The organism is Candidatus Uabimicrobium amorphum (genome assembly GCF_009002475.1).
GTDB lineage: Bacteria > Planctomycetota > Uabimicrobiia > Uabimicrobiales > Uabimicrobiaceae > Uabimicrobium > Uabimicrobium amorphum.
The window spans coordinates 8,048,397-8,106,067 of sequence record NZ_AP019860.1 but is presented as its reverse complement, the minus strand read 5'-3'; the positions used below and the strand labels follow the sequence as shown (position 1 = coordinate 8,106,067).

The following is a 57,671-nucleotide window of genomic DNA, read 5'->3' as shown; positions in this document are numbered from 1 at the left end:
GGATCGCATCGCCATAGAGGAGTACCAAATTCCAAGTGTTGTACTCATGGAGAACGCAGGTGCAGGCGCGGCGCGCATTATCGCTCGGGAGATGGGGGCACAAAAAAGCGTTGCTATTTTTTGTGGAAAAGGCAATAATGGCGGTGATGGTTTTGTGATCGCACGTCATTTGCACAACAACGGTATGAATACTCATGTCTTTTTTCTTGGCGAAGCTGCACAAGTTCCCGTTGACAGTGATCCAGGAATCAATCTACGTATATTACAAAACATGAAAATACCCATTCGGGAAGTCAGTGATGTAGATTCTTTAAAGGAATACAAAGACATATGGCAAAACTGCGACTATGTTGTCGATGCAATATTCGGTACAGGTCTTTGCCGCGATATTTCTGGAAATTTACATACGATAATGAGTGAAATAAAGTCGTGGAATAAAAAAAATATTGCGATTGATATCCCTTCAGGGCTTGATGGCAATACGGGGGAAATTTATGGTGTTATTCTGCCCGCAGAACTCACTATTACGTTTGCTCTTCCTAAAAAAGGCTTTTTTGTTCAAGACGGCCCAAATGTAACGGGGAATATCGAAGTCGTTGATATTTCTATACCAAAGGAGTTAGTAGAAAAGCTATAGGAGTTTTATATGAAAATATTAATTTGCGATGCTTTTGATTCGTCATTACCAGAAAAATTGGCAGCATATGGCGAAGTATTTTCCGACATAGAACGTTTAGCTGAAGCAAATATTGCTCTTATTCGCAGTAAAACCAAATGTACAAAAGAGTGGATTGACAAAGCCCCCGAACTCAAGATGATCATTCGTGGCGGTGTGGGGTTAGATAATGTTGACTGCGACTATGCACAACAAAAAGGCATTCGCGTAGACAACACTCCCGAAGCTTCGAGTATTGCCGTAGCCGAAATGGCTTTTGCGATGATGATCGCCATGCCTAACCAAATTATAAAAGCTCACAACGGAATGAAAGCTGGGGAGTGGTTGAAGAAACAGTGTAAAAGAACAGAATTACACGGCAAAACTCTTGGACTCATCGGTTATGGACGTATTGCGAAAGAACTGGCAAAAAGAGCACAGGCCTTTTCCATGAAAGTGATCGCTTACAAAAGAACGCCTGTAGACTGTGAATATGCTGAAATGAAATCTCTAGACGAGCTTTTGAGCCAATCGGATTTTATTAGTTTGCATACACCGTTAAACGACGCATCAAAAAACCTGATCAATAGCGAAACCATCGCCAAAATGAAGCAAGGTGTATATGTCATCAACACCGCACGTGGACAATGTGTTGCGGAAAAAGATGTTGCCGCAGCGTTAGAGTCTGGACATATTGCTGGTTATGCCGCCGATGTTTGGGAGGTAGAGCCACCCGAAGATCGTACACTTGTCGAAACCAAGAATTGTTTTGCTTCTCCTCATATTGCTTCGTCAAGTGCGGAGAATTTGAAACGTATAGGGGAAATAGTTGAACAAAAAATATCAGCTTTCGTAAGTTAATGATTTAACTTTGACAAACAGGAGGTCTTAATGAGACAAATTATTTTTGTATTACTGTGCATCACTTTCACATGTGCACACATGGACTTGCAGTACACCGATCGCTTCACCGCGGAGCATATGAATCAATGTTCTTGTGAAAATGTTACGTTACTTGAAAACTTCATGGTCCTTGACGAAAATGAAGGTAAACTAACTTCCGTAGACATCAAGGCGCGTACATACTTTAACGCTATCTCAATCAATTACTACGCCGAAATTCCCGAAGGGGCAGCACTGCGCTTTGAAGTAAGTGCGGGTGATAACAATGGAAATTGGAGCGCGTGGCATGAAGTAGAAAGCTCTGAGGCTGATGTCCACTTTGACGGCTCATACGACACATATCGTTATCGTGTAGTCTTTGTTCGTAGTGAAGATGGCCACTCTCCGCAACTTCGCGAAGTTCAAGTAAGTTATGATTATGTGATTCCGTCGATGTTGCAACCTGAAGTTTATGTACAGCAACAAAGTCGCGGAGTTTTAAAACCGAGTATTGTTTCACGTCGCGACTGGGGAGCACGTCAACCTAAAAAAGGTTATAGTTATCACAGTCCACGTAAACTCACCATTCACCATACCTATCGTCCTCTTGCTTCTAGTTTTAAAGGCGCATCCACCATTCGCGGTATTCAAAATTATCATATGGATAGCAACGGATGGTCGGATATTGGATACCACTTTCTTATCGGTACTTACAGTTCGGGAAGCACCGTAATTTACCAAGGACGTCCGGAAAACGTGATTGGAGCACACACTGGTGGAGCAAATACCAATAACGTTGGTGTCAACTTGATTGGTGACTATGATATCGAACAAGTGCATCCGAATGGTTACAAGGCGATGATACGCGTTTTGGCGTGGTTGTGCGACAAATACGGTATCAGTCCAAATAGCATTTATGGACACAAAGATTTTTCTAGTACTCTTTGTCCTGGTTCTGGATTATACGATCGTTTGCCGCAAATACGACGTGATGTCGCCAATTACATTGTGCGTGGCGAAGTGCAAGAAGATGTCAATGCCCAAGCATCAGGAACTCTAATCGGTGCTGTTTATGATAGCAACAAAGGTTCTAGCGCGCGTATTAGTGGTGCAACCGTCACACTAAACAATGGTAGCAAGCAGACCACAGGTAGCGATGGTATTTTTCGTTTTCAACTTTCTCCTGGTAGCTACAGTTATACCGTGAGCAAGTCTGGCTTTAAGTCCAACAGCAGTTCACGCACGGTAAAATCTGGTGAAACCGTTTGGGGTTCATTGGGACTATCAGGTGGTAGTGGTTCTCCTTCTAAAAGTCTCAGTGGTGCACACTGGGTGAAGTTTTATCCTCCGAGTCGCCAGATCAAAGACTTGAACGAACCTTTCCGCGGTAGCATGACGCGTTTCTACAATGCATTGAGAAATGCCGGAGCAAGCGTTTCTATCTCCAATACCCTACGTCCTCCACAAAGAGCTTTCTTAATGCACTGGGCGTACCGTATTGCAAAGGAAGGCTACAATCCACGTAGCGTACCTGCCAAGTCAGGTGTAAATATCGAATGGTGGCACGGGTCCACAAGTGCTTCCGTTTCCGCAGCGCGTGCGATGGTAAGTGCTTACGGAATCGTATATCGTCCCGCACTTTCCTCAAACCACATTCGCGGCGAAGCGATCGATATGTCGGTTAGCTGGAGTGGTACATTGCGCATCAAGGATGCCAACGGTCGCACGGTTTCTATTGGATCTCCACGTTCCGGAGCTTCGAATAGAACATTGTGGGAAGTAGGAAAAACCTATGGCGTTCGCAAACTCGCCAGCGATCCACCACACTGGTCGCGAAATGGTAACTAGAAGGTTGCCTCTTTACAAATAGTTCTTGATGAAAATACCAGGTGTAACTTTACATCTGGTATTTTTTTTGTTTAGGGCCTAACGGATGATACGACAATCTGGCAAGTGTTCGAGCAACAAACGCATGCTTTGATCTCCCAGAGAATTACCAGAAATATCTAACGTTTTCAAGTCGCGAATTGTATAGATATACCAAGGAAGCCGTGTTAAATTTAAATCTGACAAATCCAGTAAAAATTCATCAGAAAAACCACAATTTACAAACTCACAACCGCGTAAACTATGGAATTGTATTTTGCTACGAAAACTACAATGCTCGAAACGCGAACACAAAACTTGGTAAAACTTTGTCTCCGGAAGAAAAAAAGTACATCCGTAATAGTTTGTTCCATCATCCACATCCTCAAGAACTTTACTGCGTACTATTTTTCTAGAGCATGTATTTAAAAAGTCTTGTGATAATTCTCGATAGTCTTTGATACTTTTACAGTCAGGAGCATAATCCCATATGAATTCCCCTAAACCAATAGACTCGGTAAACTCCCTAGTTACCTCAATAATGGGTTTGAATAACTTCACACGTTTTTCTTCCCAGTATCGAAAGACTTCTTTTACAATTTGATCCATCTTTTCATAGTGACCAACAACGCCTAAAATATGTTTTTTTTCTCGTATCTTTGCATTGTGTTCTTTGAATTCTCTCATTCCTTGTAGCACAGAAACAATGGCCTGGCTGTAAGTTGCGTTTGTTGGAAAAAGAGCATTGTCCACCATTTCTAGTATGTGAGGATAAAAAAAACAATTTAAACTAGAGTCATAAACAAAAACAAAATCAAAAGTAGAATTTAATTTTTGCAGAACTTCATCCAAAAGTAAGAAGTTATCTTCATCAGGATACCAATCCTCAACATAATAACCATAAGGAAGAATACAAAAATTGGAATTATTTTGGCAGAAAATAGCGTCTTCGTAATGTACTTTACCAGACACGACATCTATGATGTTATTTTTCCGCGACAAGGAAGATATTCCAAAAGCTAGAGTGGTCAATCCTTCCGGGCTAAGATCAACAATGATTGTTTTTTTGTTATAAAACTTGTCAAGAGTTCCTAAGATTCCAATAATGGTTTGAACACATGCTTGTTCAAAATAACTGCAATTTATCTTTACCAGTGTAATCATGTATCTTCTCGTTTTAACTATCAAATGAAAAATCACCAGTTTACCAATTGTGGATTTGCAAACGGTGTTAAAGTCTACTTCCGGAATCACCGCTTAAAAAAATCCTCGCGATATACAAAATTTTTCAGCCGTCACCTGACCCAATGCTATCATTTGTATATTCATCTTTTAGTTTATCATAAACTGCAAACACTTATAACTCTTTTGGAGAAAGACAATCTTTTTCGTTTGATTATACCAATAAGTTTGACGTACTATAAAACTTCGTTTAGATGAAACTGTAAAAGAAAGGAATCCATAATGGACTATGCTGGTAATCTCATCGCTTCTTTTTTACATCGCCAAGGTGTTCAATTTTTATTTACCCTGTGCGGAGGTCATATTTCTCCTATTCTGGTAGGTGCTAAGCAAAAAGGTATTCGCGTGGTGGATGTGCGCGATGAAGTGACTGCTGTTTTTGCGGCGGATGCTGTCGCGCGATTGACGGGAATCCCTGGTGTCGCAGCGGTGACCGCAGGCCCTGGGCTTACCAATACGATTACCGCGGTGAAAAATGCACAGATGGCACAATCACCGGTTGTTATTTTTGGTGGGGCGACAGCGACGATGTTGAAAGGACGTGGTTCTTTACAGGACATAGACCAAATGGCTCTAATGAAGCCACACACCAAACTGGCATTAACTGTCAAGAGTGTTCGCGAAATACTCCCTAAATTAGAAAAAGCGTTTGTCACTTGCCAAGAGGGAATACCTGGGCCAGTGTTTATTGAAATTCCCGTAGATCTTTTATATGCAGAATCGGTTGTCAGGGACTGGTATGGTATTAAAGAAGAGAAAGGCAAAAACATACGCGCGTCTTTGTTTCAGGCTTATTTAAAGCGTCATGTAAAAAAAATATTTTCTGGAGTGAATTGGCAACCGTCTTTTCGAGAATTGAAAGTTGCATCGTTTGCCCCTAGAAAGAAAGATATTGATGCGATGGTGCGCTGTATTCATCAAGCGCAAAGGCCCGTAATGCTGGTTGGTAGCCAGGCGACACTGCATCCGCAAAACGCCAATGCTTTGCAGCAGGCAATCGTAAAGTTAGGCATTCCGACGTATTTATCGGGAATGGCACGTGGTTTGTTGGGAAAACAATGTCCTTTGCAATTACGACATCGGCGGCGCCAAGCTCTGAAAGAGAGTGACCTAGTGATATTAGTGGGGGTGCCCTGCGATTTTCGTATGAACTATGGTCGGCATATCCCGGCGCAAGCGAAGTATATTTCGATCAATCGCAGTGCAAAAGATTTGCGTAAGAATCGAGTACCTGATTTAGGTGTTCTCTGCGACCCTGGAAATTTCTTGTTGGAACTGGCGAGGTTTTGCGAAAACAATTCTTTTGCCGAAGGGTGGCTCCAAAGTTTAAAGCAAAGAGATGCACAACGCGATGAAGAAATCAGCCATCAGGGACAGGAGGAAACGACAGGTGTGAATCCTCTTCATTTATTTCAGCATTTAGAAAAACTGATGTCAGAAAAATCGATTATCGTCGCGGATGGTGGCGACTTTGTGGCAACGGCGTCTTACATCTTGCGTCCACAACCTTTGTCATGGTTAGATCCGGGAGCATTCGGTACTCTAGGTGTTGGGGCTGGATTTGCACTAGGAGCAAAATTATGCCGACCAGACGCCGAGGTCTGGATTGTGTATGGAGACGGCTCTGTTGGTTACAGTTTATGCGAGTGGGATACTTTCGTACGCCATAATGTGCCAGTGATTGCGGTTGTGGGGAATGATGCCTGCTGGTCACAAATTGCTCGTGAGCAAGTGCAAATATTTGCCGACGATGTTGGGACGGTTCTGGAACACAGTTCTTATGAAAAAGTGGTTGCTGGTTTTGGCGCCGAAGGGTTGTTATTAGATCAAGCCAACAAAATACCAGACATTGTAAAAGAAGCCCAAGAGAAATGCGCTGCGGGTAAACCGGTTTTGATCAATGCCATTATCGGTAAAACAGATTTTCGCAAAGGTTCTATTTCTATTTGAGATGAAACTTTTTCGCGAAACTAGAAAACGTTTCTAATGATTTCTAGTTTTTGCGAGTGAATATTTTCTCCAAAGTACAAATACCTTCATAAATCTGCGGTAGAGTGTATCCCGCATACCCTAATACAAAACCACTGCGTGGGTTTTGTAAATAATAGCTCGAAAGAGGTCGCAAGACCAAGTTATGTCTTACAGCCTCTTTTGTTATCTCACGATCATCACCATTGTAGAATGCGACAAGGTGCATACCGGTGGCACTAGGTTCGATGGTGCAATATTTACTGAGCTTGTGGGCGAATACTTGTAGGAAGTATTGCTGTTTTTCCTTGTATAATATACGCGTTCTGCGCAAATGACTATTAAAGTGCCCTGCCTCAATAAAACTGGCCAACGCGGCTTGCAGCAACGTACTGCAATTATGGTCGCAAATCGATTTTGCTAGAGAAAAAACAGGTACGAGCGCTTTGGGAACGACCATATAGCCGATGCGTAGACCCGGAAATAAAACTTTACTAAACGTTCCTAAATAAAGTACTCTGTCGGAATTATCGATGCCCTGCATGGCAGCTATTGGTTGTCCCGCGTAACGATATTCACTGTCATAATCATCTTCAATAATCCACGCATTTTGTTGTCGTGCCCATTGCAAAATTTGAATGCGTCTTTCCAATGACAGTGTCATGCCCAATGGATACTGATGCGATGGCGTTAAATAAAGCAAGCGCACATCGCGTTGTCGCTGCAAATCATCGATTTTCAAGCCTGCTGCGTCAACATCTACAGGAATGATTTGTGCCTGTGCGGCGAAAAATGCATTGCGCGCACCCAAATAACCGGGGTTTTCCATGGCGACATTCTCATGAGGGTCTATCAAAAAACGCGCGATTAAGTCGAGGCCTTGTTGCGCTCCGCTAATGATGACCACTTGTTCTGTGTCGCACTTTACTCCGCGATAGGCGCGCAAGTATTGGCACACAACTGTACGCAGCGGTGCGTAGCCCGCTGGTGAATCATAAGCAAAAAGATCCTCGATGTGGTAACGAGCTTGTCGCGACAATATACGCGCCCAAACGTCCTTGCGAAAGGCTTTAATATCGGGAATGCCAGGTGTAAATGTTTCTGGCTTTGCAATGTAATCTTTTTTCGCACAGGCAAAGATTTTCTCCCCGCGTTGCGATAACAAAGGCCGTTGATCGTTTTTTTCGTTGAAGTTTGTCGTTTGCAAAGTGGTAAAATCGATGTGCGCAACATAAGTTCCCGCACCAATCTGTCCTTCCACGAATCCTTCGCTCCACAATTTTTCATAAGCATTGGTCACTGTATTGCGCGAAACTTGCAAACGTGTGGCGAGTTCCCGCGATGCGGGTAATTTAGTGCCTGGAGCAAGTTGTTGCGAGAGTATCGCTGTCTTTAGTTGCTCGTAAATTTGACGGTACAAAGGCACCGTGCTACGCGAAATATCAAAGGAAAAACTTTCGGGTATGTTTGATTTCATTGTCAGTTCCATGTACAATTGTCGCAGAATAAAATTTGAGACCTTCAAAATGAAGGCCACAAAAGTATTTGTTATAAAAAGACTTATGTCTTGTAGGCTTTGTTTGGTGATACAAAAAAACACTTCATTTGTGAAAATATCGCATGTTAAAAAATAGTTCCACTTTCAAAATTATTATAAAGAAAATACTGTGTTTTGCACCTGTGAATAAATTATTGCAGTGGATACTTCGCCCCTTCATCTCTTTTTTACCACAAGATTTGAGCCGTATACCTGTCATTGGTACCGTCAAATTCTCATGTGATCGCGATACATTGCTCATGCGAGGCTGCGGCAATGACACGATCGCTACGGCGTTATTTTGGAGAGGAATGGCGGGTTTCGAACCACACACGATGGAGGTGTTCAAGAAACTACTACGGCACAGTAACGTTTTTCTGGATATTGGAGCCAATACCGGAATTTACTCCCTCATCGCCGCGAAAAAAGGCGTTGTTGTCCATGCCTTCGAAGCCGTACCTGATATTTTCCACAAGTCTTTATTACCGAATTTAGCGCTAAATGAAATGGACGAAGTCCACACACACTGTTGTGCGATTTCCGACGAGCCTTCCGGTTTCATTGAACTGTATATTCCCCACTCCACAGCAATTCCCACTTCCGCTTCCACTGTTGCGGGTTTCAAGGAAAATTGCAAATGCGTACAGGTTCCGCAAACAACCATCGATCACTTTGTGGCAAATCAGTCACTGGATACCGTAGATTTATTAAAAATAGACGTGGAAGGTGCGGAACTTAAAGTACTAAATGGATGCAAAGACACACTCCTAAACCATAAGCCGTTTGTAATTTGCGAAGTTTTACCTGGCAAAGAGCAAGGCATACAAAGTTTCTTTTCCACCGCACAATACGCCTTTTTTCACATTACCACGCAAGGCTTGGTTGAAAAAGATGTTGTCGAGGCGAGTAGCGAGCACCTCAACTATCTATTTGTTAGCCACAAACGCTTAGATGAATTTCGCGGTATATTTGACAACCTCTAATCCGTCAAACGCCACAAATACCAGGAAGCAATACTGCGATACGGTTGCCACTCTTGTGCAGCGTTCCGCATTTCCTTGGGAGTAGGAAGTTCTGCTAAATCATAGAGGATCGCAAAGCCTTTGCGAATACCATAATCGTCTTCGGGAAAAACATCCAGGCGGCGTAGGTAAAAAATAAGCAACATCTGTACTGTCCAGCGCCCAATTCCGCGAACTTGAGTTAGGCTTTCAATAATCTCTGCGTCCGTCATTGCCGTGAGTTTTGCGTCGTCATTTATGATGTCACCTTGCAAAGTTTTCTGCGCGAGATCGCGAATGGCAAGCATCTTATTACGCGAAAGTCCCGCACCACGTAGTGTTTCCTCATCGCAGCGCATCACTTGTTTCGGCGTAGGAATGTTACGCGGAAACAACTCACAAAAACGCCGCCAAATAGCGCGCGCTGCCGCGGTGGCGAGTTGTTGGAAAACGATGGACATCGCCAGAGATTCAAACAGCGAATGTGCCGAAGACTTCTCCAAGTGAAAGGTCCCTATTTTTTGCATGGCATTTTTGAGCTTTTTGTCTTTTTTGCCAAGCATCTTCACACCTTCATCCCACCGCACAATTTCCTCATCGACATTGGCGACCTTGGCCTTTTCGATTTGCAAAAGGCGATACTTGGTGCATGTGCTCCCAGGCGCGGAAAAGCCACCTAGCTTCCTTCCCGCCGCAAGCACACGATGACAAGGAATGACAATGGGAAACAAATTTTTCTTGAGCGCCGTTCCCACAGCGCGCGCCGCTCTAGGTCTACCGATGACTTTTGCAAGTTCACCATAGCTCAAAGTTTCACCAACGCCAATGTCCTGACAACCGCGATATACCATTTTTTGAAACTCGGTAAACGAAGACAAATCCAAAGGCAAATCATCAAAATCACAGTATTTGCCCTGCAAATGTTGACGAATTTTTTTAGCGATATCTTTTACCCACGTAGGGGTTTTACTCTTGGTAATATGTAAACCGCGCGTAGCGAGGGCAACGCCTTTGAGTTGGTCGTCTTGCCATGAGAGGACGACTTTACCGATATTGGTGTCAAATAGGTAGTGTGGCACGTCGTTTTTCCTTTATAAAGTGTGCGATCGTAGAGAAATATTTTTCATCTTAACATAATTTATTGTGGGGAGTAAGACGAATTCATCTGCGATTTTTCTTGCGCAAATGAATGTGCGAAATCCGCACATTTGTACATAAGATTTTACATGTTGAGTACTTAAAAAATGTGCGAATTCCGCACATTTGCAAATAATTCTAAAAACGCGCGAAAGACTTGGACTTTGTTGAATTTGTTGTGGTATTATGTAATCTCAATTGAAATGAACAACTATGATTAAGGAGATTTTATGAAGAAGATATATTTTATTTTAATTTCAATTATATTAAGTAGTGTTATCGCTGCTGCTCCAATAACGACAGATGGTCTAATAGCATTTTATGATGCTGATGACAATACTGCAAATGACCAGTCGGGAAACGGTGGACCAAATGGAACTCTGAACGGAGTATCTATCTCTCCTAATGGGGCTTTCAACCAAGGATTCTCTTTCGATGGAAACTCAAGCATTGATTTGGGAAATAATTCTATTATCGGTTCAGATACTAGTTTTTCGATAGTTGCTTGGGTAAACGCGAATAGTTTTGGCGCGCAAACTGCTATCTATGGTGAGTTTAATACTAACAATATAGACACACGTAATTACTTATTTCTTGATAGTAGCGGTAGAGTATTCTTTGACCAATTCCCTAATAGCGGTGGAGCATTAGTGAGTCAAAATTCAATAGCTACAGGCCAATTTTCACAGATAGTATACACTCAAGACGGAACTACTCGTAGAATATACATCGATGGTGTTCTTGAAGCAGAAGATACATCTATTGAGACATACCAAGGATCCGTACCAGACGTTGCAAGGATCGGTTTTCGAGACAATCAAAACTTCGGTTTTGATGGCGTACTTGATGAAATTGCTTTTTACGACCGTGCTTTAAGTATCGAGCAAGTAACGAGTCAATTTGCAGCTGTTCCAGAGCCATCTACATACATCGCATTCCTATTCGGTCTGTTCGCGATCGGATACTTTCGCAAAAGAAAGTAAACCTTAACCAATTAAGCATATAATTAGCCAGCTATTAAGCTGGCTTTTTTCGTTTTTGGAAGTTTAACCGCAATCCAGGAAATCGAGGGCAGCGCAGCGGAAATGTAGGGGCGGACCTAGTGTCCGCCCGTTCCCCCAAAAAAAGTTGGATATTCAAATAGGTAGTCTGATTCAAACGTGATAAAAATCAATTAACGATTTACAAACTTGTATTTTGTGGAACCAAAAACTAAACTGGTACTCTGTAAAGTTAAATTCAAGACGTCGCTTAAATGTCAATAATTGCTGGTATGCGATGCCCTCTCCAGCGGCTAGTCGCCGCTGACTCTCCCACGGGAGAGTTTACGTATATCAAAAAGTATTGAAAAAACGCAACGTTGGTTCGGGTCAATAAGCATGAGTTTGTTTCGCATTAACGTGTCGTTTTTTCTATTACGAAGTGCTATACGTAAGTCCTCCCGTGGGAGGACAGCCGGCGATTAGCCGGCAGGAGGGCATCGCATTGTAAATACTACACTTCAAAGAAGTATCACAACTAACTTTCCAGAGTACTAGGTGCTTTATGGAACCAAAAACTAAACTGGGTAAATCAGTTGTCATCCCTGCGAAAGCACACGGCTGTTAAGCTAAGATGTAAGTCTTTTATCGATTATTTACGCTTAAGTCAATGGTATTGACGGTCATGGTCATGGTCCAATGCCATTGACTTAAGAGGTAAGTGTAAATTCTAAAAAGGTTTACAACACTTGTCATCCCGTACCCAAAAACCCTTGGTTTTTGGAAAGATACGGGATCCAGCAATATAAAGTCGACTTCTGTTCGTGGATCCCTGATCAAGTCAGGGATGACACGGCAAGGTAAGTTTATCGTTGAAAAATATTTACGTTTAAGTCAATGGTATTGACGGTCATGGTCATGGTCCAATGCCATTGGCTTAAGAGGTAAGTGTAAATTCTAAAAAGGTTTACAAGACTTGTCATCCCGTACCCAAAAACCAAGGGTTTTTGGAAAGATACGGGATCCAGCAATATAAAGTCGACTTCTGTTCGTGGATCCCTGATCAAGTCAGGGATGACACAGCAAGGTAAGTTTATCGTTGAAAAATATTTACGTTTAAATCAATGGCATTGACGGTCATGGTCACGGTCAAGGTCACGGTGACGATTACGGCTACGGCTACGGTGACGATTACGATTACGATTGTTACTGTTACGATTATGACGATTATGGTATTTATTTGTGGAGTAAATTGTGGGGTATATATTTGTCATTTGCGCATATTTCCTTTGGGGAATATTGCCGCTGTTTTGGAAACAACTGGCGCATGTACCAGCCGCGGAGATTATATTTCACCGCATGTTGTGGTCGTTTGTTAGTATGGGAGTTTTACTCACGGCGTTGCGTAACTGGAAGTGGATTGCGTTGTTGCGTGAATCACCAAAGATGCTGTTGTGGGGATTTTTGTCTGCGGCGCTTATTGCTGGCAATTGGTTTATATTTATCTGGGCGGTGAACAATGGGTATATTGTGGAAGCTAGTTTGGGTTATTTTATCAATCCACTGTTGTCGATTGCTTTGGGAATCATTGTTTTAAAAGAAGGGGTGCGCCGCGTTCAGATATTTGCGATCATCGTTGCCGCTTTGGGAGTTTGTTATCTTACATTTGTCTACGGGCATTTTCCTGTCGTGGCCTTTGTGCTGGCGGCAACGTTTGGGATATACGGTTTGATCCGCAAAATGATACCGTTTGGTGCGTTGTCGGGACTTTTTGTGGAAACGGCGTTTATGTTTTTACCGGCGGTGTTTTGTTTAGTGCATCTCGAATCTTCGGGGAACGGTACTTTTTCCGACAGTTCGTTTTCGACACAAGCACTACTACTCATCACCGGTGTCGCTACGATCACACCGTTATTGTTTTTTGCGGCGGGTGTGCGGAAGATTCCGCTGTATACGGTGGGGTTTTTGCACTATATTGCTCCGACGTTGCAGTTCTTGATTGGAGTGTTTGTCTACAACGAAAAATTTTCTTTTTCGCAACTGGTTGGCTTTTGTTTTATTTGGTTGGCGATTGTGATTTTTTGTGTGGAAAGTTATGTGTTTTACAAAAATAACAAGGCTGTCATGGTCGGTTTATCTCCAGCGACAGACGATTCAGCTTGATTTTTTCGCTTAGGTTGTGTATGATTCCTGTGTCGGCTTACCAGTATACATACGATCTGGGGAAAACTTATGGAAACGATCTTAGTTGTGGAAGACGATCCCGCCATTTTGCTTGGCTTAACCAAAAACTTGCAATTTGAGGGATTCAATGTTTTATGTGCAGAAGATGGCGAAGAAGCTTTGGAAATTATTTTCAATAAACCCATTGATTTGCTCCTTCTTGACGTTATGTTACCAAAGCTCAATGGTTTTGAAGTTTGTAAAACGGTGCGCAAAAAAAATCTCGGTGTGCCCATTATTATGTTAACTGCGAAAGACAAAGAGATAGACAAAATTATGGGTTTGGATTTGGGAGCGGACGATTACATTGCAAAGCCATTTTCAGTGCGCGAGCTTATTGCACGGATCAATGCGGTGTTGCGACGCAAAAGAAAATATGAAGACAAGGCCAACGACGTTTTGCTGTTTGGAAACATCAAGGTAAATTTTCAAGGACGTACGGTTCACAAGGACGATGAAAGGGTCGATTTATCTCCCAAGGAATTTGACGTTCTAAAACTCTTGGTGCAAAACAAAGGCAAAGTGCTCTCACGGGAAGAAATTCTTAACAAAGTGTGGGGCTACGATTATTTTGGTACGGCGCGCACGGTAGACAATTTTATCAATAAATTGCGACAAAAAATAGAAGAAGAAGTTACACAGCCTTTGTATATACTTACCGTACGCGGTATTGGTTATAAATTTCAAATACCGGAATAGAATTTTCGATGAAGAAAGTCATATTTGTCGCCGATTTACACATTGATATTGGTGAAACGAAGCGTTTACAAGCTTTTGAAAAATTTCTTGCCACAGAACAGGCCCCGATTTATATCATGGGTGATCTGTTCAACTTTTGGGCGGGAAATGCCCAGGGAAACCTGGGATATGTGCGCCATTTTTTGCGCTTTTTACGCCGTATATGTGCCAAGAAACAAATTTTCTTTCTCGCGGGAAACCGCGATTTTTTATTTGTTCCGTTTTTCGCAAAGCGTTTAAAAGGCAACACCATTGAAGATGGATACACGCTTACATTGGGAAAACATCGTGTGGTGTTATACCACGGTGATGCTCTGTGCACCGGAGACAAGAGTTACTTGGAAATGAAAAAGTGGCTACAGAGTGATCTTATATACTACATATCGCGTTTTATGCCCAGCAATGTGTGTGTGAAAATCGGGCAAAAGTTTCGCCAAACCAGCCAAAAAGCCATTCGCAAAAAAGCCCAAAAGGACATGGGCCTCAATTTTCAATTCATTCTCGATATTCTCGACGATTTAAACCAAGATGTGATGATTTGCGGTCATACACATAAGCCACAGTTTAAAGTATTGCGCGAAGAAAAAGATAACGACAAAGAACTTTATGTGCTCCCCGAGTGCAAAGAACAATGTATCTCTTATTTAGAGTGGTCGGACAATCAATTCACTTACAAAGAAAAAAATTATGACTAATCAGCCTTATGGTTTTATCAGAACAGCGGCGGCAAGTCCGAAGTTAAAAGTGGCGGATATCACGTATAATACACAACAAATCATCCAAACAATTCACGAAGCCCACGCACAAAAATGCCAAATTGTCGTTTTCCCCGAATTGTGCATCACCGGCTACACTTGTGGAGACTTGTTTTACCAAGATCTTCTCATCGCAAAATCGCGACAAGCGGTGAATATCATTGCCCAACAAACAAAAGATCTCGATATGTTTATTGTTTTGGGATTGCCTGTTTTGGTACAGAGCAAACTGTTCAATTGTGCTGTGGCTGTACTCGGCGGTGAGGTATTGGGGGTGGTGCCCAAGACGCATTTGCCCAACACCAACGAATTTTATGAAAAAAGGTGGTTTTGCTCGGCGAATGACAATGTCTATGACACTGTGTATTGGGAAGACAAGGCCGTTCCTTTTGGAACAGACTTATTGTTTTGTGCGACCAATTTTCGCGAATGTATCATTGGCATGGAAATATGTGAAGATTTGTGGGCGGTTGCTCCACCAAGTGGAGACATGGCCATAAATGGGGCAACGATTATTTGCAATGGTTCGGCCAGCAATGAGTACATTGAAAAAGTAGACTTTCGCAAATCGCTAGTGGCGATGCAGTCGGCGCGTTGTCTGTGTACATACTTGTATGCCTCATGTGGCCCAGGAGAATCGAGTACGGACTTGGTATATTCTGGGCATTCGATGATCGCCGAAGCCGGAGCCATCGTAAAAGAGTCGGCGCGTTTTCGCAGCGAGGGTAGCATCACCGTTGCCGATGTCGACTTACAAAAAATAGTTTGCCAACGCCTGAAAAACAGTACGTTTTTCACCAGCAACTCTCCGAAAAAAAGACGTCGGGTCGCATTTTCCTTTGCCACGATCACCAATCCACAAACGTTAGAACGCCCGCTGTCGCGCTTTCCATTTATTCCGGCGGACAACAAAGAAGACGCGTACTATGAAATTCTCGAATTACAATCCATTGCCCTGGCCAAGAGAGTGGAGCATATTGGCAGATGCAAGCTGGTAATTGGAGTTTCTGGTGGATTGGATTCAACACTGGCACTTATTGTATGCGCAAAAGCTTTTAAACGTTTGAATAGAGATCCCAAAGATATCGTGGCTATTACCATGCCTGGTATGGGAACAACCACGCAAACAAAAGGTAACGCCGAAAGGTTATCGGAGAGTTTACAAGTGACGCTGCGCACCATTGCCATTGAAAAAGCGGTCATGCAGCATTTTGCCGATATAGACCACGATCCACAGCAACACAATATCACCTACGAAAATGCCCAAGCGCGCGAACGAACACAGATATTGATGGATGTCGCGAACCAAGTTGGTGGATTTGTCGTCGGCACCGGAGATCTCTCGGAGTTAGCTCTGGGTTGGTGTACATATAATGCCGACCATATGTCGATGTACTCGGTAAATGTGGGAATACCCAAAACACTCATCCAGCATTTGATCCGCTGGTATGCAACAACCGTAGACGACACTCTAAAAGAGATTCTAGAGGACATCGCCAACACTCCGATTTCTCCAGAATTACTCCCTCACGACAACGATGAGATCCAACAAAAAACCGAAGACAAGGTTGGCCCATATATCCTCCACGATTTTTTTCTGTACCATCACCTATATTTCCAGTTTTCTCCGCAGAAAATCTTCTATTTGGCGGAACAAACCTTTCGCGAAGAATACCGCAGTGAAGAAATCCGCAAGTGGATACAGATATTCTACAAACGCTTTTTCCAACAACAATTCAAGCGTTCGTGTTTACCCGACGGACCAAAGGTCCTCGCCGTTTCACTCTCTCCACGAGGTGATTGGCGCATGCCGAGTGATGCTGTGGGAAACCTGTGGCTGGAGGACTGCTTGTAGGCATCAGCAATAAAAGAAAGGCGCAAGTCATCGAAAAGACATTGGTAAGTAGACAGACATTAAAAGAGGTCAAATCGAACAGCCATTACGCCGGGTGCACGTTTTATCTCGACGATAACTATTCCATTGAAAACACCTCTTTCGACAATTGTAGTTTCCGCAGCGACGCGATATTTGGCAATTTGCCGGATTGTACTTTTGAGAATTGCAACTTTTCTGCGACGTTTGTGCTACACTTATCCGGAAGGTATCTGTCGGCAATACCAGAGTATGTTTTTTCTTTGCGAGATTTAACCCATTTGCTGGTATTTAGCAATAACATAAGCTGTATCCCTGATGAAATAGGTAATTTGCAGAACCTGGAATATTTAGATGCCGATCATAATCAAATAGAAAGTGTATCGCGTGAAATACAGCAACTGCGCAAATTATCTATGTTGCACTTGTCGGGAAATAAAATAGGACGTTTACCGATGCAAATAGGGCAGTTACAAAATTTAAGGTACCTATCGCTTTCTCACAATACGATAGATAAAATTCCATGTGAAATAGGGCATCTTACTGCGCTGACACTTTTGGATATTTCACACAATTCGATTAAAAGTATTCCTGAACAAAGCGAACGTTTGCAGAGTCTGAATCTTTTGTCTTTATACGGTAATAATATTACCAATGTGCCTAAAGAAATATGGGAGAAATATCCACAGGAACATAAGGAAAGTGGAGGACGGCCGGTATTTAATAAATACCATAACGAGAATGTCAAAAGTGGTGCTCTTCCACCAGAGGTGGGAGAGTTGCAAAATCTTGTCGAATTACACTTGAGTGGTAACTATATCTGTGAAATTCCTAACGAAATAGGGATGTTGAGAAATTTAAATGAATTGCATCTGGCGTACAATGAAATTTCTTCTATCCCCAGTGAAATAGGTCAATTGCAAAATTTACGTGAGCTGTGGTTAAATAACAATGAGATAGAGGAGTTGCCGAAGGGGATCGCAAAACTAGAAAATTTGAAACAGCTTCATTTGCCAACGGACTAAGTGTTCGGTTTTAGATTTCTCGACGCAAATAATCCGCAATGGTATTGGGCAGGGTGCAATTTTCTATTTCTTCTATGGTTTTGTTGATGTCGTACTCCACACGAATCCACTGTAGCGTTTGGTCATTAAGAATAGCATAGCACGCATGATTGTTGCGATCTTGTGGTTTGCCTACTGATCCAACATCTATGATTTGTTTACTGGTAGGCGAAAGATAAAACAGGTTATTTATATCTGCGGCATAGTGATACTGATATTCTTCCGTAAAAACTCCCGGAACATGCGATCCGCCACAAAAAAAAACGTTGTAATTTGAAAAGTGACTCATTGTGTATTTTAGTTGTATGAAACTCAAAGGCACAGCATAGCCATTATTGGGAGATGCATTATGAGCATACAAACATCTATCGCGATATACTTTTTGCTTTGCGTTAGCTATCACATCCCAAAGCTCATTGTTTTGTGTTTCAGGGTATGATTCTGAATATAATTGATTGCGTATCCATTCAATTGTTATCTCCAAAACTCCAGGTGTGGAAGAAAGCGATTGACGCATTATGTTTTCTTCAAAATCACCACGCAAACAAAACTCACAGCGATCACGAACGATCTCAATGCACTCACGCGGATTGGGTCCATAACCGACCATATCTCCCAGGCAATATATGGTCTTTATATTGCGTTTGTCAATGTCTTCGATAACAGCTTGTAGCGCTTGTAGATTTCCATGAATAGAGGCGATAATGGCGATCAAAATTATTTCCTTTTGTTTGTAGGTTAAGTGATTCTCTCTCCGTATTGGTGCCCTCACCATCGCAATTGTGGGTTGATTTGATATTCGTGATTCTTTTTCCGTATTGGCGCTCTCACCATCGCAATTGTGGGTTGATTTGATATTCGTGATTCTTTTTCCGTATTGGTGCCCTCACCATCGAATTTGAGGTTTTAGCTTCGCTAAAAGCCTCAATTCTCATGCCTCTCCCACAGGGAGAGGCGTAACACGTCTGAATTTATTTATATTGTTTCCTTTGATGCATATCACAGACACAACCTCCATTAAATAGCGTATTACATCGCTACTTTTGTCCCGCAACTCAAGCGAATTTAGTTTTTAACAAAAGAGAAGCATTACACCTCTCCCCGTGGGAGAGGTATGAGAATAGCAGTTTACAGCTGTGCTGTAACTGCTAATTCGATGGTGAGGGCACCAATATGAAGACAAATCCCTCACCCAACCTAGTCGAATTCACTCAATATACGCAACGCATCCTCACAGTTCAAAATGGTTCGGGCATCGCGTTCGTATTCTAAATCACTAGGTGCCCCGCTTAACTTTAATACACGCGCAACGATGTCCTTGCGTTGTAGCCATACCTTTTTTTGTTGCGGTGCTAACTTGGCCAAATAGTCGATGTATTGGTTAATGAGCGACGTCTTGTTACTCTTTTTCAACGAACGAATCGCCATTGTCAAAGAGCGATAAAACAATTCACTCGTTAGGGTTTTAAACTGCGTTATCGTCAATTGATCTACCTTTTTCGCCTTCGCGAACAGCATCTTTCTTTGCAAAATTTTTTCCCACTTGATTTCATGTTTCACCTGCGCAGGTTTTTCTTTGAGTGCTTTTTGCGCTTGGCGCGCTATGTAGACCGCCAATAAATACCTATACGCAGCGCTACTGATGACCTTTCCATCCTCGGAGTATTTCTCTTCGTTGGATTCGAGGAAGATACTCGATATGCCAAATGTCACGGTGTCAAGCCCGTTGCGCCAACCACGTCGTTTTTGAATTTGCAGACTATTGAGGCTAGCGCTGTGTAGAAATCGCGCTTGGTTGGCATGCGCCAAGGCAATATTGAGTCGGTCTCTCATTTGAACCTCTTTATCTGCTTGTTTTGCCTCTGTAAACGCTTGTTGGGCGAGGTACAAGGGACGCGGCTCTTTATCTTGCTGTTTGTGGTTGCGAAAAATGTGTTGTTGTTTTAACACGGAAAATGTATGCGCGACAATGTCATGTGTTGTTTGCGCGTAAACAGTGGTAAACAACAATAGGATAAATAGCTTGTTCATTTTGTACCTCCTTAACATTCAACTAAGAGTTTTGGGGAACGCGTATGTCTTCAACCAATTCTTGGACTTCCGCTGGTGGCGGAGAGGTAAAATGCGAAACCGTGAAAGCGACGGCAAAATTTATTACCATTCCAATAGAACCGATGCCTTCGGGAGAAATTCCCAGTAGCCAATTTTCCGGAACGTTTGCGGCGATGGGGCTAATAAAAACACCTTTGAAATAGATAATATAACCCATGGTGAAGATAAGTCCACTGAGCATTCCGCTAATGGCCCCCCATTTGTTCATGCGTTTGCTGAAGATACCCAATAAAATTACGGGAAAAAGAGACGAGGCCGCCAAACCAAAAGCAAAGGCAACTACCTGTGCGACAAAAGCGGGGGGATGCAGTCCTAAATATCCGGCAATTCCTATGGCCACTCCGGCGGCGATTCTTCCGGCGAGAAGCTCGTTCTTTTCGCTAATTTGCGGCGTAAAGGTGCTTTTCAGTAAGTCGTGAGACACACTCACGGAGATCACTAGTAGCAATCCGGCAGCGGTGGATAGTGCCGCGGCGATTCCTCCGGCGGCGATTAAGGCGATTACCCAATTGGGGAGTCCGGCGATTTCGGGGTTCGCTAAAACCATGATGTCGCGGTCTACGTAGATTTCGTTGGCAAACGGTGCGTTTTTTGCTGTTTTGCCTTCGCTAGGATTTTTGACAATACGTTCACCGTGTTTACCGCGTTTGTCGCCGTCGAATTCGGGTTTTCCAGTGAAGGCATTTCCCGCGGCGTATTGTACGCGACCGTCGTTGTTGTGGTCGTACCATGCGATAAGTCCGGCATCTTCCCATGTTTTAAACCACTCGGGGATTTCTTTGTATGCGGTTCCTTGTTGTTCGGTACCATTTACGGTTTGAATCATGTTGGTGCGTGCTAAGGCTCCTACGGCAGGAGCTGTGGTGTAGAGAATCGCAATAAATACTAGTGCCCAACCAGCAGATGTGCGTGCATCGCGGACTTTGGGAACGGTAAAAAAACGTACAATGACGTGGGGTAGACCTGCGGTTCCGACCATTAGTGCTAGGGTGATGGCAAATACATCTATCATTGATTTGTCATTGAACGGTGTGGTGTAGGCGCCAAATCCTAGGTCGGTAAGGGACTGATCTAATTTGGCGAGCAAAGTTCCCGAGCCATCGAGTACTTCGGCCCCTAGTGCAATTTGCGGCAGCGCAGAACCAGTCGTTTGTAGCGCGATGAAAATCGCGGGAACTGTATAGGCGAAGATGAGGACACAGTACTGCGCAACTTGTGTATAAGTGATGCCCTTCATTCCGCCGAGAACCGCGTAGATAAATACAATTCCCATACCAATAAACAGCCCACTGTCAATGGAAACCTCTAAAAAGCGCGAGAAGACAATTCCCACACCACGCATTTGCCCGGCGACATACGTAAAGGAAATAAAGATGAGGCACACCACCGCAACTACGCGTGCTAACTGCGAGTAGTAACGGTCACCAATGAATTCGGGTACGGTGAATTTCCCAAATTTACGCAAGTAAGGAGCCAAAAGTGTGGCCAAGAGGACATATCCTCCGGTCCAGCCCATCAGATACATGCCTCCTTCGTAGCCTAAAAAGGCGATCAAACCGGCCATGGAAATGAAAGAGGCGGCTGACATCCAATCGGCGGCGGTGGCCATGCCGTTTGCGATAGGATGTACGTGTTTTCCGGCGACGTAAAATTCGCTGGTACTGCTTGCACGTGACCAAATGGCGATACCAATGTATAGGGCAAAACTCAAACCCACAACCCAATATGTCAATGTTTGTAATTCCATCATTCGCTCCTTTATTCTTCTTCGTAAACGCCAAATTGGTGATCTATGCGATTCATTTGCCATGAATAAAAGAAAATCAGAGCGACAAACACATAAATAGACCCTTGCTGTGAAAACCAAAACCCCAGTTTGTAGCCACCAAGGGAAAAACGATTTAAGGGTTCCACAAGTAAAATCGCAAACACAAAAGATACGAGAAACCATATAAATAGGCAAATTCCGATGAGTCGTAAGTTTGCTCTCCAATACGCATTTTTATTTTTCATGCTTGCTCCTTAGTGATTGAAAAAAGACTTACAAAGCCTTGTCATTCCCGCGTAAGCGGGAAACCAGCAATATAAAGTTAACTTGTAAGCGTCTGGATCCCTGATCAAGTCAGGGATGACACGCGAACTATGTCCTTCTTGCGTAAGCGGGAAACCAGCAATATAAAGATGAATTAAAAGCGCTGGATCCCTGATCAAGTCAGGGATGACACCATAAGGTTTTTACGCCTTAACTTGACACGATGGTGATTTTACTTTCATGGTCACAAAAAATATGAGACTTGAAATAAATAACATGGCAAATAGCAGCCATATGTAACTGACCCAACCAAAATGTTCGTAGACAATACCGGGAAAGTACGAGCCTGTTACCGCACCGCTGTAATAAAAGGCGACATAGGCGCCATTAACGAGCCCTTTGCTTTCTTGCCCCACTGAGTTGACAAAGCTCATTAAAATGGAGTGTACAAAGAACATCGAACCACAAAATGCGAATACAATGATAAATATGTATAGCGGTGTTGTCGTGAGAAGTAAAAGCAGCGAAGATAGAAAAATGACCAGGCCAATACATGCAATATTCACCACATTATAACGTTTTTGTAGACGTTGTGATAGAAAAGAAGTTACGATTCCCAGGGTGTAGCCGAGGTAGATGATGTGAATCCACGAAAATCCATCGAGTTCGCGGAGACGAAAGGGAATGTAGTTCATGACGCATGCGAAGACAAAACTAACACTGAAAATAGTGAGCAAAATTTCGCGATAGATGGGGCTGATGAGAATTTTGAAAATATCACTGAGGTAGATCTTATTCGCAGGTTTGGTCGGTTTTTGCTGTAAGCGTAGGGTGAAACACTGCATAATAATCAAACTGGCGCTCAAAAAGAAATAAATAGCATTTAAGTGCACATGTGTCGCCAGGAAACTCGAAAGCAATCTTCCGCCAAGCCCACCGACAATGGTTCCAATGACGTATAAAGACATGTACTGCGGAATTTTTTCAGGTATTGTGGTTTGTGAAATATAGGTAACTGTTGAGGTAAGAATTCCCGGGATAAAAAAGCCTTGTAGCAAACGAATGAGGAGAAGATAGGTAAAATTATCTCCCAATGTGAATAGAAACGTCGAAAAGGCCAGACCCCATAGCGAAAATTTTAAAACGCGAATAGGTGAAATGTACTCGCTGATAATACCATAGATAAGTGGGAAAAAACTCAACGGGATTAGGGCGAATGTTGTGAGCAAAGCTGTCTGTGACAAACTAATTTTGTAGATGTCGCTGTATATAGGTAGCAAAGGTTGTGGGCAGTACAGTGTGCCTAGGGTGAATGCTGAAAGAAAGAATATCAACGATGCGGATATTTGTGGCATAAGATCCCTCTTCAGATGGAAAGTGATAGTTTTTCACGGATATTAGCATATTTTTTGCGTTTTTTCTAGGGCATGCCTATTTAAAATTTTGCGGCATTGGTGTATAATCTGGCAACTTTTGACTGGCTGCCTAGCTTGCATAAGTAAGCGTTTCCTGAAGTGGTCCAAGACTACGAGAGTTGCCGGTATCTGGCAAGTAAGGAGAAGGCTTTTTGTATATAAGATGACGCTGAGGTACGAAAACTTGGGGAGCAAACCGGGTTAGGTACGTTGCATGGTTGTCGTTAGCTCGTGCCGCGAAAGAAAAATATCTGAACCTTACTGCTCTGATTTCTAGTATAGAGCTAATCGCGTTTTTCTAAGACATGATAAATTTTGTACGAGGATGAGTGGCCATACTTGAGTGTCTATCACTAATTTTTTGCGCAGTTAAAAAGTGAATCATCGATTCCGCCCTCAGGGCGGTTTTTTTATGGGAAAATTTATTTATTGAACATCTGACTCAAGTATTGTTTTATACGTTGGTTTTCCGCTTCTAATTGAGTTATTTTGTTGTTCATTCCCGTGAGTGTAACGTTAAGAGCCTGAGTGAGGTTTTCTTGCTTTTGCTCTAAAATGGCTAGTTTTTTGGCGATGTTGTCTAATTTTGCTTCCCACATGCTCAAGCGAGCGTCAGCGACGTCTGTTTGTGGACCGCTTGTTGTGACGGTTGCTGGTGTGTAAGTATTATATATTGGTTGTAGTTCATTGATGAGTTCTGCGTAGTTCGCAAAGCGTTCATTGGGGTTTTTGTGTAACATTTTTAGTAGGATCGGCTGTGCACTGTATTCTTCCAGAGATAATTGTGTCACGTCAAAGTCGAAAATATCCTCAACACTCTCTATCGGCAGTTTGTTTTGTAACATATATAAGAAAATAAGACCTAGGGAATACATGTCACTTTGAATAGAGTAATCAAAGTGCTCTGAGCAAATTTCTGGAGCGGTAAACAACATACTGCCCTTTACTCCACCGTGCGAAGTAATGGTGGTTACGTCGGCATTTTTGATGGATTGTAGGTTGCAAATTTTTGGTTGTAGGTCGCGTGTTAGATATATGTTGTCTGGGGAGAGATCGCGGTGTATTATCTCAAATTGCGTGTACAAAGCATCTAGACCTTGGGCAATTTGTAGGGTGATGCGCGTGGCGATTTCTTGTGGAATTTTGTGTTGCGTCATGTACTCTTCGAGGGTAGAACCAGCGGTTCCTTCCATAATATAAAACCGCGGACCCATACCGTGTTCTACATAAAGAATGCGCGGAATGCACGGGTGGGCAAACGAAGACATTTTTTTGGCAATACGGCACTCACGGCGAAATTCGTTGGTGATAAAAATATCTTGCGCACCATCCAGAGTCAGCGCTTTTATAAAGACAAATTGTTGAATATCCTGGTTTTTCGCAAATAAAATTTTGTAGTATTTGTGCGATTTGATCACTTTTTGGATATCAAATTGTTTTGGAATAAAGGCTAATTCTTTTGCGGTCAAGGATAACTCCTATCAAAAAATAACGGAAAATTGGTTCCATCGAGTGCGCATCCATTCTAATTTGAGACTAAGAAGATGCTGAAGAATATGCTTTTAATGAAAATTTCCATGCCCAGCGCAGTACAAAAAACATAAGCATTGTAGTGATTAGTATATGAAGCAAGACAGAGAGTTGAAAATCTTCAAATAACAAACGTGCTGGAAATGAGCACATCAAACAAAAAGGCAGTACAGTGGTAAAGACTGTACGCGTAGCGCCATGAAAAATACCATCGGGTCTTTCGTGGACCAAGCATAGATGACGAAACAGGCTATCAAAACCTCGGGCAGAATGCGTCCAGAAAACGCCGATGAGAAATAACATGTGTACCATGTAATATATAAAAGTACCATTTACTACTAATAACACAAATAGCAATATTTTCCACCAAATAAGTGGCTGCGAGTAGCTAGAAATTGCCCAAATCATAATGCCAATGGCAATGAAAACGTTACACAGCGAATTGGCCGCAAATTCGCGTACGCTCAAAAAAAATAGACTGGATACCGGACGCACTAAGTAATAGTCCAAGTCTCCGCGATTGACAAAAATGGGAAACCACCACAAATTGGTAGAGAAAATCGTCATTTGTAATGCATCGACGAGAATATAAGCGGCGACAAAAATCATCGCTTGTTCTTCGTTCCAGCCTCCTAGAGTGGATGTGTGCAAAAACAGCACTTGGTAAAAAGCGATGTTGATGGCATAAAAAAAACAATCCATGACAATACGGAAAAAAAAATCGACACGAAACTCCATTGCTTTACTGAATGAAAAACGCAAAAAGTGTAGATACAGTCGAAAATAGCGTGTCAAATTCCCACTCCTGAGTATTGGCGTAAGCCTTTTTTCCAAACGACAGCAAATATTATATTAAAAAATACGCTCCAAGCAAAAACAATAAATGTCGCTTTGTAAGTTTGCGCGTATGTGACTTTGTTCAAGAAAATTTCACTACTAAAAGAAATTAGATAGGGAAAAGGGAGTGTATATAAAATTTTTTGCGCCCACTCGGGGAATAATACTAAGGGGAGTAGTGCACCGCCAAGTAATCCACTAATAAAGCGTAGCATCACCAGCAAACTCCATACATTGTCGGCCCAAAACGACACAATTTCAATCACCGCAGCAATCGAAAAATGTAAGTAACAAGATAGTAACAAAAAAAGAAAGCACATTAGTACCCGGTCATAGGTGATGGTGATTTCCACAGGAAGTCCAAAAACGCAGGCAAAAAATACGATGGCAAAGATAAGTTGTATAAAATACATGAAAGAATGCGCTAGATGACATACGAATTTATATAAAAAGAAAGGTATCGGGTAAACGAGATAACGAGAAAGTTCCCCCTGATAAATTTCTCGGGAAATTTGTCCGATATCCTGGCCACGTATTATCTTTGCCACAGAAGCAGTAATCAGATAGTACAACATCAATGCGTGGAAACTGTAGTCGCCGATGGAATCAATGCCTTTTTGTGCAAAGATAGAACTCCACAAGAAGTAAGAAATTCCCACCCATACGACAATGTACGCAATAAACTGCGTCCAAAAATCAATGCGGTAAGAAAATATCTTACGCATTTCAAGGGTAAATACTTGTAAGGTCCACAATTTTACATTTCTCCTCGAAATAGGGCTTCAATCACGTCTTCGATGGCTTGTTCTTCAATGGTCAAGTCTGCGACAGGTAATGATTGCAATAAACTGTTTACCGAAGGTGCTACTTGATCACGAGGAATTTTGATTTTTAGAAATTGTGGTTCGGCAGCAACGATTTCGTGGGGAATATTCGGCGGTGAAATTTCTTTTTCGAGGTGTAGAGATACTATTTTGTGTTTTGTGTAGGTATTGACGATATTTTGCAAAGGACCGTCATAAATGAACTCTCCCTCGCGAATAATGATAATGCGTTTGCAAAGAGCCTTAATATCTTCCATGTAATGTGAAGTTAAGATCATTGCCGGTTGGTGTTGCGAGCGATATTGTAAAATAAAATCGCGTATGGCTTTTTGTGCGGTAAAATCAAGTCCGATGGTTGGCTCATCTAGAAATACAACGCGCGGCTCGTGTAGAAGAGCCGCGATAAGTTCCATTTTCATTCTCTCGCCTAGACTGAGGCGACGAATTTGAATATTGAGTTGTTCGGTAATTCCCAGAGTTTCGCTTAAGAAATTGAGCTTGTCATGAAATTTTTGTCGCGGAATAGAATAGATTTCGCGAAGTAAAAGAAAACAATCTTCGGCAGGTAAATCCCACCATAGTTGTGCTTTCTGTCCCATGATCAGTGCAATTTGTCTACGGAACTCGTTTTTTCTTTCCCAAGGAACGTGGCCCAAAATTTTGACGTCTCCGTCACTAGGATAGACAATGCCCGCCAATGTTTTTACTAACGTTGTTTTTCCCGCACCGTTTGCCCCGAGAAGACCGACAATTTCTCCCGGTTCTACGTTAAAAGAGACGCCTTTTAGAGCGTGTTTTTCTACCCAGTTGCGTACAAATAGAGAACGCATGGACCCCAACAGACCAGGTTTTTTCACGTGAACGCGAAAACTTTTTTTGAGATTACGCACTTCAATCATGGTTGACCTTCAATTCAATTTGTCCTTCGCCGTAGTATATGTATGAGGGTAAAGTAAAATTGCGTAGCGAATATAAACTATCGAGATCTATGCGTGTAATATTTTTGTGTGCACAAGCAAACATCGCACCACAAGCAATAGAGATTGGCCCCTCCATCATACATCCCAACATACACTCTATGCCTGCACTTTCTGCGGCGTGTAGAATTTTTGTTGCGGGAAAAATACCGCCACACTTCAGTAATTTTATATTGATCAAATCCGCGGCGTCTTCTCGTATAACACGCATGGCATCGCTGTAGCTAAAAATACTTTCGTCGGCCATGATGGGTATGTCAACGCGATTTTTGATCCACTTTAATCCCTCGATATCATGTGCAACAACAGGTTGTTCGACAAAGTCAATGTTGGGGATTTCTTGTAAGGCACGAATGGCCGTTACCGCGTCGCGTTTTTTCCACCCTTGGTTGGCATCAATACCAAGTCGAACGCTGTTACCTACTGTTTTATAAATTTGGCGAATTGCTTCGATATCGTGGCGAAAATCTTTGCCTGCCTTGATTTTTAATGAGGAAAAATGATTGTTTACCGCTTCCTGAGCGTCGCAGCACATTTGTTCTATTTCCCCCAAACTAACCGTCATGTGAGTAGAAAGTTTGGTGCGATAAACACCAAGATATTTGTATAAAGGTATCTGTAGAGATTTACAATATAAATCGTATACGGCCATATCAACAGCAGCTTTTGCACTGTAGTTTTTGGGAATACTTGTGGTAATGCTGTGTAAAATTTGCTGGACGTTCAGGAGTGAACTACCCGCAATACTGGGAAATATATAATCTTGTATTGCGGCACAAATGGAAGAAGTTGTTTCTCCTGTTACTTTCGCTGCGGCACTTGTTGTTCCTCTGCCAATCGTATCTTCATTCGTGCTAATTTCTACTTCAATAAGTGGTATTTCTGTTGCGGTACGTAGTGCGGTGCGAAAAACTTTTTTTAGTGGCAGTTTTTTGTGAACTATTTTTACGTCTTTAATTTGCATGTTTTTATCTCAGGTTTGTAATAATATTCTTTAAAGCGTATGGGGTATCGTCTTCTAGCAATGAATCATTTAAACTGTGGTCTCCGCCAGGGATCACTTGTAAAATTCCCCCCGCTTTTTCGATAAATTCTTGACTATCCTCAAGGGGCACTGTTTGGTCTTTTTCACCGTGAACAATGTAGATCTGATCACTGTGTTGTTTTGCCATTTCGCACATATTTAACCATTTTTTTTCGCTAGGATCTATTTTATTGAGAATCATTTTTACCGGCGGGGCAATGAGTATTACTGGACAGCTATGTGCATTTTGCGAAAGGCATATGAGTGCAACCAAACCTCCCCAGCTAGAGCCGACAACGATGTGTGGTTGAAACTCCTGCAGTGCGTTACTTTGTACGGTAACGCACTGTTGTAGAGATATGTCAAGAGCGCGTTGTATAAGGTGTTTTTTCACTGCGAGAAATACAAGGATACCAATAACAAAAGATACGATCGTGTGCGTGGTACTCATAAAGCAAGAGATCGTTACACAAAGGAGTAGTAACACAAACCACACGCGAAATAGCTTTGTTTTGCATATGTTGCGTAAAACACTGTGTTTTTTACGTACATTCAATAGAGACATTTGCATATCGGGTGTATAGGTGTTGGCAAAGTGACTATGGAGATAGTGGCTTTTTTTTCCCTGTAATCCCGATTCGAGTCCGTGCATGAAAATTACTTTACGATTTTCTGACAACAACATACCTCTCTTGTGAATTATCGCGCGGGTAGTATTAAACGAAAAGTGACTTGTGTGTGTTCCTTGGCATCGGACAACAAACGTGGTTTTTGTATTTTATTAAAAATAACATGTGCACTTTTTTTGCGATAAGTACTGTTGGTCCATTCCCAGGCGTTTCCCGAAAGATTTTTGGGTAATTTTTGTAATTGCGAATACGTTGGCAATTTGGCTCCGGCCCACCGTGCATACTCTTGGGCATCGCGAAAGGTAATTTCGGTGACGGCTTGGGCATTTTTTTGGGCGTTGTTGTAGTACATGCCGCGGAATGTTTCCCAGTACTGTGTGTTGGTAATGGGTTTTTCATATACCCAGAAAGATCCGACACGTGTCATCCACGCTCCATCTTTGGGATTTTGCTTGCGAACAATACGTGGAATAAGTTTGTTATTTTTGCGTTGGTCCTCTGTCGCATCGGCAACATCTTCCGCAACATCTTCTGCTGTTTTTAGCAGCAACAACGATGCTATGGCGGCCTCTTCTTCAGAATCTGGGTTTTCGCGAATGTTATTGCGCGAGCTCTTTTTCTTACGTTGTGCATAAGCAAGAGCGCGTTTTTTTCTTTCATTGTCTTCGCGTCTTTTCTTCTCAGCGGCTTCGCGTTTTTTCTTTTCTGCCATTTCGCGTTTTTTCTTGGCGGCGTAAGCGGCCAAAAGCCTTTTCTTTTTGAGCTGTTTCTTCTGCTGCACATACTCTTGAGCGGCCAAGTTGCGTTGCTTTTTATAGATAAGCGCATTTTTCTTTAGTATTTTGCGCTTGCGGACTGTTTTGGCCAAAACACTTTTAGAAATATCCATTTTTTTACTAATTTCACTGAGTTGCCTTTTGTACTGTACAATGTGTTTTTGATGGTTGAATACTTCGGAATTTATTTGTTTTTTGACTTGTATCAAGCGTTGCATTTTTTTAGACTCGACTTGTAGTCGTTCGTTGAATGCATGCAATTGTGAAGTATTTTCCATCGCAGATGTCAACTCTTGTAGTAGAGCGATTTTTTTGGCAATGTTTTTCGATACAACATCTACTTGCGATTTTTTTATAGACTGTTGGTGCTTTGCGATCGCAGCAACCATCTGCGTTTGTTGTTTTTGTAATTCGCGAATACCTTTGGTTAGCGTCAAAATTTCTCGGTCTACGCGCTCTATAGAACGTTGTGTCATGCTCAGGTTGGCATGAAAACGTTTTATTTTTGCTTTCGTTTGCTCTTGGGAAAAAGCGCTTACCATCAATAGAGCAAAGCATATACATTTTATTCGGACATTACGACTACACATTTTTTTCACCTTGTAAAGAAGGACCGATATAACATTTTTTCAGGTTTAAGATGCCCACATGCAGTAAATTTCGCAAATACAACTCTTTAAGCGAATATTACTATCTTAGCAATCATTGTTCAAATAGTAAAGCATTCTGTTAGATAAACAGCATCGAAACCTATTACAACATGGTTATTTGAAAATCATAGATCTATCAATACAAAGGAACGACAAGTGAATAAATCGATCGTAAAGTGGGTGGCACTGTTGTTATTTTTCTCGGGTGGATGCAGCCTATCATATCAAATTTTATGGCGTAAGTTACTGATTCCGGTGATGGGCGGTTCTACTTGGGCAACGACAACAATTCTTGCTACGTTCATGACTGGCCTTGCCCTTGGGAGCTTCTATTCCGAGAAAATTCGTACAAAGAATCCCCTGCGTGTATATGGTTATTTGGAATTGGCAATAGCTGTGTATAGTGTCGTTGCGCTATGGATTTTTCCATACGCTAGTTGGTTGCTCGCTCCACTATACTCTCTCATAGACGCCAACTTTATATTTTTTATCATTTTACAGTTCCTTGTGGCATTTTTATTATTTGTGATACCCAGCTTTTTAATGGGGATCACTCTACCAATGTTAGTGTTCCACTTCTCGCAGCAAAAAGACTTATTCGCCAACACTGCCACGCTATACGCGGCAAATACTTTTGGAGCTGCTTTGGGGGTTGTTTTTGCTACTTTCGTATTGTTACCATGGTGTGGAATCACATATAGTGCGTACATGACGAGTTTGTTGAGTGCAGGCATTGCGATGAGTGCTTTGCGTATGAGTCGCCATTCTCACTGTGAGGTTCCACAAAGCACCGCAGCGACATGGGTGCCAGACTCGCTTTGTCTATGGGCGTTTATGTGTGGGGCAATTGGACTGTTTTTAGAAATTAGTTGGACGCGAATACTCGTTGTTGTTTTTGGCTCTTCGACCTATGCGTTCTCTATTATCCTACTCTCTATATTGCTAAGTATTGCTCTTGGAAGCTGGTGGGTACGCAAATTTATTTTGCTGCAAGATAACTATCGTTCCTTTCTATATACCTTGTTGTGTGGCAACATACTATTTATTGCACTGAGTTTATATATCATTAACTTTTTACCAAATTTTTTTATGTCCCTGACATATTTATGCAACGAAAATTTAGTACTGTTTTTGATATTACAAGGCGTAACGACTGGGATTGTTATTTTTGTACCCATGACACTCCTCGGTATGCTTTTACCTGTGATCATAGAGGGTTACAAACTCAAAACACAAGCCACGAGTAAAGCCGTCACTTATGTTTATGGATATAATACCCTGGGGGCTATTTTCGGAAGTATGGGCGCAGGTTTTTTCTGCATACCTATTTTTGGTGTACATGCGTCGCTAAAGTTTTGTATATATCTAGGATGCGCAGTGCTATTACTGACTTTGCTAAAAGAAACTTCGCGACAAGTTCCGAAACTACTTTGTGTTGTTTTTACCGCATTGTTGGTATTTATTTCACCAACGATGAATGTTCAGGCATTTCATAAAAGTTTATTTCGCAAAGCGCTGGTGAAAAAAGAAAAGCTGAGCTATGATGCGAAATTGATCTACGCGGAAGATGGTATTAATAGCACGGTGACTGTATATCGCGATTTTTATCACACATCTTTAAACATCAATGGTAAAACAGATGCTTCGACGTCACAAGACCTAGATACGCAATATTTATTGGGTCATATACCGATGTTTTTAGCATCGCAAAGTAAGAATGTTTTTGTTCTTGGGTTGGGAAGTGGTGCTACTGTCCACGCCGTGGCCACGCATAAAGATGCGCAGGTAGACGTTGTGGAGATGGAGGAAGCGGTTATTACCGCAAGCGGTTATTTTAAAGCGATCAATGGCAATGTGACAAAAAATCCGCGTGTGAAAATTTATGTGGAAGATGCACGTACATTTTTAAAATACCGCGATAAAACCTATGATGTGATGATTTCTGAACCCTCTAATCCGTGGGTAGAAGGTTCGGGAAGCGTCTTTACCAAAGAGTTTTACGATATTGTCAACAGCAAGTTAAATCAGGGCGGAGTTTTTTGTCAGTGGATTCAAGGTTATGAAATTTCACGCCAAACATTTGATACCATCCTCGCAACGCTCAAAGCGACGTTTCCACACGTGGTGATTTTTCGTCAAGACTTTGATTTTTTGTGTATTGCTACGCGTGAACCTTTGAAGTTAACTTATAAGGAATTGCAAAACAAATTTGTAGGTAAAGAACTGCAAAAAACTCTGAAGCGTATTGGGATACACAATCCTGCTGAGTTGCTGTGTGGTTTGTATGGTTCACTGCCAGATGATACAGTGCACGTGCAAAAAATCAACAGAGATGACAATGTAATATTAGAGTACCGTGCCCCTCTTGAGATGTATCGCGGCATAAATTTTAAGCCACAGCGATTGAAAACGGCGGATTATTTTGCACGACTATGTACATACTTCTATAGTGACTTATCTGCTGATGAAGCGGTTGAAAAAGTTATTTTGGCTTTGCGTACTTTACAGCCTGAAGAGTGGCCGCGAATTAAAGAGTTGGCAAAATACTCGAAAAATCAGGCACACATGGAGGCAATTGCTTCGATAGCAGAACAACGCCACAAAATGTTGCAAAACAAAGATGAAATGGTTCGTGAAGCGGCAGTTCTTATCACGCAAGGTAAGGTACAACCAGCGCTATACAAATTAGAAGAAATTATTTCGCTTGATCCACTAGATCCAAGTGGATATCGGTTACTCGCGAAAATATACACGCGTTTGCAAAAAGTTCAGTTGGCGATGACGTGCTATGAACAGATTGTATGGCTCGCGCCCGAAGACTACGTTTCGCGTCTCAATGTCGGTTTACTAACGTACCAAAATGGAAAAAAAGAGGTTGCGGAACAACACATGCGCGAAACTTTTGAAATTTATCCGCAATATTTAGAGGGGCGTTTGGCGTGGATTGCGCTTTTTGTGAACAATAAAGAGTTCGATAAAGCAAAAGATTTTTATCGTAAATCGCTGGCAATGATCAACAAAAAAGATCGTGATGAGTTTAAAATGAAATATATCGCTTTGATGGAGAAAAAAGATAAGGAGAAAAAATAATGTATGGTACGGGAGGTAAAGAAGTTATTCAATCGAGTCTTTGGCAATAGATATATTAAGAGATAACTATGTATACATTGTGGAGTATTCTAGCTACGCGTACCGATATTGAAGATATTGCCGGGAGTGTCTTTGGCTGGGCGATATTTTTTTTATTTATCGCATACGTTTTTAATGACGACAAAGAAGAAAAAGACAAGAAAAAGCCAAAAGAGAAAAAAGTAAAATCGTGGATTTTATTGGTGTTTTTTTCGATGATTATGATCACCAGTTTTAGCGCGGTAATGGGATCTCTTGTTGTCAGCAGAACACGGTCTTTTTCTGGCGCCGCAATTAGTTTTTGCATTTTTTATTTAGCGGCATTTGGTGTCAAAAAAATGCTCAACTTTCGCGAGCTATTCCTTGGAGGAATGCGTCGTAGTGATACGAAGGTTGGTAAGCGAGATATTTGAGGTGACGGGCAGGTGTGGTTAATTTTTGGAAACGTTTATCTCGCTGTATTTGAGGGAACGGGCGGACACAAGGTCCGCCCCTACATTTCTATTGTAATTCCCATTATAGTTAAATATTACGCGCTCTCTTGTTTTTCTACTTCTTCTTCAAGAGAAAGTCTAATTTTGGACTTTTTATCGGGGTAGCGTGGGGTGATGTCTTTGTAAAATTCACGTAGGTAATCCATATCTTTTTTTACATCACTTGGGACAAAAGATTTACCAAAACCGGCTTCTTTGGTTTCGTAATTTAAATATCCTGGGACAATGGGCACTCCTGCCTCTTTGGCAATGATATAAAATCCCGATTTCCAGTAATCGCGATAACTACGCGTTCCCGCGGGGGGAATGGCGAGAATAAACTCCTCTTTTTGTTCAAATTTTTCGACCATCTGTGCAACTAGTCCATGGTTCGCTTTGCGATTGATTCCTACGGCACCCGTCTTTTTTAAGAACCAACCAAAAATAGGCACTTTAAGAGCGGTGTGCTTTATCATCCACGATATTTTCATGCCATAGACTGTCGAAGCGGCTAATAGTAATACTCCGTCCATATTTGTGGTGTGCGGAGCGGCGATCATGACGTATTTTTTGTGCGAAGATTTTTCGCCAACGGCTTTCCACCCCAAAATCCATAGAGTAAAACGTGCCAATAATTTACTGATCATCGTTGTTCCTTTGTTCTATTTATCTTTCTTTTTCCATAAATTCTTGATTGTATTAAAAACTCTGTTGCCCGGCAATTTTTTCATCACCCCTTGTATCCAAGCGGTGGCTATTTTCTGCGACAATTGCGACCCTTCTACAGATTGCATTTCTGCAAAATCGCGCTCAGCCATTGTAAACTGTAAGTCAATGGGGAACTCTAGTTGACGTCTATTTAAGAAATTTTCTACGCGTTGCGCCACAATATTGTTTAGTGTAGAGTTTTGCGGTGTTTGTGCTTGAAAGTTACGCAATACAAAGGTATGTCGCATGTCAATTTGTGTTCCATGGCAGTGGTTTTCGGAATTTATATCGACTTTTCCTTTTTGAAACCAAGCGAAAAAACCTGAGAATACATCACTTAAATCGTCTAAAGGAATTCCTGTGGCACGCCAAACGTTTTTGTAGCCTGTTGCGGTAGATGTGGTCGAGATGGAAAACGGTCTTTGTGCAATCATTCCTTTTGTGTTGGAGCGTAGCAGAGTGTGATAAACAAAGTATTTACTTTGGACATCATAACATTGCATTTGTTGAATAGCAATAGTGATATGCGCATTAGGTCTTTTTTGTGTGCGGAAGATCACATGACTATCTTTTAGCAAAAATTCGCGAATTATAAAGTTTTTGCGTGGTTTTTTGCGCCGTTTGCCTCTCTTGATCATTTCGCCCGTGACGCCGTTTACTTGTAGAGAATGAAGAACGAGTTTTCCACGAAGAATGTTTTGTAGGGAAATGGATAAATCCACTGACTTTATGCGTAAGTCAAAATCTAAGCTAGGATTAAGGTCGCGTTTAATGTGCAACGAACGCAACTGTAAATTCCCCCACAACAAGTGTGCAGTTGCGTGATCAAATTCAATGGCAATGCTCGTTCGCTCGTATATATTTTTGCAAACAAGGTTTAGGGCGGGCTTTAAAAAAAGATAGTTGATACACAGAATCGCTGCAAATACAAATACCGCAGTATAATAAATAATACGCAAAGCAAGTTTTCTTTTGGGGTGTTGTTTTGCGGCTTTTGCTTTACGGCGTGACGAAAACCATAAATATACTTTGACAATGAGAGAAATGGTCGAAGTGATAAAGCTGAGTATTGCGGTTAAAATGGAGGCAAGGATAGGAGTAATAATTTCGGCAAATAAGGTAATAATGAGTTCCATAAAACTCTCCATAGGTTTTGAGTTGAGCACTGTAATTTTTTACAGTGCTCTAAAATATGTTACTTGAGCTTTTCAATACTTCCCTGATAACGCGTCATTGTTTGTTTTTCTTCACTGCGTGTCACCGGAGCATCAATATATAGATTAGATTCCCATAGACCGCGTCCAAAAGTACCTGCGCGAAGTTTGCGTGCTTGTGCGTGTATACGCAAATCTTTGACAATAATTTTCGGCAATCCATTACTAAATGGTATCCAGTTCTGTAGTGTATTGTTACGATAGTAGATTCCGACGTCGGTTCCGACATATACACCGTTTTCTTCTCCTGGTTCAGAAGCTGCAGTATGTACTGGTAAGTTAGGCAGACCACTGGACATATTCTTCCAGGTATTTCCTGCATCTTTACTTTGGTAGATTTTATGTGCAGCACTATAGCCTGAAAAAGTGATCCACAAATGTTTCGGATCTGTATCACTAACAGCTATGGAGGTGATTTGTGCGCTTCCAGTTGGTAAGTCTTTAGTGATATTACTCCACGAACTACCCGCATTGCTACTACGGTAAATTTTGGTGGTTTTGGCAACGTATATGTAGTTCGCATTTTCTTTACATATGGCGATGGCACGAGCGGTACCACTACCGACTTGTCCTTGGGAAATGTTTTTCCAACTGCCCGCGGCGTTCGTTGTACGCCATACATCTGTATAACCAGCAAATAGCGTTTGGGAATTTTGTGGATGCATCACATAGGGAGTGACCCACGCACCAGAACCAGCACTCGATGGTTTTACACTGCGAAAAGAATCTCCGTTATTTGTCGATTTGTACATGCCACCATTTTGTGTAGCGATGTAGACATTTTGTGAGTTTCGGTGGTCTATTGCGCATGTACCACCATCAGCGCCAAAAACATGGGTTCCTTCAGACCCTGTAATACGATTGCTACCATTGTCTTGGGCTCCGGCATAAATTAAATAAGGATCTTGAGGAGTGTCGGCAATTTTATAAATTTGCATGATTTGCAAACCATCGGAAATACTTTGCCAATTTTCGCCACGATCCGTAGATTCATAGATACCACCATCACTACCACAGTAGAGTGTTGTGCCATTGTACTCTAGTGCATGAATATCGGCGTGGGTGTAACCATAGTTTGTGTTTGATTCAACCCAGTAAGATGTGATTTTCCACGTTTTTCCACCGTCATCCGAACGCCAAGTATTTACTCCACCACTGTGTACGATGTCAGCATTTTGTGGTGAAACAGCTAAGGCTAAATCATACCAAGACTGTGAACTCGTGTCGTTACCTACTTCGCTGTATCCTAGCAAGTTTGGAGTAGATGAACGTTTGCGAAAAGTCGCACCACTATCTGTAGAGCGATATAGTCCTAAATAGCCACGACTTCCGGCAAACAAAGCATAGACAACATTTTTGTCTGCTGGCGAAACGGCCAAAGCAATGCGATTTGTGCCTCCTGGAAAAGAACTATTGACCTCTGACCATGTGGCACCTTTATCTTGTGAACGATAAATTTTATTTGTCGTCGCGGCATATGCCATTTGTGATGCGCCTGGTTGAAACTCAAGGTCGCGAAAATTTCCTTTGGCAACTTGCTGCCAGTTTTCTCCGGCATCGTTGCTGCGAAATAAACCAGCGCTCGTGACAGCGATGAGTAACTGATCGTTTTGCGGATGTTGTGCTAGTTTGTAACCGCGAACTTTTTGCTTAACTCCCCACATAAGCCCGGTATCTACCCAAGAGTTACCGCGATCTGCAGATTTCAAAACACCAATGGAATTGGTATTTCCACCATCGCCATCACCGGTAAGAACAAACATCGTGTTGCCTTCATTTGCAAGAGCAATACCGGAAATTCCCGTGGTGGGTAGTTCATCTGTTAGGCAAGACCAGCTTCCTCGTGAATCACGTTTCCACAAACCAGCACTTGGTGTACCGATATATACGATACTTTTATCCTTGTGGTCAAAAGCAATGCAGTTGACGCGACCTAAACCACCATTGTAACCAGACATACCTAGTTTGTAACTAGATGGACCAATCGCTGTCCATGAACCACCAAATGCATTGGTGCGTACGTTTCCTGATTGTAAGTAGGCATGATATTCGTACCAACTCTTGGCGATGGTGTTAAACAAATCACCAGAAGGGTAAACTCTGTCTTCCATGAACCATGCCCAGCGCTGAAATTGTTTATAACCAGGAATTTTCGTACCAGTAGACTTGGTCTTTTTACCTGGCTCTGAGCTACGCATTTTTTGCAAATAATTCTTGGAAAGATCTTGTATCTTATAGAGGTTTTGTTCCTCAAAATCCAACATCCATTCAAAGTGCTCCTGAGCACTGATCATGGAGAATACTGCAACGAACAGCAAAATAAACATTGTTCTCATAAAAGAGCTCCATAAATATATGAATTTTACGGTAGTATGAAAATTTCATCATGGCAAAAAATCTTCTTTTAGGCAATGAAAATCTTCGTAATACCTTTATGCTGTTACCTCAAAAATAACATTGTGATTTTTAAAATAGGAAAAAACACTTGCTTAATCCTATTTTGTAAAGTACTCTGTAATACAAAGTACTTTTAAGGAGAATGTATGTTTAAATCACAAAAACAAATTATGTGTGTTATGTTATTGACCGCAGTTGCTGACTTTTTGTTTTATGATCAAGTTCTTGGTGGTGTGTCTCTATCTATATACAATCTAATGCTTCTTGTGTGTATAGCCTTTTGTGAAGAAAAGTTTTTTCAAAATAAGAAAATTCTTGTTTTGGCACTCATAAATATTACGTTAATGATGGCAAATGTTATACACACAAATTTCTGGTCGGTACTCTTGTGTGTTTTGAGTCTCAGTAGTATTATGATGACAATTAAATTAGGGTGGCTAGACAATGCGTTGGACTGGATAAGCGGGTGGTTTTTTAACATATTGTTTTTTATCTTTTGTGTACTAGATGATCTTCCCGAATGCATGCAGTGGCTAAAAAAACTACCAGAACGCAATATTCTCGGATGGCTCATTGGAGTGGTGTTAAGTGCGGTATTCGTTGGGTTGTTTTGTTTAGCAAATCCTATTATCGAGGAATGGATTACTTATGTGACGCGTATCGAAGTCGTATCGGAAGAACGTTTTCTATTTTGGTTACTATTTGTCATTGCTTCGTGGTCGTTCATGCGTTTGAGCAAAGATCGACGTACAAAAAGAGAAGAGACTCAAACACAAATACACAAAGATGTAGAACCTCCAATACCTCAGGATAAATCACAGTCACAAATATTTACTCCCCAAACCACCGTGATCTGTTTGCGTATGTTTAATATTGTGTTTGCGGTACAAACCATTTTAGATATCATTTATCTATGGGGAGGAAGAGCACTTCCTGAGGGAATGACATACGCTGCATACGCACATCGCGGAGCTTATCCTCTTGTTTTCACTGTACTTCTTGCTGCGGCGTTTGTGCTAATAACATTTCGCAAAAAACGTAGTGAGAGTATGCGTGTCGCGCGTTTTTGGGTGTACATGTGGCTAACGCAAAATGTATTTTTGGTGATATCGTCGTTGCTTCGTTTGGATTTATATATTGAAATGTATCACTTAACGAGATGGCGTATTGCAGCACTCATTTGGATGGGAATCGTGGCCGTTGGTTTATTGCTTATTTTAATTCGCATTGTAAAAGATTATTCGAATAAGTGGTTGATTAACAGCAACTTTATCGCGGTGTTGTGTGTGTTTTACATATGCGCTTTTTTCAATATCGATGCATACATCGCCAACTACAACGCAAACAATATGGAAAATACGGAGATTTTTGTCGACATCAATTACCTTGAAAGTTTAGGAGTGGAGAGTCTTCCCGCGCTGCGGATGCTAGCGAAAGAAAAAAACGTGTCTGGAGCGGCCCAAGCAGTACAGCGCTTGCAAAAAAAATTAGACCGACAAATGCAAAACTGGCGCAGCTGGTGCTATTTTAATGCATCGATTTCTCGTTAGATGAATTAGATTTATTATATTGATACCTAAACAGCATAGGTATCAATATATATAGGATCGGGATCGGGTCGGGGTAAATCTTTTTTACTAAAAAAGATTTACAATACAAAAAACTTATACAAAACGCGTATGGCGATCAATAACATTGCGATTCGTACAATAATAAAAAAGCGCTCCTTGTACATGGTTGTCAAAACATAAACGCCCACACGGCTTCCTAAAACAGCGGCTATGATCATGAATATGGAAACCCACAAGTACTCACTGTACGGAAATGCAATGGAAATAAAAACTGGAATCTTAATGAAATGCACTCCTGTTTGACAGGCTCCCATTGTGGCAATGATTGTTTTTTTGTCCCAATCACTACGTACAAAAAACGGCGCAACGAGGGGACCGGTAATTCCCACCAAGCAGCCAACCGCCGCCGCAACCACTCCCAGAAAAAAGAAGCCTATGTCAGGAAGTTGTAAATCAGGAAGTTTTTTGGGCTTTAATGCTACATAAAGTAATAACGCACCCATTCCCAACAACAAATACGAAGGATTGTCTATTTTTTGCAAAAGTAAATAACCAACGTACCCACCTAACGGAATTCCGCACAGAAAATACAGAGAGATTTTAGTATTTACTTCACGATACAAAAAAACAATACGCGAACCGTTACTACATAACTGAACAATACCATGTAGCGGAACAATATGCTCCACAACCAAACCTGAAAGTATCATCGCGGCAAGTAAAATAGTTCCCCCTCCCATTCCAATAACTCCAGAAATGAAAGAAGTTAAAAATGCAATAATCACAAGTAATGTCGATATCATAAGGCCTCACTTTTTTTATAAGTATCAGAAAAGTCTTTGTGGGTTGTAGTGTTTGCAATTAGGTAATGGTTATTACATAACACTTTTTTTACCGAAACTCAACGAAAAATATGTTCGGTTTCGAGTCGAAACTGACAATCAAAATGATGATTTTTTTAAGATAAATGTTGAGGGGAATTTAAAATAATACTCGCCGTAAACGAATTTACAAGAAAAATTACTTGAAATGAAAATCAAACATAAATAGTATTTCTCCGTACTTATTATTACCGTTACATAAACTCATAAGGAGAATAAAATGAGATCATCTAATCCAGCTTTAACTAGTAAAACATTTGATAACTATCACACCGCAAGTGATGCAATGACGTTGTCGGGTACAGCGAACAAGACTTTCTTTTTGCTTGTTTTCGTTGTGGCATCGGCAAGTATTACTTGGCGGATGTTTGTGGAAAGTGGCCAGCAAGCGGTTTTGCCGTATTTCTATGGTGGTTTAATCGCCAGTTTGATTTTGGCAATTGTTACTATCATTAAAAAAGAATCATCCGCTGTTACCGCACCTCTGTACGCTATTGCTGAGGGGTTATCTCTTGGGGCTCTTTCGGCAATTATGGAGTCTGTGTTTCCTGGAATTGTGATTCAGGCGGTGTTTTTGACATTTGGAACTTTGTTTACACTGCTACTGGCATATCGATTAGATCTCATCAACGCCACGGAAAATTTCAAACTGGGCGTTGTTTCGGCTACGGGGGGGATTTGTTTCTTATATTTGGCGAGTTTTTTCATGAGACTTGTGGGAGGAACGCACATACCCTTTATTCATAGTACAGGACCAATTGGAATCGGTTTTAGCGTTTTTGTTGTGATTATCGCCGCTTTGAATTTGGTTCTTGATTTCGATTTCATTGAGAAGGGTGTCGAAAAACAGGCGCCTAAGTACATGGAGTGGTATGCTGCCTTTGGATTATTGGTAACTTTGGTATGGCTTTACATTGAGATTTTACACCTTTTATCCAAACTACGTCGCTAAATTTTCTTACAGTTAAGACCTAGTCACACCGGTCTTAACTGTTCTATCCCGTCAATATAATGCCTCTTCAATGCTCGCCGTTGGAAATTGCAATTCGCCTTCAATCATCTTCAATTGTCTTCTCGCCAAGGTAAGATTTATTTTAGATTTATCCAAAACTAAATACAACAGTATATTAGGGTTTTTGCGAAACGTCCGTATCAGATGGTATTGCGTGTCCAAGGTAATCAAGATATCCTCTATCTGCTCCTGTAGTTCTAAATGCTGTACCACTTCATACTTTGCTTGGACGACCTTTATGTTGCCTAGTGCTGCGGCACGAACATCAAAATTTGCATTTCCTAGATCGCCAATAACTTTTGTGGATGACATATCCACCAGTGCCGCGGCAAGCGCACCTTCTATGCTCATGGCTTCTTGCAACGAGTTTTGAAATTTAATAATGCGTTGCGAACTTTGCGGTGTCATTTTTTGCGTTTCGCATGTTCGATAAACTCTACAAGACTGAAATGTTCTTTGCAAACGACGATCTTTTAGGCTAATTTTTAAATTGTCGTATTTTATAACACCCTTTTGCATGGATATTTTGATATCTCTCTGTAGAATAGAAAATTCTAGGAGAACTCTTTGTTGTGTATCAGGTATCATCTGTAGTATATCTACGATGTATAAGTCTTTCACTTGAAAAACATCCCACGCTCTTTTTTGATTCATAAAAGTTGCAATTTGATTTTTACTGACAAAGGGCTCTTCAAGGTGTTCGTTTTTATTCACTAGGAATACGATATGCAAATCGCTGCGATGTTGTTTTAAATAGTCAATCCAGTTGACCACTTCTAAACCCAAAAATTCCGCATCGATAAATATTATGTCCTCATTACGTGCTTTTTGCGATATGGCCTCTTTACTTTTTATTAAAGTGTAGTCAACATCAACATTCTTTAAACGCTTGTCGGAGACCAAAAATATTTGTGCCGTTGCTTGCGATTCTTCACTGGACTCCAAAGTAAAATTTTGAGTGTTGGCCTCATAATGCGACTTGTAAAATTTTAGTATTTGTCGCGGTGCGTGTTTTAAATCTTTTTTTTGCTTTAGCAACTCGATATCTTCGACGATATGTTCGTATTTTTGGTAGCGGTCATTAGGGTCTTTTTGTAACATCTTTGCGATGATTTGACTGCTAGCCTCACATAAACTAGGGACGTAAACCTGAGGGTTTTCTGGTGTGGCAAAGCGATGTTTGTAAATAATATCTATGACACCGTTGCCATGAAAAGGTACAACACCGGTAATGGCTTCGTATATAGTAACGCCTAGGGAATAAATATCAGAGCGACAGTCTATCAACTGACCATCAGATTGTTCGGGGCTAATATAGAGAGGTGTTCCCATAATGGCTCCGGTCTGTGTTAGTTGTATTCGGTCGTCGTAGTATTTGGATATACCAAAATCCATCAATTTTGCGGTGTCAGTTAAAAAAATATTGTCCGGCTTTATATCACGGTGAATAATTTTTTTTTCCCAAGCAAACTGTAATCCACAACATATTTGTTGGCAAATCTCCCACGCCAAATTTTCTGGTAGAACACTGTAGCGAATTCTTTTGTCAAGTGTCAAGCCATCTAGATATTCCATCGCCATATAAAAGTACTCTTCTGCTTGACCTATTTGATATACGCGTACAATGTTCTGATGATTTAGAGAAGCCGTTATTTTGGCTTCACGCAAAAATCTACGAATGTTATTGTTTGGTGTTTCCTGGATTGTTTTTAGAGCTATTTCTCCCAACGCAGGATGCGAGGCAAGAAAGACTTCTCCCATACCACCTTCACCCAATTTTCTCAATATACGAAAATCTTCTACATAGATATCTTCCATGAATTTACCCTCTCCAACAACACTTTTCGATTATTGAAGTGAAAACAAATTATTAAATTATAAACTGTTAAAGTTAATCTTTTTTAAATTATAGTACAAGATGTACGAAAAAAGCAACAAAAATAATAATATTCATCAATTTATGGCGAGGATACCCCGACTTCTATAAGTTGGGGTATCCTCGCCACTCGGACGCGAATGCGCGAAGCATGAGCACGATGGCTTTTTCAATCTCGCATCTCCTTTCTGGAAATAAAAATATCCATCAACTTGTTGTATCAACTGACAATAACGATAAGAAATACCTTGTACTGTAGAATTATTCGTTTTGATATTGAAATATCCGTTAGATCTTACGGCAACACGACCAATATAAACCCCCTTTTTCTTACCCTTTGTCACAACGGCTTTTACGATGTCACCCGTCTGAAAGTCTTTTACCCTTTTTTGACTTTTCGCTGTTGTACGAGGAAATCCAAATTGATCCACGCGACACATTTGCCTACTGCCCCTACCTAAAGACTGAATACCCAAAGGTACTAGGTCTTGAGAAATAGTTACATTCTCTCCACTCTCTCCTGCACAGGCAGCATCAATCCAGTGTTGTTTGTTGAATCCGTTGTGTCGACGATTTGCTTTTGTCTTTCCTCCACTTGCAAATTCTACATCCATACCAAGTTTCTTTAACTGGTTGCCGATGACGTAGCGTGTTGTGTTGATACTTGCAGCATCGCGCAGTGTTTTTTTACTATAAGACACAATTTTCTGTAATCTTTTGTTGTCTTTGCTTAGAAAGTCGTGGATATCATCATTACCTTTGTTTTCGTTGCACTTACGACAACTAATGGTCAGATTAGATACACGATTACTTCCGCCTTTACTTCGTGGATGAATGTGATCTATCTCCAAAGCAACATTTTTTGCATCGCAATAGGCGCATTGATGATTCCATTTGTAAAGTAGGTATTCGCGAATTTCGTAGCCAAACAGTGTTCCTTGTTGATACATTACGCCTGAAATCTCAGGATTTTGTAGCTTCTGGGTATCAAAACGATTTGTTTCTACACACAAGTTGTCAATTGGTGTATAAGTGAGTAGTTTTTTCGTCCAATTAAAGATGTTATCTACTTTTGATTTTAAAGAAGGTGCAATCCATTCTTTTTTTCTTGTACGATTACAAAATCTTGGTGGGCGATATCGTGTTTTACGATTACGACGACTACGGCGAATTGCACGTCTTTTGCTTAGCAAATCGACTATTTTTTCGCCGCGATGCTCTAGTTCTGCTGCCCAAGTAACGACTGTACCTTTTTGAAAAAATACGACAAGAGCCATTCCCGTAATTTTGCTTCCTGGATCAAACTTGAGTTGCACCTTTTGTAAGTCTCCCTGTGTTCTTTTTTTGAGAATGATGGTAAAGGGTTCTTGTCTGTAGACACTTGCTTTTCTTTCTTTTAACAATTGTCGTGCCCTTGCTGGAGAGCATGGCATTAGAGGTTTTCTATTTTTACTGAGTACAAACACTCTTCTTTGCATCAAAGCTATCTTTCTTTGTAAAGTACCAAATTACTTTGGTTTCTCGGTTTAGAACCGGTAAAGGTCTCCTCGCTAATGTTATGAAACGGTTTTGTATGTTAGTAGCACTGGCTTAACCCACTACACCTGTTTAACTACTAACCGTAGAGTCTGGAGCTGGAGAAGCACCCCAGAGTACCTATATTTTCGTTTCTAACGCTTATCAAGTTTGTTACACTTGATATAAGCTGGTCAACAACTGAGCTTACAAGCTCCCACTTCAAGTACCGTTCGGTACTAAGTGGGGGTAGTTGACGATGCGGTTGATACTTTTTATAAAATGAATTGCGAAAAAATATCATTGTTGATAATAGCTATACTGTATTAGTGTACGCTGTTTATTTCTGTATTTTCAAAAAAAAAATTTAATCGTTTAAAATAGAACGACTTAGATAGTTTTTGTTACTTCCTTTTTAATTTTGGCATGCATTTTGTTTTACGATCATATCATTACAAAAAGGTCACATAGCTTATTTAAGGAAAATAACATGAATAAATTTATTATCATACTGACACTGGTTGTTTTTTCATTTGCATCCGCGGATACGTTTGTCGAAATATTTAATAAACACATGGAGGAAGCAGAAAAAGAATATGACAAAGCATGTAAACTTGCGAAAGCTCTCCTCAATGATGAAGACGTTAAAAGTGAAGAAAAAATAGACAACAAAGTATCCGAACTACTTTTAACTATGGGTGTCTCTACTTTTAAGAAAAAAGATGTTATCGCGTATAAAGTTCTCCGAAAATATAAGAAAAAACTCAAGAATATCGATTTGCTGCTAAAAAATATCGAAAACCTACTAGAGGACGGTAGATTTACAATACCTTCTACATACAAAGATTATCTAAAATCGTCCGATGTAATGAAAATGGCAATGGAAAAATGTGCGGATAAAATTTTTCGTTCGGAGAATATGCGCTTTATCGTTGACAGCCAAGGGATGAGTCTTCGCGATATTTACACAAAATATGTTACTCCTGGTGACCTAAACTTTAGTTCTGAGCAATCGCAGGTTTGGAATTCACTGAACCAAAATAATTTTGAATTTCCCGAAGGGGACAACTCACTGTTAGACCAAGTCAAGCTCAACACAAAAGACAAATTGTTAGATAGTTGTTATACAAGCATATACTCTATTTTAAAAGCCACTCCAATGAAGAGTAATATTCAAACCTATATGAAAGAAAACCGGTCCTATGCCACCGGATTTAAAAAGCAACTACAGGCAGACACGAAAGAAATACGCAAAGATACAGAGAAACTTTTAAAAGTATATTCCAAAAAGTTGAAAGTGAAACAAAAAGCAGATAAACAAGCTCAAAAGCTTGCGAAAAAGTCACTGAAAAAAGACGATCAGTCCGATTTTAAAAAATTAGCAAAGTTAGATGTGTGGGATGAAGTTTCCGATGCCATTGAAGCGATCGACAAGAAATTAAAAAAGTTAGAAAAGAAGCTAGAAAAAGATGATGTCGAATTTGATGGCAAAGTGGGCTAATAAGTTACAAGACTCGTTATCTTTTCACAAAATAAGTTTTGATAAGACTCATAGATATAATCTCTATGAGTCTTTTTTTGTGTACACATAAAATGGCTCTATTCAAAAATGTAAAATGGATCTGTTAAAAGCACCAATAATAGCCTACAGTATTGGCATAAATATTTTTTATGGAGTTTATTATGAAAAAAACACAAAGAACCACGATTAAGCGCGTTCCTAAAAGAGCGAATTACGATATACAAACGATGTATGACATCATAGATGAAGCTCTTGTCTGTTCGGTGGGATTTAATGATGAGCATGGCGTTCATGTAATTCCTACAGCGCATTGGCGTATTGATAACTACCTGTATATACATGGTGCCTCAAAAAGTCGGATGATACATCGCGTACTTACGCAGTCAGCGTGTATTAATATTACACTGATTGATGGTTTGGTTCTCGCACGAGCGGCGTTTCATCATTCGATGAATTATCGATCACTGAATATTTATGGACAAGGAATAGAGGTAGCCGCGGAAGAAAAGGACCGAGTTTTGCGCGTTTTTGTCGATAAAATAACACCACAGCGTGCAGGCCAAATTCGCATGATGAATGAAAAAGAGCTAAAAGCCACGACGGTTGTTGGCTTCTGTATTGACGAAGCGGTGGCTAAAATTCGAACAGGACCTCCTGTTGATGATAAAGAAGATTATGAACTGTCGGTATGGGCAGGTGTGATTCCCATGAGTTTGCAAAGTGGTGAGCCGATTGTTGATACAACTAAATTATGATTTTCAAAATAACCGAGCCCGGAATTCTTCGAAAGAAAATTACGATAAGAATTTCTAGCTCGGATTTATTTTAGATGAATGAACGGACGAAATTCCAAAGTTAGGGAATTATCATCATCTATAATCTAACGCCACAAGTTGAATTTAAAAATTTCCCATAGCGCCTTGAATCCATCGGAAAAAGCTTTCATGTGCTTTCCTTCTGCAACAGAGCGCGGTGTGTAGTCTATTGCGATTTGTTTAAACTTTAATTTTTTTCCTTGTATGCGGTACTTCGAAAATTTGGCCGTAACTTCTGGCTCAAAACCAAAATTAGATTTCGACTCAATCGTTTGGGCAATTTCACGGAAAATATCACCACGTGCCATTTTATAGCAGACTTCCATATCTGTTGTCACCATGCGTGAACGGATGTATGTAAAAAACGACGATACAATGCTTAAGAAACGATTGCCAAACCAGTTTTGCCAGTAAATAACTTTATTGTTTTTGCCAAAGCGATTTCCGTAAACCAAATCAAACTGGTGCTCTTGAAAATACGGCAAAAATTCCTGCCAATTTTGAGGATTGTATTCTAGATCTGCGTCTTGAACGACAACCAAATCACCAGAAGAGTGCAAAATACCTTTTTTCACCGTTTGGCTTTTCCCGAGGTTTTTCTCGTTGTGCAAAACCGTATTTTTTTCTGCGTACTTTTGTAGAATTTGCGCGGTGTTATCTGTGGAGGCATCATTCACTAAAATAATTTCTTTCTCTATATTTAGTGGCAGAGTCTCTATTTTTTCGAGTATTTGCTCAAGCGTTTTTTCTTCATTGTAAATAGGTACAACGATGGAAAGTTTTTTATATCTCATCTTATTGTGCCAAAAGTTGTTTTGCCCCAAGTTTAATAAATTGTTGTGCGAGTTTTTGCCCTAACTCACATGCACTATTTTTTGCTCCGGAAATACACTCGCGAATAGTGGTATCTCCTGTCTTACTACCTACGAATCCATGGAGAGTGAGTTGTTCATTCTCTATTTGTGCCCAAGCACCCAAAGGAACAGAGCATCCACCTTGGAGAGTACTCATGAAGCTTCTCTCTGCTGTGACAGCGTACATGGTATCTGCGTCAACAATACTGGTGATCACTTTTGCCACATCTTCACGCGTTTCCTTAATTTCCAATCCTACAGCCCCTTGTCCGACAGCAGGTGTAAATACTTTCGGGTCTAGTGATTCGGTCACCAATTGTTGTTTTTCCAAACGTTCTAAGGCCGCTTGTGCCATAATAATGCCGTCCCAGCCATTGTCATCTAATTTGCGCAGCCTTGTTTCAATACTACCGCGCAAGTCGACAAATTTTACCTGAGGTTTTTGCTGCTGCACTAAAGTTTTGCGGCGAAGACTGCCTGTGGCGATACATCCATCGTTAGGAACTTCTTCCAAAGAAGACCATTTGGTCGAAATAAATGCGTCGCGTACATTCCCACGCGTAGGAGATCCCGCGAAAATAAGTCCTTCTGGCAATTCACTTGGCAAATCTTTTAAACTATGAACAGCGATGTGGATTGTTTCTGCTAGAAGTTCGTTTTCTATTTCTTGGGTAAATAGTCCTTTGCCGCCAATTTCTGGAAGGGGTTTATTCTGAATCATATCTCCCTTGGTCTTGATGACTTTGATTTCTACAGTGGATGATGGATATTGTTGCTGCAAAAGTGATTGAATTAAATGGGCTTGCCATAAAGCGAGGTTGCTTCCTCGTGTGCCTAGAACGATTTTGTCTAACATTATTTTCTCTATTTTGTAAAGAAGCCTTCACATCAAGAAGGCTCGTAACTAATATTAATGATTACCAAAAAGTACTACTCTAACTTTAACATCTGTATTCAAATATTTTACGTTTTTTAGGTATATTTTCCATGTGTCTTTGATGTCAAGTCCAACATCGGCGATCACTATATTTTCAGGTTTTTGATCGATGTGGACAGTCAGTAACGACAAAATAAGGAGATTTGCTTCTAGGACGCTTTACACGCCCTAATGTGCTTCTTGCGAGTATTTTTCCCCTGCTTCAATTGCAATAGGAAGATGGTTTTGTTTCGGAGCCATCGGACATGTCGCATAAGGAGTATATGCACATGGTGGATTGTACGCTTTATTGAAGTCAATAACCACATTACCGTTTTCGTCTGGAAATTTTGCATATAAATAGCGACCAACGCTGTAAGTTGTATGACCGGTCGTCGTATCTTTGAACATGATAAACAAGGACTCTCCGCTTTTTACCGGCTCTAAACTATGCTGTTTGCCTGCAATTTCAAAAACGAGTTTTCCCGGCACTTCGTCTTCACTGGCCATACCTAGTACATTGACAATTTCAATTTTTTTAGGTGGTGTGTAAGGGAGAAATTTCGCGGTGACTTTCCATTGCAAATTTGTGGCAAAACGAGGTAGTTTTTTGAGTTTGGCCACATCTTCATTTTCGTAATCACGTACGCGAATCGCTAATTTTCCACTACGTGAAATAACAAACCACGATAAAGATTTGTACGCGAGATTTCCTGTTTGGTCGTTTTGAAAAACTTTTGTTGTTGTGGTGATGTTTTCTTTATCACAGGTGACATTTTTTGCGTGTGGAGTAAAAAATACCGAATCGCCCTTGCGCACAAAAGTGCCAATAAGTGCTGGAAAACGTTTTTGAGAAACAATAATATCGCAGTCACTTCCACTGCCGATTGTCGTGTTTTCTTTGTTCATCCAGTGTAAATCAACTAAACTAAGCCAATTTTTTTTCAACGAACGAATGCGTTGTTGTTGCCAGGCTTGTATTTCTGTTAAGTAACTATCTGCATAGATCAGTGAAAAGCAGAAAAAGACAATTGTGCACATGATTTTCATTTGGCAGATTTCCTCGCTTTTCTTTCTTTTTTCTCTTCTTTCATTTTTGCGATGGCGTTTTTTACAGCCTTTTTGTTGATAAATTGTAGGCCTTTTTTCACAAGAGATTTTTGCGTATATTCTTTATGTAACTGAAAGTGCAAAGATGTTCCAAACAATCCTTTACTATCAAGGACAATATGCCGCGTATTGGGTAGCTGGTACCCTCTTTTACATGCGGTATGACCCACAATGAGAATTTCGCTTTTTACACGTCTTGCAAAACGATCTGCTGATTCTTGAGAGAGGTCTCTGCCCCACACCACTTTCTCAATCATTGCATCATCTTTTTCTTTGTTACCCGTACCTTTTTTGAAAAATTCTAGAGAATAGTGGCTCAGGTATTTGCCTGGCGGAGTTGAGTGTGAAATAAAAATGCCATTTTTTGTATTGCATGCTATGGGCATCGTACGAATGTACTCGTTAAATAGCTCTAAAATTTGTGGGTAGTATTCTCCATAAGCTTCTTTCATTGCCTGACGAAATAATATGTTATAGCAAATTCCGCCTTTGAGTATTTCTTTTCCCGTGAGTTCCGAGAGCTCATGGTTGCCGAGAATAATGTGCACCTGATGGGGATATTTACTTTTTAGATATGCGATATCTTCGTGCAAACGATAACTATGGTCTTCTCCTACTTCGCAAGTATGTGTTGCTTCTTGTATGATAAGATGTCGGCGTGGATGATTTCCAAGATCTACAGCGTTTACCACTTTTCCAAAGTTTTCACGGTTTCCGTGTAGATCTCCCATAATAACCACATCGCCTTTTGCAGGTAGTTCAATTAAATTACCTGTTCGATATTTATCTTGCTTATTGCCCTCAATAGTTGCGGCGTAAGCTTCTTTCAATTTGATAAAATCACGGGTATTCATCGATTCCCCCCTAGTGGTTAAATTTGGTGTCACCGCTGCCGGATAATGGCAAATTAAGAGGCCCAAAAGGTGTTTGTACATCCATCGCACCTTCAAAACCATAGGAAGAGCCAGAGCCTTTTAACATATTAAATAGTGCAAATCCTAAATTCGCAGGTGAAACTGAAATGGGGATTTTCACTGTATTTTCCTGACCTTTGGCAAACGATGTTGCTTTCTCAATGCTGTTTGACACTACAGAAGTTCCCGAAAGTTTTAGGGCGTAGTTGAGTTTATTCAAGTCCAAAGGAAACTCGTTGTTGTTTTTAACGCGCAAATTCAAAACAGCTGTGGATTCCGCAAAACTAATATCTTGCCAATCAATACTTTGTACGCTAACGTCTGGAGCCGTAGGAATAGGTAATTCTGATTCTTTTTTTAGGGGTAGAGATAAAGGTCCTACACCTGGAGCATCTACGGATAAATCCATTTTGGCTGTGTAGGGAATTACCGAACCAGGTTTGAAATTAGATAATACGTTTAATGTTTCTAAGAATTTGACAGATACTGGTAGTTGGATGACTTGATTTCCATTTGCGGGAATAGATCCTTGTAGATCTTGCGCATTACCAGATAAAAAGTTTTTGCCGTTTGTTGCTAAAGCGTAACTTAAATTAGTTAATGGAAGAGGTACGCTATAGGGATTTGAAATATCGATATCGAATGTGAGATTTACCTGCTGTAAATCTAAACCGTTTAACTTAACATCGACAATGCTCGCACCTGGCTTAGGCGCTGATTCCAAAATAGATTGTAATGCCGAGCATGAGAGCAGCATTGTTGATAAGATGAGAATGGGCCATATTTTGAAATGCATTGAGTAGTCCTTCCATTAGATTTCTTTTTTTATTGTTGATAACGATTAAATAAATGATACATATAATTGCGGAAAGTTTTGTTATTATAGACTTCTACATAATAGCACAACTTAAAGATATGAACAAAATAAAATGTTACAATTGCTACGAAATTTTGTTTTTGCCATATGGCGTGTTATCATAAATATATTTGACAACGTGATGTTATATCTTGATGGGAAAATCAAATATATCTACTGTGGATTTCAATATCATGTAGATGTGATGTTCGTTGTTACCAAAGTGGGCATTGGAAACTAAATTACGAGGTGTAAATAATGTTGATAGATGTAAAAACGTTAAATGCTATTGTTGACCATAAACATCAAAATCCTTTTGCTGTTTTGGGTCCCAAATTAGACAGTAAAAACAACAAATTAACCATTAATTCATTCTTACCGCAGGCAAAAAAAGCGACCATTGTCGTATTGGATACGAAGAAAAAATATCCAATGAAAAAGATACATGACGATGGCTTTTTTCAGGTCGTTATCGAAAAACAGAAAAAAATCTGCGCGTATAAAATTGAAATAATACAGCAGGATGATTCGCGTGATGAATTCTATGATTCGTATAGTTTTTCTCCCGAATTGACGGATTTTGATTTGCACCTTATCCAAGAAGGCACACACTATAAAACATATGAAAAATTAGGTGCTCACCCCATTGAAATTAATGGTGTACGCGGAACATATTTTAGTGTATGGGCTCCTAACGCTGTTTCGGTAAGTGTTGTGGGTAATTTTAACAAATGGAATGCCAAGATACATATGATGGGAGCGCTAAAACAATCGGGTATTTGGCAGATATTTGTTCCTGGGGTCGATGTAGGTGAACTCTACAAATTCCGTGTCTACACGATGCAAGGTGGCTATTTTGACAAAACAGATCCGTACGGATTTTACGCAGAATTAAGTCCAAACACCGCGTCAATTGTCTACGATCTAAAAAAATACCAATGGAATGATCAACAGTGGATGGAAGAACGTGCGCAAAAACAACAATATGACAAGCCCATGTCCATTTACGAAGTTCATCTAGGATCGTGGCGTCGTAAAGAAAATAACGATTTTTATACATATAGAGAGCTAGCAGAGCCTCTTGTATCATATGTCAAAGAGATGGGGTATACCCATATTGAACTTCTCCCTGTTTTAGAACATCCTTTTTATGGCTCTTGGGGATATCAGACAATCGGATATTTCGCACCAACAAGTCGCTATGGAGAACCCGACGACTTTCGCTTTTTTGTCGATTACTGCCATCAAAACGACATTGGAGTAATCCTAGATTGGGTTCCGGCGCACTTTCCTACAGATACACACGGCTTGTGCTTTTTTGATGGCACGCATCTCTATGAACACAAGGACCCACGACAAAGAGAGCACTTGGACTGGAAAACCTACATTTACAATTACGGACGCTACGAAGTAAAGAATTTTCTCATATCCAGTGCCTTATTTTGGCTAGACAAATACCACCTCGATGGCTTGCGCGTGGATGCTGTGGCTTCTATGCTACACCTAAACTATTCCAAACCCGATGGGATGTGGGTTCCCAATAAACACGGTGGGCATGAAAATCTAGAAGCAGTGAGCTTTGTTCGCGATTTGAATGCACAAGTTTTGGAAAATTATAAAGGTGCTGTGGTGATTGCGGAAGAATCCACAACATGGCCCGGGGTAACACGCTCCACTCAAGTGGGAGGCTTGGGGTTTGATATGAAGTGGAATATGGGTTGGATGAATGATATTCTAAAATACATGTCAACAGACCCCATTTACCGAAAATACAACCACTCTATTTTTCCGTTCTGTTTATGGTATGCCTTCAACGAAAACTTTGTGCTAGTTCTTTCTCACGATGAAGTAGTACATGGCAAAAAATCACTCCTCGATAAGATGTTTGGTGACTACCAACAAAAATTTGCCAATTTACGTTTACTCTATGGTTTTATGTACGGGCATCCCGGAAAGAAAATGCTATTTATGGGCGGAGAATTTGGGCAATGGCAAGAATGGAACCACGACAAAGCCCTGGACTGGAATTTACTAGAATACGATTCTCATCGCCAAATACAAACATATGTAAAAGACCTCAACAATTTTTACAAGTCGTACGAATGCCTATTCAAAACAGATTTTGACGGCAATGGCTTTGAATGGTGCGATTACAAAGACACTGAATTTAGCACGTTATCTTTCTTCCGCAAACACGGAAAGCAGGTACTATTGTTTGTATTCAACTTTACTCCTGTCGCCAGATTTAATTACCTACTAGGTGTACCGTATTTTGGTGAATATATTGAAATTTTCAACAGCGATGCAAGCGTCTATGGCGGTGAAAATATTGGCAACATGGGCAAGGCTTCTGTGGAAGATATACCCAAGTACAACATGCCGTACACGCTGCAACTCAACTTACCAGCCTTAGGAATGCTGGTGTTTGAAGTTAAAGTTGACTGGGATAAATTTGAAGAACGCATGTCTAAATTGGCAAAAATTGCTGCTGAGTCTGGTCCTGAAGCTGAACCCAAAGCTAAGTCTGACACCAAAGTTGAGTCTGACACCAAAGTTGAGTCTGACACCAAAGTTGAGTCTGACACCAAAGTTGAGTCTGACACCAAAGTTGAGTCTGACACCAAAGTTGAGTCTGACACTAAAGTTGAGTCTGACACCAAAGTTGAGTCTGACACCAAAGTTGAGTCTGACACTAAAGTTGAGTCTGACACCAAAGTTGAGTCTGACACTAAAGTTGAGTCTGACACCAAAGTTGAGTCTGACACCAAAGTTGAGTCTGACACCAAAGTTGAGTCTGACACCAAAGTTGAGTCTGACACCAAAGTTGAGTCTGACACCAAAACGAACACCAAAATGAAATCTGATCCAAAAAAGGGATCTAGCTCTCAAGGTAAAAAGAAAAAAAATAGAAAAAATAAGAGAAATAAAAAAAATAAGTCTTGAGGAGAATGTGAATGCCGCGTAAATTTTTTTCTAATGTGTATTGGTCTATGGGAAAATCTCTATATGAATTAGATGTTCGCCGAAGAAGAACAAATATAAACGCAGCTGTAAAAGAAGCGGACATTGGCGTAAAGATAAAGTACCTGGAGGTGGGAGAGCCTCGAGACAATACCGTTGTTATTTTCCATGGATTTTCCGATAGTAAGGATGGTTTTCTACATATTGCACAAAGGTTGATGAAAGACTACCATCTGATTATACCGGACATGCCGGGATTTGGTGAAAATGAACAGCATGATGATTTTCGTTACGACATTGATCAGTACAGTAAGTGGATGGAACGTTTTGTAGATGAAGTCGTGGGACGCAGTTATCATCTGATTGGTCACTCGATGGGAGGGGCGATTGCTACTCAGATGTGTAGTGATCGTGCCGAACACGTACGCTCTCTTACTATTATGTGTGGCGGTGGAGTGATTACTTTGCCGCTCGTGGGCTTTTATAAAGATCTCGCGGATGGATACAATTTATTTTCGATTGAGAATAAAAAAGACTTTCGTGAATTTTTGAGTACGAATTTTCACAAAAAGCCTTTTATGCCTGGATCAGTCAAACATTTTGTCTATAAACGTTATGCAGAGAACCGCGAGTGGTACAACAAAATAATGTATGATCTCATCGGTGATATGGATGCCGATTTACAGGAAATTCCTCAAACGGTTTTAAATCATCGCTTAAAAGAAATTTCTGTTCCCACCTTGATTTTATGGGGAGAGTATGATGGACTTTTTCCTCACGATATTATTGGACAAGAGTACCACAAGAATATCAAAAATTCTCAGTTACGCGTGATTGAAAAGGCCGGTCATTGTTTGAATCTTGAGTGTCCTGGTAAGGTGAGTGCGATATTCAAGGAGTTTGTCTGTAGTTTAGATGGGACACAAAGTGTTTAAGACATTGATGAGTGCACAAGAATTGCGCGAAAGCTACGCAAAGGACTCGTGGGTTGTTGTCGACTGTCGTTTTTCTTTGAAAAACCCAAGTGCAGGTTATGATGATTACTTAGAAGCCCACATTCCCGATGCGGTTTATGCGCATTTAGACAAAGATTTGTCGGGGAAAACTTCGCCGCGTAGTGGACGACATCCGCTTCCTGAAAATTTTGGGGCGAAGCTCGGTCATTGGGGAATCAATGGCGATAAGCAAGTTGTGGTTTACGATGACAATGGTGGAGCCATTGCTTCTCGTTTGTGGTGGATGTTGCGTTATTTTGGTCATGAAAAAGTGGCTGTGTTGAACGGAGGATGGGATGCGTGGCGACAAAAAGAGTATCCCATACAACACGGGGTTTGCGAAAATACTTCTGTGGATTTTGTGGAAAAGCTTCGTGAAGATATGCTGATTTCTTTTGATACGATGAAAGAAATATATAATTCTCCGGAGTATCGCGTGATTGATTCCCGGTCGCATGTACGATTTTGCGGTCGTGAAGAGCCGATTGATCCTGTCGCTGGTCACATACCGGGTGCTGTAAACTATTGCCATGAGTGCAATGTAAATGCGCAAAAGTTGTTTATTGATAATGAACAACTACAAAAGCAACTTGAGGAAGTGTTGGTCGACTCTGTGCCAGAAAAAACTATATTTTATTGCGGATCAGGCGTAACGGCTTGCCGCAATTTATTGGCCATGGAGCACCTTGGTAAATGCGGAGCAAAATTGTTCCTTGGTTCTTGGAGCGAATGGTGCCGCAATACGGAACTTCCTATCGCCACAGAATAACAATTACTTAAAAATACCATCGTTGTACAGAAGTTGTGAATATGCCTTGGCACCTTTTTTGTTAAGGTGTACACGATCAACAAAGTAGTTCTCAGGGAACTGGGCTTGGGAATAATCGTAGATTTTCAAGCCGGTTCTTTGGGTAATTTTTTCCTTCCACATTTGAAGATTTTTTACTTTGGGTACAAAATCGGGGAAGAGTGGCTGTATCATCAATTTTATCTCGCAATTTTTGCTTTTGGCAAACAAAGCCAGCTCTTTGATTTTTTCCAGATCCTTGTTGTCGGCTCTAAAAGTAACACTTTCTATTTGTGCAATACTTTTTTTGATTTGTTGAATGTTGCCTTCTTGGTGCAGTACCCAATTTTGGTCATTTTTGAACATGTAGTAAAGTACACGTAAAAAAACCTCTCCTCGGTAACGGTATATATGTGAAAAATTACACCACCAGTACAA

General features: G+C 40.8%; 48 protein-coding genes (2 of these 48 cut by a window edge). 21 read left to right on the top strand and 27 right to left on the bottom strand.

What is annotated here, in order from left to right; genetic code table 11:
* The 3 genes in view from UABAM_RS28470 to UABAM_RS28460 are tightly spaced (at most 30 nt apart) and all read left to right on the top strand, a layout consistent with a single transcriptional unit that may run on beyond the window.
* Positions 1 to 637: the 3' portion of an NAD(P)H-hydrate epimerase gene (locus UABAM_RS28470; protein WP_151971382.1), read on the top strand. Its footprint begins 35 nt before the window's first position; 637 of the gene's 672 nt are visible here — the last part of the coding sequence; its start codon lies off the left edge, out of view; it ends in the stop codon at positions 635 to 637.
* Positions 638 to 646: 9 nt separating this feature from the next.
* On the top strand, positions 647 to 1,516 hold the full coding sequence (locus UABAM_RS28465; RefSeq protein WP_151971381.1) for an NAD(P)-dependent oxidoreductase: 870 nt from the start codon (positions 647 to 649) through the stop codon (positions 1,514 to 1,516).
* A gap of 30 nt (positions 1,517 to 1,546) precedes the next feature.
* A complete protein-coding gene (locus UABAM_RS28460) occupies positions 1,547 to 3,385 on the top strand; it encodes an N-acetylmuramoyl-L-alanine amidase (protein WP_151971380.1) in 1,839 nt (612 codons plus the stop codon).
* 78 nt (positions 3,386 to 3,463) lie between these two features.
* Here UABAM_RS28460 and UABAM_RS28455 read toward each other — a convergent pair whose 3' ends face one another.
* Positions 3,464 to 4,567 (bottom strand): ParA family protein, encoded by a 1,104-nt coding sequence (locus tag UABAM_RS28455; protein WP_151971379.1) that lies wholly within the window; start codon positions 4,565 to 4,567, stop codon positions 3,464 to 3,466.
* Positions 4,568 to 4,867: 300 nt separating this feature from the next.
* Between UABAM_RS28455 and UABAM_RS28450 the strand changes: the two genes are divergently transcribed.
* The gene (locus UABAM_RS28450) at positions 4,868 to 6,595 is read left to right on the top strand and encodes a thiamine pyrophosphate-binding protein (protein ID WP_151971378.1); all 1,728 of its coding nucleotides are present in this window, start codon (positions 4,868 to 4,870) and stop codon (positions 6,593 to 6,595) included.
* A gap of 43 nt (positions 6,596 to 6,638) precedes the next feature.
* Here the strand turns inward: UABAM_RS28450 and pdxR are convergent, their stop codons facing one another.
* Complete coding sequence (gene pdxR / locus UABAM_RS28445; RefSeq protein WP_173013630.1) at positions 6,639 to 8,090, bottom strand: MocR-like pyridoxine biosynthesis transcription factor PdxR; 1,452 nt, start codon at positions 8,088 to 8,090, stop codon at positions 6,639 to 6,641.
* A gap of 143 nt (positions 8,091 to 8,233) precedes the next feature.
* Here pdxR and UABAM_RS28440 point away from each other — a divergent pair, with 143 nt between their 5' ends.
* Positions 8,234 to 9,133 (top strand): FkbM family methyltransferase, encoded by a 900-nt coding sequence (locus UABAM_RS28440; RefSeq protein ID WP_151971376.1) that lies wholly within the window; start codon positions 8,234 to 8,236, stop codon positions 9,131 to 9,133.
* Here UABAM_RS28440 and UABAM_RS28435 read toward each other — a convergent pair.
* Complete coding sequence (locus UABAM_RS28435) at positions 9,130 to 10,230, bottom strand: methylated-DNA--[protein]-cysteine S-methyltransferase (protein ID WP_151971375.1); 1,101 nt, start codon at positions 10,228 to 10,230, stop codon at positions 9,130 to 9,132. The two genes, UABAM_RS28440 and UABAM_RS28435, sit on opposite strands and share 4 nt — an antisense overlap.
* Before the next feature lie 288 nt (positions 10,231 to 10,518).
* Here UABAM_RS28435 and UABAM_RS28430 point away from each other — a divergent pair, with 288 nt between their 5' ends.
* From UABAM_RS28430 to UABAM_RS28405, 7 genes are all read left to right on the top strand, one after another.
* A complete protein-coding gene (locus UABAM_RS28430) occupies positions 10,519 to 11,271 on the top strand; it encodes a LamG-like jellyroll fold domain-containing protein (RefSeq protein ID WP_152022068.1) in 753 nt (250 codons plus the stop codon).
* A 1,121-nt stretch (positions 11,272 to 12,392) separates the two neighbouring features.
* Entirely contained in the window at positions 12,393 to 12,647 is a 255-nt protein-coding gene (locus tag UABAM_RS33840) for a hypothetical protein (protein WP_229759453.1), read from the top strand.
* Positions 12,568 to 13,431, top strand: a complete 864-nt coding sequence (gene rarD / locus UABAM_RS28425) for an EamA family transporter RarD (RefSeq protein WP_229759443.1) — start codon at positions 12,568 to 12,570, stop codon at positions 13,429 to 13,431. Before UABAM_RS33840 ends, rarD begins: the two co-directional genes overlap by 80 nt.
* A 69-nt stretch (positions 13,432 to 13,500) precedes the next feature.
* The gene (locus UABAM_RS28420) at positions 13,501 to 14,190 is read left to right on the top strand and encodes a response regulator transcription factor (protein ID WP_151971373.1); all 690 of its coding nucleotides are present in this window, start codon (positions 13,501 to 13,503) and stop codon (positions 14,188 to 14,190) included.
* 8 nt (positions 14,191 to 14,198) lie between these two features.
* Positions 14,199 to 14,924 carry a UDP-2,3-diacylglucosamine diphosphatase gene (locus tag UABAM_RS28415; protein WP_151971372.1) on the top strand — a complete coding sequence of 242 codons (726 nt, stop codon included), beginning with the start codon at positions 14,199 to 14,201 and terminating at the stop codon, positions 14,922 to 14,924.
* Positions 14,917 to 16,839 carry an NAD(+) synthase gene (locus UABAM_RS28410; protein WP_151971371.1) on the top strand — a complete coding sequence of 641 codons (1,923 nt, stop codon included), beginning with the start codon at positions 14,917 to 14,919 and terminating at the stop codon, positions 16,837 to 16,839. Before UABAM_RS28415 ends, UABAM_RS28410 begins: the two co-directional genes overlap by 8 nt.
* A complete protein-coding gene (locus UABAM_RS28405; protein ID WP_151971370.1) occupies positions 16,818 to 17,882 on the top strand; it encodes a leucine-rich repeat domain-containing protein in 1,065 nt (354 codons plus the stop codon). Before UABAM_RS28410 ends, UABAM_RS28405 begins: the two co-directional genes overlap by 22 nt.
* A 10-nt stretch (positions 17,883 to 17,892) precedes the next feature.
* On the opposite strand, the gene UABAM_RS28400 is transcribed toward UABAM_RS28405, so the two are convergent.
* The 12 genes from UABAM_RS28400 to UABAM_RS28345 all read right to left on the bottom strand — a co-directional run bounded on the left by UABAM_RS28400 (position 17,893) and on the right by UABAM_RS28345 (position 30,667).
* Positions 17,893 to 18,636, bottom strand: coding sequence for a metallophosphoesterase family protein (locus UABAM_RS28400; protein WP_173013627.1), 744 nt, complete (start codon positions 18,634 to 18,636; stop codon positions 17,893 to 17,895).
* A 482-nt stretch (positions 18,637 to 19,118) separates the two neighbouring features.
* Positions 19,119 to 19,952: a hypothetical protein gene (locus UABAM_RS28395; RefSeq protein ID WP_151971368.1), complete on the bottom strand. Its 834-nt coding sequence runs from the start codon at positions 19,950 to 19,952 to the stop codon at positions 19,119 to 19,121.
* 22 nt (positions 19,953 to 19,974) lie between these two features.
* The gene (locus tag UABAM_RS28390) at positions 19,975 to 21,780 is read right to left on the bottom strand and encodes a sodium:solute symporter family protein (protein ID WP_152022067.1); all 1,806 of its coding nucleotides are present in this window, start codon (positions 21,778 to 21,780) and stop codon (positions 19,975 to 19,977) included.
* Positions 21,781 to 21,791: 11 nt separating this feature from the next.
* Positions 21,792 to 22,046 carry a DUF4212 domain-containing protein gene (locus UABAM_RS28385; RefSeq protein WP_151971367.1) on the bottom strand — a complete coding sequence of 85 codons (255 nt, stop codon included), beginning with the start codon at positions 22,044 to 22,046 and terminating at the stop codon, positions 21,792 to 21,794.
* Between the two features lie 222 nt (positions 22,047 to 22,268).
* Positions 22,269 to 23,420, bottom strand: coding sequence for an MFS transporter (locus UABAM_RS28380; protein WP_151971366.1), 1,152 nt, complete (start codon positions 23,418 to 23,420; stop codon positions 22,269 to 22,271).
* Positions 23,421 to 23,902: 482 nt separating this feature from the next.
* On the bottom strand, positions 23,903 to 24,949 hold the full coding sequence (locus tag UABAM_RS28375) for a serine/threonine-protein kinase (RefSeq protein ID WP_151971365.1): 1,047 nt from the start codon (positions 24,947 to 24,949) through the stop codon (positions 23,903 to 23,905).
* A gap of 67 nt (positions 24,950 to 25,016) precedes the next feature.
* Entirely contained in the window at positions 25,017 to 25,805 is a 789-nt protein-coding gene (locus UABAM_RS28370; protein WP_151971364.1) for an ABC transporter permease, read from the bottom strand.
* The gene (locus UABAM_RS28365; RefSeq protein WP_151971363.1) at positions 25,802 to 26,602 is read right to left on the bottom strand and encodes an ABC transporter permease; all 801 of its coding nucleotides are present in this window, start codon (positions 26,600 to 26,602) and stop codon (positions 25,802 to 25,804) included. Before UABAM_RS28365 ends, UABAM_RS28370 begins: the two co-directional genes overlap by 4 nt.
* Before the next feature lie 2 nt (positions 26,603 to 26,604).
* Positions 26,605 to 27,570: an ABC transporter ATP-binding protein gene (locus tag UABAM_RS28360; protein WP_151971362.1), complete on the bottom strand. Its 966-nt coding sequence runs from the start codon at positions 27,568 to 27,570 to the stop codon at positions 26,605 to 26,607.
* Positions 27,563 to 28,612 (bottom strand): dipeptide epimerase, encoded by a 1,050-nt coding sequence (locus tag UABAM_RS28355; RefSeq protein ID WP_151971361.1) that lies wholly within the window; start codon positions 28,610 to 28,612, stop codon positions 27,563 to 27,565. The genes UABAM_RS28360 and UABAM_RS28355 overlap by 8 nt, the downstream gene beginning before the upstream one ends.
* 4 nt (positions 28,613 to 28,616) lie before the next feature.
* Positions 28,617 to 29,324 carry an alpha/beta hydrolase gene (locus UABAM_RS28350; protein WP_173013626.1) on the bottom strand — a complete coding sequence of 236 codons (708 nt, stop codon included), beginning with the start codon at positions 29,322 to 29,324 and terminating at the stop codon, positions 28,617 to 28,619.
* A gap of 47 nt (positions 29,325 to 29,371) precedes the next feature.
* A complete protein-coding gene (locus UABAM_RS28345; protein ID WP_151971359.1) occupies positions 29,372 to 30,667 on the bottom strand; it encodes an SUMF1/EgtB/PvdO family nonheme iron enzyme in 1,296 nt (431 codons plus the stop codon).
* A gap of 216 nt (positions 30,668 to 30,883) precedes the next feature.
* On the opposite strand from UABAM_RS28345, the gene UABAM_RS28340 reads away from it, so the two are divergent.
* Together UABAM_RS28340 and UABAM_RS28335 are read left to right on the top strand one after the other, a co-directional pair.
* Positions 30,884 to 33,817 (top strand): fused MFS/spermidine synthase, encoded by a 2,934-nt coding sequence (locus UABAM_RS28340; RefSeq protein ID WP_151971358.1) that lies wholly within the window; start codon positions 30,884 to 30,886, stop codon positions 33,815 to 33,817.
* A 68-nt stretch (positions 33,818 to 33,885) separates the two neighbouring features.
* Positions 33,886 to 34,269, top strand: a complete 384-nt coding sequence (locus tag UABAM_RS28335) for a hypothetical protein (protein ID WP_151971357.1) — start codon at positions 33,886 to 33,888, stop codon at positions 34,267 to 34,269.
* A 116-nt stretch (positions 34,270 to 34,385) separates the two neighbouring features.
* Here UABAM_RS28335 and UABAM_RS28330 read toward each other — a convergent pair whose 3' ends face one another.
* Genes UABAM_RS28330 through UABAM_RS28320 form a run of 3 tightly spaced genes read right to left on the bottom strand, consistent with a single transcriptional unit; the run spans position 34,386 to position 38,587 of the window.
* Entirely contained in the window at positions 34,386 to 34,976 is a 591-nt protein-coding gene (locus UABAM_RS28330; protein ID WP_151971356.1) for a 1-acyl-sn-glycerol-3-phosphate acyltransferase, read from the bottom strand.
* 15 nt (positions 34,977 to 34,991) lie between these two features.
* A complete protein-coding gene (locus UABAM_RS28325) occupies positions 34,992 to 36,173 on the bottom strand; it encodes a hypothetical protein (protein ID WP_173013625.1) in 1,182 nt (393 codons plus the stop codon).
* Between the two features lie 59 nt (positions 36,174 to 36,232).
* A complete protein-coding gene (locus UABAM_RS28320) occupies positions 36,233 to 38,587 on the bottom strand; it encodes a WD40/YVTN/BNR-like repeat-containing protein (protein WP_151971354.1) in 2,355 nt (784 codons plus the stop codon).
* 207 nt (positions 38,588 to 38,794) lie between these two features.
* On the opposite strand from UABAM_RS28320, the gene UABAM_RS28315 reads away from it, so the two are divergent.
* A complete protein-coding gene (locus tag UABAM_RS28315; RefSeq protein WP_151971353.1) occupies positions 38,795 to 40,198 on the top strand; it encodes a DUF4153 domain-containing protein in 1,404 nt (467 codons plus the stop codon).
* Between the two features lie 98 nt (positions 40,199 to 40,296).
* Here the strand turns inward: UABAM_RS28315 and UABAM_RS28310 are convergent, their stop codons facing one another.
* A complete protein-coding gene (locus UABAM_RS28310; protein ID WP_151971352.1) occupies positions 40,297 to 41,022 on the bottom strand; it encodes a sulfite exporter TauE/SafE family protein in 726 nt (241 codons plus the stop codon).
* A 298-nt stretch (positions 41,023 to 41,320) separates the two neighbouring features.
* On the opposite strand from UABAM_RS28310, the gene UABAM_RS28305 reads away from it, so the two are divergent.
* Positions 41,321 to 42,052, top strand: coding sequence for a Bax inhibitor-1/YccA family protein (locus UABAM_RS28305; RefSeq protein ID WP_151971351.1), 732 nt, complete (start codon positions 41,321 to 41,323; stop codon positions 42,050 to 42,052).
* A gap of 51 nt (positions 42,053 to 42,103) precedes the next feature.
* Here UABAM_RS28305 and UABAM_RS28300 read toward each other — a convergent pair whose 3' ends face one another.
* Both UABAM_RS28300 and iscB read right to left on the bottom strand, forming a co-directional pair.
* Entirely contained in the window at positions 42,104 to 43,930 is a 1,827-nt protein-coding gene (locus UABAM_RS28300; RefSeq protein WP_151971350.1) for a serine/threonine protein kinase, read from the bottom strand.
* Positions 43,931 to 44,065: 135 nt separating this feature from the next.
* The gene (gene iscB / locus UABAM_RS28295; RefSeq protein WP_151971349.1) at positions 44,066 to 45,466 is read right to left on the bottom strand and encodes an RNA-guided endonuclease IscB; all 1,401 of its coding nucleotides are present in this window, start codon (positions 45,464 to 45,466) and stop codon (positions 44,066 to 44,068) included.
* 527 nt (positions 45,467 to 45,993) lie between these two features.
* Between iscB and UABAM_RS28290 the strand changes: the two genes are divergently transcribed.
* Positions 45,994 to 47,004 (top strand): hypothetical protein, encoded by a 1,011-nt coding sequence (locus UABAM_RS28290; protein ID WP_151971348.1) that lies wholly within the window; start codon positions 45,994 to 45,996, stop codon positions 47,002 to 47,004.
* Positions 47,005 to 47,186: 182 nt separating this feature from the next.
* Complete coding sequence (locus UABAM_RS28285) at positions 47,187 to 47,780, top strand: pyridoxamine 5'-phosphate oxidase family protein (RefSeq protein ID WP_173013624.1); 594 nt, start codon at positions 47,187 to 47,189, stop codon at positions 47,778 to 47,780.
* A gap of 125 nt (positions 47,781 to 47,905) precedes the next feature.
* Here UABAM_RS28285 and UABAM_RS28280 read toward each other — a convergent pair whose 3' ends face one another.
* From UABAM_RS28280 to UABAM_RS28260, 5 genes are all read right to left on the bottom strand, one after another.
* Positions 47,906 to 48,634: a glycosyltransferase family 2 protein gene (locus UABAM_RS28280; protein WP_151971346.1), complete on the bottom strand. Its 729-nt coding sequence runs from the start codon at positions 48,632 to 48,634 to the stop codon at positions 47,906 to 47,908.
* 1 nt (position 48,635) lies between these two features.
* Positions 48,636 to 49,550: a hydroxymethylbilane synthase gene (gene hemC, locus UABAM_RS28275; RefSeq protein ID WP_151971345.1), complete on the bottom strand. Its 915-nt coding sequence runs from the start codon at positions 49,548 to 49,550 to the stop codon at positions 48,636 to 48,638.
* A 249-nt stretch (positions 49,551 to 49,799) separates the two neighbouring features.
* A complete protein-coding gene (locus tag UABAM_RS28270; protein WP_151971344.1) occupies positions 49,800 to 50,660 on the bottom strand; it encodes a DUF1684 domain-containing protein in 861 nt (286 codons plus the stop codon).
* Positions 50,657 to 51,574, bottom strand: coding sequence for a metallophosphoesterase (locus tag UABAM_RS28265; protein ID WP_173013623.1), 918 nt, complete (start codon positions 51,572 to 51,574; stop codon positions 50,657 to 50,659). The genes UABAM_RS28270 and UABAM_RS28265 overlap by 4 nt, the downstream gene beginning before the upstream one ends.
* Positions 51,575 to 51,584: 10 nt before the next feature.
* Positions 51,585 to 52,430 carry an LEA type 2 family protein gene (locus tag UABAM_RS28260; protein ID WP_151971342.1) on the bottom strand — a complete coding sequence of 282 codons (846 nt, stop codon included), beginning with the start codon at positions 52,428 to 52,430 and terminating at the stop codon, positions 51,585 to 51,587.
* A 318-nt stretch (positions 52,431 to 52,748) separates the two neighbouring features.
* On the opposite strand from UABAM_RS28260, the gene glgB reads away from it, so the two are divergent.
* The 3 genes from glgB to UABAM_RS28245 are packed head-to-tail and all read left to right on the top strand — an operon-like array spanning position 52,749 to position 57,215.
* The gene (glgB, locus tag UABAM_RS28255; RefSeq protein ID WP_151971341.1) at positions 52,749 to 55,433 is read left to right on the top strand and encodes a 1,4-alpha-glucan branching protein GlgB; all 2,685 of its coding nucleotides are present in this window, start codon (positions 52,749 to 52,751) and stop codon (positions 55,431 to 55,433) included.
* An 11-nt stretch (positions 55,434 to 55,444) separates the two neighbouring features.
* Positions 55,445 to 56,386 carry an alpha/beta fold hydrolase gene (locus tag UABAM_RS28250; RefSeq protein ID WP_151971340.1) on the top strand — a complete coding sequence of 314 codons (942 nt, stop codon included), beginning with the start codon at positions 55,445 to 55,447 and terminating at the stop codon, positions 56,384 to 56,386.
* A complete protein-coding gene (locus UABAM_RS28245) occupies positions 56,379 to 57,215 on the top strand; it encodes a sulfurtransferase (RefSeq protein WP_229759319.1) in 837 nt (278 codons plus the stop codon). The genes UABAM_RS28250 and UABAM_RS28245 overlap by 8 nt, the downstream gene beginning before the upstream one ends.
* Before the next feature lie 3 nt (positions 57,216 to 57,218).
* On the opposite strand, the gene UABAM_RS28240 is transcribed toward UABAM_RS28245, so the two are convergent.
* Positions 57,219 to 57,671, bottom strand: partial view of a hypothetical protein gene (locus tag UABAM_RS28240; RefSeq protein ID WP_151971339.1) — the 3' portion only. It continues 447 nt past the right edge of the window; 453 of the gene's 900 nt are visible here — the last part of the coding sequence; its start codon lies beyond the right edge, outside the window; the stop codon is at positions 57,219 to 57,221.

What these genes read in the sequence shown, in the direction of transcription:
- UABAM_RS28440 (WP_151971376.1), top strand. Translation starts at nt 8,234, where the DNA reads ATGTTAAAAAATAGTTCCACTTTCAAAATTATTATAAAGAAAATACTG.
- UABAM_RS28270 (WP_151971344.1), bottom strand. Translation starts at nt 50,660, where the DNA reads ATGAAAATCATGTGCACAATTGTCTTTTTCTGCTTTTCACTGATCTAT.
- UABAM_RS28390 (WP_152022067.1), bottom strand. Translation starts at nt 21,780, where the DNA reads ATGGAATTACAAACATTGACATATTGGGTTGTGGGTTTGAGTTTTGCC.
- UABAM_RS28265 (WP_173013623.1), bottom strand. Translation starts at nt 51,574, where the DNA reads ATGAATACCCGTGATTTTATCAAATTGAAAGAAGCTTACGCCGCAACT.
- UABAM_RS28415 (WP_151971372.1), top strand. Translation starts at nt 14,199, where the DNA reads ATGAAGAAAGTCATATTTGTCGCCGATTTACACATTGATATTGGTGAA.
- UABAM_RS28330 (WP_151971356.1), bottom strand. Translation starts at nt 34,976, where the DNA reads ATGATCAGTAAATTATTGGCACGTTTTACTCTATGGATTTTGGGGTGG.
- UABAM_RS28305 (WP_151971351.1), top strand. Translation starts at nt 41,321, where the DNA reads ATGAGATCATCTAATCCAGCTTTAACTAGTAAAACATTTGATAACTAT.
- hemC (WP_151971345.1), bottom strand. Translation starts at nt 49,550, where the DNA reads ATGTTAGACAAAATCGTTCTAGGCACACGAGGAAGCAACCTCGCTTTA.
- UABAM_RS28430 (WP_152022068.1), top strand. Translation starts at nt 10,519, where the DNA reads ATGAAGAAGATATATTTTATTTTAATTTCAATTATATTAAGTAGTGTT.
- UABAM_RS28385 (WP_151971367.1), bottom strand. Translation starts at nt 22,046, where the DNA reads ATGAAAAATAAAAATGCGTATTGGAGAGCAAACTTACGACTCATCGGA.
- iscB (WP_151971349.1), bottom strand. Translation starts at nt 45,466, where the DNA reads ATGCAAAGAAGAGTGTTTGTACTCAGTAAAAATAGAAAACCTCTAATG.
- UABAM_RS28300 (WP_151971350.1), bottom strand. Translation starts at nt 43,930, where the DNA reads ATGGAAGATATCTATGTAGAAGATTTTCGTATATTGAGAAAATTGGGT.
- UABAM_RS28350 (WP_173013626.1), bottom strand. Translation starts at nt 29,324, where the DNA reads ATGCACGGACTCGAATCGGGATTACAGGGAAAAAAAAGCCACTATCTC.
- UABAM_RS28315 (WP_151971353.1), top strand. Translation starts at nt 38,795, where the DNA reads ATGTTTAAATCACAAAAACAAATTATGTGTGTTATGTTATTGACCGCA.
- UABAM_RS28290 (WP_151971348.1), top strand. Translation starts at nt 45,994, where the DNA reads ATGAATAAATTTATTATCATACTGACACTGGTTGTTTTTTCATTTGCA.
- UABAM_RS28455 (WP_151971379.1), bottom strand. Translation starts at nt 4,567, where the DNA reads ATGATTACACTGGTAAAGATAAATTGCAGTTATTTTGAACAAGCATGT.
- UABAM_RS28420 (WP_151971373.1), top strand. Translation starts at nt 13,501, where the DNA reads ATGGAAACGATCTTAGTTGTGGAAGACGATCCCGCCATTTTGCTTGGC.
- UABAM_RS28395 (WP_151971368.1), bottom strand. Translation starts at nt 19,952, where the DNA reads ATGAACAAGCTATTTATCCTATTGTTGTTTACCACTGTTTACGCGCAA.
- UABAM_RS28465 (WP_151971381.1), top strand. Translation starts at nt 647, where the DNA reads ATGAAAATATTAATTTGCGATGCTTTTGATTCGTCATTACCAGAAAAA.
- UABAM_RS28320 (WP_151971354.1), bottom strand. Translation starts at nt 38,587, where the DNA reads ATGAGAACAATGTTTATTTTGCTGTTCGTTGCAGTATTCTCCATGATC.
- UABAM_RS28280 (WP_151971346.1), bottom strand. Translation starts at nt 48,634, where the DNA reads ATGAGATATAAAAAACTTTCCATCGTTGTACCTATTTACAATGAAGAA.
- UABAM_RS28355 (WP_151971361.1), bottom strand. Translation starts at nt 28,612, where the DNA reads ATGCAAATTAAAGACGTAAAAATAGTTCACAAAAAACTGCCACTAAAA.
- UABAM_RS28380 (WP_151971366.1), bottom strand. Translation starts at nt 23,420, where the DNA reads ATGCCACAAATATCCGCATCGTTGATATTCTTTCTTTCAGCATTCACC.
- glgB (WP_151971341.1), top strand. Translation starts at nt 52,749, where the DNA reads ATGTTGATAGATGTAAAAACGTTAAATGCTATTGTTGACCATAAACAT.
- UABAM_RS28335 (WP_151971357.1), top strand. Translation starts at nt 33,886, where the DNA reads ATGTATACATTGTGGAGTATTCTAGCTACGCGTACCGATATTGAAGAT.
- UABAM_RS33840 (WP_229759453.1), top strand. Translation starts at nt 12,393, where the DNA reads ATGGCATTGACGGTCATGGTCACGGTCAAGGTCACGGTGACGATTACG.
- UABAM_RS28345 (WP_151971359.1), bottom strand. Translation starts at nt 30,667, where the DNA reads ATGTGTAGTCGTAATGTCCGAATAAAATGTATATGCTTTGCTCTATTG.
- UABAM_RS28450 (WP_151971378.1), top strand. Translation starts at nt 4,868, where the DNA reads ATGGACTATGCTGGTAATCTCATCGCTTCTTTTTTACATCGCCAAGGT.
- UABAM_RS28285 (WP_173013624.1), top strand. Translation starts at nt 47,187, where the DNA reads ATGAAAAAAACACAAAGAACCACGATTAAGCGCGTTCCTAAAAGAGCG.
- UABAM_RS28250 (WP_151971340.1), top strand. Translation starts at nt 55,445, where the DNA reads ATGCCGCGTAAATTTTTTTCTAATGTGTATTGGTCTATGGGAAAATCT.
- UABAM_RS28460 (WP_151971380.1), top strand. Translation starts at nt 1,547, where the DNA reads ATGAGACAAATTATTTTTGTATTACTGTGCATCACTTTCACATGTGCA.
- UABAM_RS28410 (WP_151971371.1), top strand. Translation starts at nt 14,917, where the DNA reads ATGACTAATCAGCCTTATGGTTTTATCAGAACAGCGGCGGCAAGTCCG.
- UABAM_RS28260 (WP_151971342.1), bottom strand. Translation starts at nt 52,430, where the DNA reads ATGCATTTCAAAATATGGCCCATTCTCATCTTATCAACAATGCTGCTC.
- UABAM_RS28310 (WP_151971352.1), bottom strand. Translation starts at nt 41,022, where the DNA reads ATGATATCGACATTACTTGTGATTATTGCATTTTTAACTTCTTTCATT.
- UABAM_RS28360 (WP_151971362.1), bottom strand. Translation starts at nt 27,570, where the DNA reads ATGATTGAAGTGCGTAATCTCAAAAAAAGTTTTCGCGTTCACGTGAAA.
- pdxR (WP_173013630.1), bottom strand. Translation starts at nt 8,090, where the DNA reads ATGAAATCAAACATACCCGAAAGTTTTTCCTTTGATATTTCGCGTAGC.
- UABAM_RS28325 (WP_173013625.1), bottom strand. Translation starts at nt 36,173, where the DNA reads ATGGAACTCATTATTACCTTATTTGCCGAAATTATTACTCCTATCCTT.